The 57,671-nt window shown below is 45.7% G+C and carries 39 protein-coding genes and 1 pseudogene (2 of these 40 cut by a window edge); 35 read left to right on the top strand and 5 right to left on the bottom strand.

The features are described 5' to 3' along the window. The 12 genes and pseudogenes from GC096_RS01190 to GC096_RS01145 form a co-directional block, all read left to right on the top strand. A protein-coding gene (locus GC096_RS01190) for an extracellular solute-binding protein (RefSeq protein WP_171628467.1) crosses the window boundary here: on the top strand, positions 1-616 show its 3' end. It extends 920 nt beyond the left edge of the window; the window shows 616 of its 1,536 coding nt (coding positions 921-1,536); the start codon falls outside the window, past its left edge; its stop codon occupies positions 614-616. Positions 617-636: 20 nt separating this feature from the next. Continuing rightward, the gene (locus GC096_RS01185) at positions 637-1,965 is read left to right on the top strand and encodes an FAD-dependent oxidoreductase (protein WP_171628466.1); all 1,329 of its coding nucleotides are present in this window, start codon (positions 637-639) and stop codon (positions 1,963-1,965) included. 121 nt (positions 1,966-2,086) lie between these two features. After that, positions 2,087-6,145 carry a cohesin domain-containing protein gene (locus tag GC096_RS01180; RefSeq protein WP_246302504.1) on the top strand — a complete coding sequence of 1,353 codons (4,059 nt, stop codon included), beginning with the start codon at positions 2,087-2,089 and terminating at the stop codon, positions 6,143-6,145. A 130-nt stretch (positions 6,146-6,275) separates the two neighbouring features. After that, complete coding sequence (locus tag GC096_RS01175; RefSeq protein ID WP_171628465.1) at positions 6,276-7,439, top strand: S-layer homology domain-containing protein; 1,164 nt, start codon at positions 6,276-6,278, stop codon at positions 7,437-7,439. A 191-nt stretch (positions 7,440-7,630) separates the two neighbouring features. Further along, positions 7,631-7,756, top strand: a complete 126-nt coding sequence (locus GC096_RS39000; RefSeq protein WP_281366704.1) for a hypothetical protein — start codon at positions 7,631-7,633, stop codon at positions 7,754-7,756. Positions 7,757-8,037: 281 nt separating this feature from the next. After that, positions 8,038-12,960: a sugar-binding protein gene (locus tag GC096_RS01170; RefSeq protein ID WP_246302510.1), complete on the top strand. Its 4,923-nt coding sequence runs from the start codon at positions 8,038-8,040 to the stop codon at positions 12,958-12,960. A 75-nt stretch (positions 12,961-13,035) separates the two neighbouring features. Then, positions 13,036-14,088 (top strand): glycoside hydrolase family protein, encoded by a 1,053-nt coding sequence (locus GC096_RS01165; RefSeq protein ID WP_246302503.1) that lies wholly within the window; start codon positions 13,036-13,038, stop codon positions 14,086-14,088. Between the two features lie 21 nt (positions 14,089-14,109). Beyond that, on the top strand, positions 14,110-14,859 hold the full coding sequence (locus GC096_RS01160; protein WP_171628463.1) for a polysaccharide deacetylase family protein: 750 nt from the start codon (positions 14,110-14,112) through the stop codon (positions 14,857-14,859). Between the two features lie 448 nt (positions 14,860-15,307). Next, positions 15,308-15,475 (top strand): aspartyl-phosphate phosphatase Spo0E family protein, encoded by a 168-nt coding sequence (locus GC096_RS01155; RefSeq protein ID WP_171628462.1) that lies wholly within the window; start codon positions 15,308-15,310, stop codon positions 15,473-15,475. A gap of 367 nt (positions 15,476-15,842) precedes the next feature. Further along, positions 15,843-15,929 (top strand): annotated as a pseudogene (locus GC096_RS39465) (hypothetical protein); the annotation flags it as partial. A 90-nt stretch (positions 15,930-16,019) separates the two neighbouring features. After that, a complete protein-coding gene (locus tag GC096_RS38560; protein ID WP_246302502.1) occupies positions 16,020-16,352 on the top strand; it encodes a hypothetical protein in 333 nt (110 codons plus the stop codon). Positions 16,353-16,470: 118 nt separating this feature from the next. Further along, on the top strand, positions 16,471-16,683 hold the full coding sequence (locus GC096_RS01145; protein WP_171628461.1) for an early set domain-containing protein: 213 nt from the start codon (positions 16,471-16,473) through the stop codon (positions 16,681-16,683). 178 nt (positions 16,684-16,861) lie between these two features. On the opposite strand, the gene GC096_RS01140 is transcribed toward GC096_RS01145, so the two are convergent. Continuing rightward, complete coding sequence (locus GC096_RS01140) at positions 16,862-19,297, bottom strand: sialidase family protein (protein ID WP_171628460.1); 2,436 nt, start codon at positions 19,295-19,297, stop codon at positions 16,862-16,864. Positions 19,298-19,656: 359 nt separating this feature from the next. Between GC096_RS01140 and GC096_RS01135 the strand changes: the two genes are divergently transcribed. The 9 genes from GC096_RS01135 (at position 19,657) to GC096_RS01095 (ending at position 31,152) form a co-directional block, all read left to right on the top strand. Continuing rightward, positions 19,657-20,826 carry a mandelate racemase/muconate lactonizing enzyme family protein gene (locus GC096_RS01135; RefSeq protein ID WP_171628459.1) on the top strand — a complete coding sequence of 390 codons (1,170 nt, stop codon included), beginning with the start codon at positions 19,657-19,659 and terminating at the stop codon, positions 20,824-20,826. A 23-nt stretch (positions 20,827-20,849) separates the two neighbouring features. Further along, positions 20,850-21,800, top strand: coding sequence for a D-2-hydroxyacid dehydrogenase (locus GC096_RS01130; protein WP_171628458.1), 951 nt, complete (start codon positions 20,850-20,852; stop codon positions 21,798-21,800). A 42-nt stretch (positions 21,801-21,842) separates the two neighbouring features. Continuing rightward, positions 21,843-22,913, top strand: a complete 1,071-nt coding sequence (locus GC096_RS01125) for a sialidase family protein (protein ID WP_171628457.1) — start codon at positions 21,843-21,845, stop codon at positions 22,911-22,913. Between the two features lie 124 nt (positions 22,914-23,037). After that, a complete protein-coding gene (locus GC096_RS01120) occupies positions 23,038-23,817 on the top strand; it encodes a response regulator transcription factor (protein ID WP_171628456.1) in 780 nt (259 codons plus the stop codon). After that, on the top strand, positions 23,817-26,606 hold the full coding sequence (locus GC096_RS01115; RefSeq protein WP_171628455.1) for a sensor histidine kinase: 2,790 nt from the start codon (positions 23,817-23,819) through the stop codon (positions 26,604-26,606). Before GC096_RS01120 ends, GC096_RS01115 begins: the two co-directional genes overlap by 1 nt. Before the next feature lie 99 nt (positions 26,607-26,705). After that, positions 26,706-28,379, top strand: coding sequence for a type 2 periplasmic-binding domain-containing protein (locus tag GC096_RS01110; RefSeq protein ID WP_171628454.1), 1,674 nt, complete (start codon positions 26,706-26,708; stop codon positions 28,377-28,379). A gap of 88 nt (positions 28,380-28,467) precedes the next feature. Continuing rightward, positions 28,468-29,418 (top strand): ABC transporter permease, encoded by a 951-nt coding sequence (locus tag GC096_RS01105; RefSeq protein WP_171628453.1) that lies wholly within the window; start codon positions 28,468-28,470, stop codon positions 29,416-29,418. 2 nt (positions 29,419-29,420) lie between these two features. Then, on the top strand, positions 29,421-30,332 hold the full coding sequence (locus tag GC096_RS01100; protein WP_246302501.1) for a carbohydrate ABC transporter permease: 912 nt from the start codon (positions 29,421-29,423) through the stop codon (positions 30,330-30,332). A gap of 16 nt (positions 30,333-30,348) precedes the next feature. After that, complete coding sequence (locus tag GC096_RS01095) at positions 30,349-31,152, top strand: polysaccharide deacetylase family protein (RefSeq protein ID WP_171628452.1); 804 nt, start codon at positions 30,349-30,351, stop codon at positions 31,150-31,152. Between the two features lie 78 nt (positions 31,153-31,230). Here GC096_RS01095 and GC096_RS01090 read toward each other — a convergent pair whose 3' ends face one another. From GC096_RS01090 to GC096_RS01080, 3 genes are all read right to left on the bottom strand, one after another. Further along, positions 31,231-32,070 carry a carbohydrate ABC transporter permease gene (locus GC096_RS01090; RefSeq protein ID WP_056619089.1) on the bottom strand — a complete coding sequence of 280 codons (840 nt, stop codon included), beginning with the start codon at positions 32,068-32,070 and terminating at the stop codon, positions 31,231-31,233. Between the two features lie 11 nt (positions 32,071-32,081). Next, positions 32,082-33,020, bottom strand: a complete 939-nt coding sequence (locus GC096_RS01085; protein ID WP_171628451.1) for a carbohydrate ABC transporter permease — start codon at positions 33,018-33,020, stop codon at positions 32,082-32,084. An 88-nt stretch (positions 33,021-33,108) separates the two neighbouring features. Then, complete coding sequence (locus tag GC096_RS01080; protein ID WP_171628450.1) at positions 33,109-34,467, bottom strand: ABC transporter substrate-binding protein; 1,359 nt, start codon at positions 34,465-34,467, stop codon at positions 33,109-33,111. Between the two features lie 177 nt (positions 34,468-34,644). On the opposite strand from GC096_RS01080, the gene GC096_RS01075 reads away from it, so the two are divergent. From GC096_RS01075 to GC096_RS01045, 7 genes are all read left to right on the top strand, one after another. Further along, positions 34,645-36,444, top strand: coding sequence for a sensor histidine kinase (locus GC096_RS01075; RefSeq protein ID WP_171628449.1), 1,800 nt, complete (start codon positions 34,645-34,647; stop codon positions 36,442-36,444). Beyond that, positions 36,425-38,044, top strand: a complete 1,620-nt coding sequence (locus tag GC096_RS01070) for a response regulator (protein WP_171628448.1) — start codon at positions 36,425-36,427, stop codon at positions 38,042-38,044. Before GC096_RS01075 ends, GC096_RS01070 begins: the two co-directional genes overlap by 20 nt. A 45-nt stretch (positions 38,045-38,089) precedes the next feature. Beyond that, entirely contained in the window at positions 38,090-40,414 is a 2,325-nt protein-coding gene (locus tag GC096_RS01065) for a helix-turn-helix domain-containing protein (RefSeq protein WP_171628447.1), read from the top strand. 180 nt (positions 40,415-40,594) lie between these two features. Then, a complete protein-coding gene (locus GC096_RS01060) occupies positions 40,595-41,569 on the top strand; it encodes an ABC transporter permease (RefSeq protein ID WP_171628446.1) in 975 nt (324 codons plus the stop codon). A 36-nt stretch (positions 41,570-41,605) separates the two neighbouring features. Then, entirely contained in the window at positions 41,606-42,463 is an 858-nt protein-coding gene (locus GC096_RS01055; protein ID WP_246302500.1) for a carbohydrate ABC transporter permease, read from the top strand. A 57-nt stretch (positions 42,464-42,520) separates the two neighbouring features. Beyond that, the gene (locus tag GC096_RS01050) at positions 42,521-44,116 is read left to right on the top strand and encodes an extracellular solute-binding protein (RefSeq protein ID WP_171628444.1); all 1,596 of its coding nucleotides are present in this window, start codon (positions 42,521-42,523) and stop codon (positions 44,114-44,116) included. 99 nt (positions 44,117-44,215) lie between these two features. Continuing rightward, positions 44,216-49,294 (top strand): CBM96 family carbohydrate-binding protein, encoded by a 5,079-nt coding sequence (locus GC096_RS01045; protein WP_171628443.1) that lies wholly within the window; start codon positions 44,216-44,218, stop codon positions 49,292-49,294. A gap of 117 nt (positions 49,295-49,411) precedes the next feature. On the opposite strand, the gene GC096_RS01040 is transcribed toward GC096_RS01045, so the two are convergent. Next, positions 49,412-50,311: an AraC family transcriptional regulator gene (locus GC096_RS01040; RefSeq protein ID WP_171628442.1), complete on the bottom strand. Its 900-nt coding sequence runs from the start codon at positions 50,309-50,311 to the stop codon at positions 49,412-49,414. A gap of 133 nt (positions 50,312-50,444) precedes the next feature. On the opposite strand from GC096_RS01040, the gene GC096_RS01035 reads away from it, so the two are divergent. The 7 genes from GC096_RS01035 to GC096_RS01005 form a co-directional block, all read left to right on the top strand. Continuing rightward, positions 50,445-51,407, top strand: a complete 963-nt coding sequence (locus tag GC096_RS01035; RefSeq protein ID WP_171628441.1) for an N-acetylneuraminate lyase — start codon at positions 50,445-50,447, stop codon at positions 51,405-51,407. 12 nt (positions 51,408-51,419) lie between these two features. Then, positions 51,420-51,887: a NanQ anomerase/TabA/YiaL family protein gene (locus GC096_RS01030; protein WP_171628440.1), complete on the top strand. Its 468-nt coding sequence runs from the start codon at positions 51,420-51,422 to the stop codon at positions 51,885-51,887. 544 nt (positions 51,888-52,431) lie between these two features. Beyond that, positions 52,432-52,764 carry a hypothetical protein gene (locus GC096_RS01025; protein WP_171628439.1) on the top strand — a complete coding sequence of 111 codons (333 nt, stop codon included), beginning with the start codon at positions 52,432-52,434 and terminating at the stop codon, positions 52,762-52,764. A gap of 19 nt (positions 52,765-52,783) precedes the next feature. Then, positions 52,784-53,728, top strand: coding sequence for an SGNH/GDSL hydrolase family protein (locus tag GC096_RS01020; protein WP_171628438.1), 945 nt, complete (start codon positions 52,784-52,786; stop codon positions 53,726-53,728). 25 nt (positions 53,729-53,753) lie between these two features. Continuing rightward, positions 53,754-55,076: a Gfo/Idh/MocA family protein gene (locus GC096_RS01015; protein ID WP_171628437.1), complete on the top strand. Its 1,323-nt coding sequence runs from the start codon at positions 53,754-53,756 to the stop codon at positions 55,074-55,076. 176 nt (positions 55,077-55,252) lie between these two features. Further along, on the top strand, positions 55,253-57,028 hold the full coding sequence (locus tag GC096_RS01010; RefSeq protein ID WP_171628436.1) for a sensor histidine kinase: 1,776 nt from the start codon (positions 55,253-55,255) through the stop codon (positions 57,026-57,028). After that, positions 57,022-57,671, top strand: the beginning of a protein-coding gene (locus GC096_RS01005) for a response regulator (RefSeq protein WP_171628435.1). It continues 1,027 nt past the right edge of the window; 650 of the gene's 1,677 nt are visible here — the first part of the coding sequence; it begins with the start codon at positions 57,022-57,024; the stop codon falls past the right edge of the window. The genes GC096_RS01010 and GC096_RS01005 overlap by 7 nt, the downstream gene beginning before the upstream one ends.

The following is a 57,671-nucleotide window of genomic DNA, read 5'->3' as shown; positions in this document are numbered from 1 at the left end:
AAACGAGTTGAAGAAAGCTAATCCTGCTGCCAAGATCGATATTGTCAGCAGAATTCAGGGACCTAAGGGAGATCGGGTGTTTGCAACCACTGGATATAATGGGATGTTCGTGTTCCCAAAAGCCACAGTCAAGTCGGAGGCGGAGCTGAAGCAACTTCTTGGTTTCTTCGACAAAATCGTCGATGACAAAATGATGTATACCTGGACGTGGGGGATCGAGGGTGTTCATTACACCAAAGGAGCGGACGGAGAACCGGTCATCTCTGACCAGACTGCTTATGCCAACGAGGTATCTCCTCTAAAGCAACTACCTACCTATGACGGTGCGCTGATGATCTGGAAGGGTAAGGGGGAAGCGGACAATAGATTCCGCACCATGTTGAAAAACAACGAGGCAATTGCCGTATCCAACCCGATGGAGCCCCTGATCTCTCAGACAGCTGTGGAGAAGGGAACGGAGCTGAACAAGATCATTGCCGATGCCCGTGTCAAATTCATTATGGGAATCCTTGATGAAGCCGGCTTCAATAAAGAAGTGGAGAAGTGGCGCACTCAGGGCGGGGAACAGATTATAAAGGATTATACGGAACTGTATACGAAGCAGGCCAAGAAATAAGGTTCGGGAGGTCTACCGATATGAACAAAGAGTTTTTTGATTTTGATCTTATCATAGCAGGCGCGGGTGTCGGAGGAATTAGCGCTGCGCTTGCTGCTGCAAGATTACAGATGAGGGTGCTGCTGATTGAGCAAGCCAGGGAAGTGGGGGGAACTGGTGTATTCTCCAGTGTATCCCTGGTATGCAACTTCCGGGATTCCTGGGGAAAACCGATTACCAACGGAATTCACCGAGAGTTGTTTCCCACCTCATACACGCATTACAGCGAGAAGCTTGTTCCTACTTATGATGAGCAGGAATTGAAGGCTGCATACCAAAGGCTATTGGCCTCCGAACCGACCCTTACGCTGTGGACCGACTGTGAGGTTTTCCAAGCAGATAAGCAGAATGGACGAATTGTTCGACTACATATCCAGGGCAGCCGAACAGCTACAGTTACCGCCAAGATATACCTCGACGCCACTGCCGACGGCAATCTTTCTGCGTTGGCGGGATTGGAGTACAAACTGGGCAGAGAAGGCGACGGTAAGTTGCAATCCGCCACCGCCACCTTCAAGGTCAGCGGCATAGACTGCTCCCAACTGAAGGAACCGGATATTCGGCAATGGACGGCGATTCATTCGTTGCGGAGGGAGCTGTTGCCTTATTACCTCGACATGAAAGCGGCAGGCGGCACCAGCAACCCCAGGCAGGGTATCACTTGTTTTCCTTATCCAGATGGAAAAGCCCTGCTGTTCAACTCTACTTCGGTGCTGGATGTGGACCCCACCCGGCCAGAAACCGTTACCAGCGGCAGGGAAGAGGGAATTCGGCAGGCGCAGGAATTGTTTGAAGCCATTCACCTGCATCCTGCTTTCCATAATGCGAAGATGGATTACATTGCCCCTAAGCTCGGTGTCCGAGAGGGGCGGCGAATTGTCGGAGAATATGAACTGACCGCAGAGGACTGCCTGCAGACCAGGCGCTTTAATGATATGGTGGCGGCGTGCGCCTATTCCTTGGACATTCATAGTCCGGATGGAGGCGCCACTAGACTTGAAAGTATTCCCAAGCCAGGCTATTACCATATCCCATACCGTTCGCTTATTCCCAAGGGCTGCGCCAATCTATTACTGAGCTCCAGATGCATCAGCGGCACTCATGAAGCTCACAGCTCCTACCGGATCATGGCCTCGGTCAGCGCCATCGGCGAAGCAGCGGGAACAGCAGCTGCACTCTGTGTGTTTCAGGGTCATCAGGATGTCCGGGAGGTCAAAACCTCCCACATCCGGTTCATTCTCCAGCTGCGGGGTCAATTTATAGAAGGAGAGGTGGAGCGGGTTCAGATGCCTACAAGACCTGCCTGGTAGCAGAAATTAATTAACGATTAGACCAACAAATGAAAACGCTTGCAATAATGTTTGCGATTGGATTTCAGATCAGGATAAGGGAGTGAACATGATGTTCGTGAAAAAGTGGATGATCCGTTTGATGCTTGTATTGCTTTTATCAGTTAGCATTCTTGGGGAGGTGGCGCCCTGGGCTGTCGCTGCCCAGCCGCAGGCGGACGTAAGATTGAGTTCGCCCCCAATTTACAGCGGAGTAACCAAGGCTTGGCCAGGCGATGCGGACAAAGATCCGACGCACGCTGCGACTACCGTAAACGGCACGGCGTGCTGGGCGACGTCACAAAATCCGCTAAACCCCTACCTCTACGTTGATGTCGCGGGCTCCGCGAAACCTGCGGGCGCAACGTACGCGATTGTGTCTGTTGATTACTTTGACGCAGCGGCGACGACCATGGCCATCGAGTACGACGGCCAGAGCAACGCGTACCAGGCCACTCCGTGGATGCCCATGAGCGGCAGTCAGACCTGGAAGAATCAGATCTTTGAGCTGAGCGGAATCAAGTTCGCCAACGGCACAAACGGCGCAGATTTCCGCCTGCGCGTTCACAGCCTCAATGGCGTCATGCCGGGAATCTGTATCGCACGCATCCGGGTGACCTTTGCAACGACCCCAGCGCTGTCTGTGATGAACCCGAACCTGCTCTTCACAACTAATTCCGCAAGCCTGGATTTCGGCACGGTGGGTGATTCGGTTTCCTATGATATTTCAGATGATCAGGGCGTGAGTCTTCGCACGGGATCTGTCCCCGTAGGCACCAACGGACATGCTCCGCTATCCGTGATGGACCTCGGGCCGGGATTCTACAACCTCACATTCTCAAGCGTGATTGATGACCAAATGGTTACGCGCGCCACAACGTTTGGCATTGTGACCCCGATGCCAGCGGGCGCCTTGAGTCCTGACTCCTTCTTCGGGATCGACTCACATTTTGGTCACTACAAATCCCTCGAAGATGGACTCATGAACGCATTGGCGACAATCGGATACGGCCACATTCGAAGCGACATTAACTGGTCGCTAATTGAAAAACAGCCAGGTGTGTACAACTGGGCAGGGTACGCCTTTGAAGCCAAGTCACAACAGTCTCTTGACCTCGGCATGACTCCCCAGGGAGTATTGGCATACAACAACGCAAATTATGACAACGGGAAAACGCCGAGCTCCGCGGCTGGTCTGGCTGCATTTGGCCAGTTTGGGAAAGCTGCCGCCGAGCACTATAAGGGCAAGGTCAGCGATTTCAACATTTACAACGAGTTCAATGGCACCGGCTTCAACAACGGCGCTTGCGGTATTACAGCAGCCTGCTATTTGCAGATGCTTCAGGCCATGTACGGACCCATTCACGAAGGAAACCCAGACGCGAACGTCATGGGCCCGATTGGAGCCACCTTTGACGATAACTGGTTTAGTGCCTTTTTCGCTGCCGGCGGTATCAACTACATTGATACGTTCGCGACGAATGTCTACGGCTACGCTTTGGAGGGGGCAAACACCCCGCCCGAGCGCACACTGTTGGTATCGAAGCTTCCTGCGTTGGTGCAGCAGGTGAAGCAGGCGGCTGGAAATCGGCACGTACCCTTTTGGATTACAGAGAACGGTTGGCCGACGTATGCCGCCGCCTCCACGGAGCCCCAGCAAGCGGACAACCTAGTGCGTGCTCAGGTGCTAGTGAAGGCAGCTGGCGTGGACGTCCTCAACTGGTACTCGGCTATGGATGACGGTACTGACCCCACTAATAGAGAACATCACTTTGGGTTGTTCAGGCAGCCCGTCGATGGCGTACTTGGCGTAGCTCCGAAACCGGGAGCTGTCGCAAACGCTGTGCTCATTCGCGCGGTGACCGGAAAGACGATCGGTGCTCGCGATGACCTCGGCTCCGTTACCGCTTACTCGTATCCGAATACGGGAGGAGACTCGACAACTCGGGTGATGTGGTCCACCAGCTCCGAGAACATTTCTTTGCATACTTCCCAGCCTCTTATCATCACTGATGAGTATGGGGCAACGCAAACGGTGAATCCGACAGACGGCAAGGTCGTTCTGACGCTTAACGGCAGCCCGATCTACGTTACGGGCAACGTTGACAGCTTGGGCGTGACGCAGTCTGCGGTAACGGTGAAAGTCGCCGATCAGTCGATCAAAGGAGATACGGTCACAGTTACGGTGACTGCGGACCGATCGAATCCCGATACGGACCTACCTAATGAGTTGACAATCACTGCGAACGGATCGCAGCCAGTGAACCTTCTCACTTCTCCGGGCCAGGTAACGAGCGCCACCGTCAGCGTTCCTGCAAGCACACTCCTCGGCCCGCGGACTGTGGCCGTAGACGTGACGAGGGGCGACGACAAGAACCAGCCGAGTCTTGTTGCTGGCTTGAGGGCAACGACAAATGTCGTCAAGCCGTTCGAGATCAGCGTCCAGCCGACGATCACATCGGATGCGGCATCCCGAAGCTACTTTCTCGACATCGCGCTGAAGAACAATCGAGCCAGCGACTTCACGCCGACCAAAGTTGCCTACCAAGTAGGGCCGACATCAGGGAATGTGTCGAATATGGTGAATGTCCCTGCAAGTGGAACTGTGTCGATACGCGTCCCGCTCTCCGACATTCCGTTGTTCGATTCTCTGAGTTATAACGTGGCCGTTGACAGCTCCAGAGATTCGGATGTTTCATCGGGTTCGATTTCCTACGCTCCCATCGAACCCGCGAACCACCAAACCTTGCCCGCAATCGACTTGGCGACGCAAGCGACATGGGTATCGATTTTGGGGACGCGCAGTAGTAACAGCGACCTAAGTGGGCAGCTGCATATCAACTACAACAACGATGCGCTTGTGATCGACGCCACGATCACAGATGACAAACACTTCGGCGCACGCACACCAAACACGATGTGGCAGACCGATTCCATCCAGTTCAGCACCTACGACCGAGTGCCGGGGCAGGCAGGCGGCCAGCGCGTTGAACTCGGTGCAGCACTTCTCGACAGCGGACCGTCGGTTTACACCTTTGCCGCGCCGACTGGCCAGCAGGTGGGACCAACTCCTGGCGCCCAAGCGAATATCACGCAAAGCGGCAGCACCATGCACTATGTCATCTCTGTCCCATGGGCCTCGCTTGGGTTTAGCGGGCCACCGACGCAGACCATCGGAATGTCGTTCCTGGTGAATGACGATGATAAGGGCTCCACGGGCGATTCCCGCGATGGTTTCTTGCAGTGGGGATCGGGAGTCGGAACGACGCCGAAGGACCCCGCACTGTTTCGCAATGCACAACTAATAAGTGTGCTGCCAGCGCCAACGATGCCTCAGTCTACTTTGGCAGGTGCACAGCAGGTGAACCAGGGCGAAACCTTTGATGTAACGATGGGATTGACTGGCGTTACGCAAAGTGTATACCAGCAAGTGTATGCGCAAGATTTGACTCTTCATTATGATCCAGCGAGTTTGCAATTTAATTCAGTTACTTCACTGAAAGACGGATTTCAAGTCATCGAGCAAAAGGAGGCCGTGCCAGGGCATATTCGGATTTTGGTTGCCAGTGTGGGCGCGAACCAAGGGGTGTTGGCTCAAGGAGATTTGTTGACTATCAAATTTACGGCGAAACCTGTTACTCAGGCTACCTCTTCGACAGTTTCTGTAAGTAATGTCATTATTGCCAATGGACAGGGGAATGAACTGCAAGTAGACGGATCCTCTCGTGAGATACAAATAAGTATTCCTAGTACACCTGTAGATAAGTCGCTCTTGAATGCATTGATCGCAAGCGCACAGGCCACGTACAATGCTGCAGTGGAAGGCAATGGGGATAGGCTGTATGCGATTGGCTCCAAAGCGCAATTGCAATCTGCTATCGATACAGCCACTACGACAGCAAACAATACGAATGCCGCACAGCAGCAGGTAGATAGTGCGAAAGCCGGATTGGAAGCTGCCATTCAAGTGTTTAACACGAAGAGAATAACGGCAGATGTCAATGGAGATGGAAGTATTTCTATTGGAGACTTGGCTATTGTTGCAGGCGCTTATGGCAAGCAGCAAGGTCAAGTGGGTTGGAATGAGAAAGCGGATGTCAATCATGACGGTAAGGTTGATATTGAAGACCTGGCAATCGTAGCCAGAACGATCTTACAATAAAAAACCACGCATCATGTTTACTGGAACGGATTCTTACTCGCATTAGCGAAGATAGGAGTGTGGAGGGAGAGCTGAATACGCTCTCCCTCCGATTATTCAGAAATATGTACCGAAAGGGCGTACTTCATCGATGTTAAAAAAACTACTCGTATTCAGTCTGACGTTACTTTTGACTATGCTCTTACTTCCTCAAATCGTTATGCATGCAAACTCCGGACCAACCTTTTTACTTTCCATCACGAGCCAAAGTGTTTTTGAAGGAAATGACTTCCAGGTGACGGTAAGCGGAAAACAATTAAGTGATATGTACGCATATGAGGTCAATTTATCCTTTGATACCAGCCATGTGAAGTTTGTAAAGAGTGTTAGTAAAAGTGAAGGCTATAAGGTTAATCCGATTGTAAACGGGAATAAGATTCAAATCGCACATACGCAAATAGGCAATAAATCAGGCCAGTCGGGGGATGTAACACTGGCTACGCTGACATTTCATGCGGTTAATCAGGGTTCGGCCGATATTGAACTGGACAGTGTGAAACTAATGAATTCGCAATTAGTGCCTAATATGGTTTCGATTAAAAGCAAGGTATCGGTTCTTGTAAAGGCATCGGGTAACAGCGGTAAGCCTGCGGTGGATGTATTCAATAGTGACATTGTCAATGTAATATACTTAGTTCATGCTATCGAGTCCAAAGTAACGGAAGCCAACAAATCTATTGCCAAGATTGAACTGGCTGACATTAAAGGGCACTGGGCTGAAAAGACCATCGATACGTTCGTGAAACTGCACGTTATCGACGGGTATGAAGATGGAACTTTTCAACCGGATGGCAACATTACACGCGCGGAGTTTGCAGTGATGATCTCCCGTGTATTCGATATCAGCGGCGACATGAATCATTTACTTGTTCTGAACGATATTGATCGCCATTGGGCTAAAAACGAAATTGAGAAACTTGCTAGCGCAGGGGTGATTGCCGGTTACGGAGACGGAACCTTCCAACCGGACAATACCATCAGCCGGGAAGAAATGGTCGTTATGTTGTCCCGAATTGTCAACTTGAGTAAAGCGGACAAGGATACTTCCAAGGATAACTTTGCCGATATGGCAAGTGCAAGCTCCTATGCAGTGAATTCAATCAAAGATGCAGCAGAGGCTGGCATCATCAGCGGGAAGAATGATGGGATATTCGATCCGCAAGGCAACTCCACACGTGCAGAGGCACTTACAATCATTCTGAATGTATTGAACCTTGATCCTCAAGTGAAAATGCTTTTGGATAGCTTGAACTAACCTAAGCTAAATTTCGGAAGTACGGGGGTTCAGTTGAATTTGGAGCGTTAAGCGTTCACGATTGTGTGAGCGCTTATTTGTGTTGTGATTATGGAGGAAACTAGATGATGAGGTGCTTTTGTATCATGAAAAGAATAGTGGTGCAAAAAAAGTGTAGCACTAGAATCAAAAGAAGCTGAGAACATCAAAAAGTGAAGCTTTCCATAAAAAACGGCGGTTGGTATGGTGGGTTCAAGCCGAATTACATCTGGCTAACAACGATCAATCCGATTGATCCGAATCAGGTGTTCTTCACGCATGAGGGTGCAACGGAGTAAATTCCAGATCGACTTTGGGTGGTCGAAACGGGACCGGGGAAAAGAGCAACCTCTATTCGCAGAAAAGGGAGGAGAGCGGACGGCCAGTCGAATATGTTGGGCAAGAGATATGTGCTCATCAACACGGCTACTAAACAATCCGAGTTTCTATGTAAGCTGCAAAATGAAAACGCTTTCTTTATTTAAGTCCATCATGTGATAGTCGAACTCTGGGAACGGACCGGTGATAGGATTGCCGATTAGATGGGAAATGATAAAAGAGGGAGTGAATGAATGTGGAAATGAAAAAGTGGATGATAAGCTTGGTTCTGGTCCTGCTTGTGTCCGCCTGGCCTATGAACGGACTTCTGCCGGGAGGAAATGCGACAACGGTGCAAGCGGAGGAAGCCTTGCAAAACGCAACGATCGGCAATTTTGAAAGCGATGAAGAACTTTGGAATTTCAGCTTGGGATCCGAGTTTCCGGGAGCCCAAGGCGCGTATGGACGGGATGCGTCGGCTCCGAGATCCGGGACCTTTTCGGGGAAGTTACATGGCGATTTCAGTGCTGGCGGCAAATATGTAGCCATCAGTAAAAATTTTCTGCCCTTGGATATGCGGAAGCTGGAGTTTTGGCTGAAGTCGGGCGACGCCTCCGCGATTACGCTAAGGGTAGTTGATTCAACCGGACAGGTGCATCAGCGGAAGATCGCGCTGGCGAGTGCCAATTGGCAGAAGATCGAGATCAGCACCTTCAACATTGGCACGAACTATCTGCATTTCGGCGGCGCCAACGACGGCAAGTGGCACGGTCCCGTTATTGGCATCTCCTTTTTGCTGGAGAAGTCCAACTTGATCGGCGGCAAAACGAGCGGAGACGCTTGGATAGACGATGTGTCGGTAACGGCGCCGCCTCAGGAGAACGTATGGGAGAACGCCATCGGCACCTTCGAGAACGGCTTCGACATATGGTCGCTGGCCTCGCAAGGCGGAGCCAAGGGCGAATATATACGGGATACGGCCGAGATCAAGTCGGGGGCTTACTCAGGCAAGCTGAGCGGGAATTTCAGCGCTGGTGGGCTGAATGTTTCGCTCGGACGAAGCTTTTCTACGCCTATAGATATGAAGAAACTGTCGTTCTGGGTCAAAACGTCCGATTATTCTGTGGTCCTGCTGCTGGCGAAGGACGCGACAGGGCAGGTACATCAGCAGAAAATTGCCTTGGCACCTACTGGCGATTGGCAAAAAATCGAAGTGTGGTCCTTTAACGCCGGCACAAGCTATTTGCATTACAGCGGGGCAAACGACGGGGTATGGCATGGTCCCGCCCAGGCAATCGGGCTCTTGGTGGAGAAGTCCGGTCTGGTCAGCGGCAAAACAAGCGGGGATATCCGCTTCGACAATGTCGTTGCGACCGGTTCCTTCCCGGATTTGGCCGTTCAGCAGTCCCAATTGGGGAATATCTTCCTGGCGAGTGAGCCTGCATCCTTTCCTCTCACAACAAGGGGAGATACGGTAAGCTGGAGCGTTTATGATCATTTGGATCAACAAGTATTGGCAGGCACCGAGGCGGTGCAGGGCGGACAATTGAATTTGACGATTCCTGTTCAGCAGCTTGGTTATTATAAGCTATCTGTTGCTGCGAAGAAGGGGGGTCAAACGATTCAGAGTACGGACATTTCGTTTGCCCGCTTGGCGGCTGATGACCCAACTCTGGCAGACAACTCTCCATTTGGGGTATCCACTCACCTTGCTAGAACAAGCTCCGGATGGACGCCTGAGTTAAGTACGCTGTTGAAGCGGGCGGGGGCCAAAAATGTCCGTGACGAAATTACATGGGTAGATGTTGAATATGAAAAAGGAAAATATCAGAAGCCGCCAGGCCGTGATGCCTTTATGCGGAAAACGCAGCAAGACGGCCTAAAGCCGTTCATCACCCTTGACTTTACGAATCCGTTTTACGATCAAGACAGTACGCCCTATTCAGACGATGGCCGTCAGGGGTTCGCCAATTATGGCAAGGCTTTGTTGGACTTATATGGCAATCAGATGGAATGGGTGGAAGTCTACAATGAGTTCAACGGAGGTTTCGGTGATCGGGGGAACGGTCCGGCAGACTCACGTCCAGACTATTATTTTAAACTGCTGAAGAAGACCTACGAGACGGTGAAAGCTGCCAGACCGGACGTCACCGTAGTCGGCATGGCAACAGCTGTCGATATCCCCTGGATGGAGGAAGTGTTTAAGCTTGGCGGACTTCAGTACATGGATGCAGTTTCCATCCATCCATACAATCTAACTCCAGATGGCATGCTGCAGGCTGTGCTTGATGCGAAAAGCTTGATCCGGAAATATAATCAAGGTCAAGATAAACCGCTTTGGATTACAGAAGTCGGCTGGCCGACACACATTGGTACCACGGGCGTAGTCGAAAAAACGCAAGCGGATTATTTGGTGCGTGCCTATGTGCAGGCGCTGGGCGCCGGCGTCGAGAAAGTGTTCTGGTACGACTTGATGAACGATGGCATGCAAGCCGACTATGGCGAAAATAATTTTGGTCTCATTCGACATCAGAACGATCCCAAGGGCCAATTCACGCCGAAACCAGCCTATGCGGCTTACGGGGCGATGACCCGAGAATTAATTGGAGCCTCATTTGTCGAACAAGAAACCGTCGGTACGGGCATAACCAGCTACAAATTTGATAAAAACGGCCAGAAGCTAAGGGTTGTTTGGGCTAATACCCCCGTGCAGGCAGCCATTCAAACGAATGTACCGATTCAAGTCACGGATATCATGGGGAACACGGAAACCTTTACACCACTGAATGGCAAGGTGTATATGACACTAACCGCCGAACCTATTTACATTCAAAGTGATATTGACGGTATTGCGGTCGATTCGACGTTCGCATTGACGGGGGCAGAAGCCGTAACTGGTGAGCCCGTGCTGCTGACTGTGGAAGCAAATAATGCATCCACATCGTCGCTCACTGCTTCATTCGCAGTGGAAGGATCAACCTATCCTTTGAACGCGGGAACCGGTCAGATTGCGTCACAGCCGTTTGCTCTGCCTGGATTGAGTCAGGAAGGCATTCGCTACGTAACAGGTGATTTGACCGTGAGTGGGAACCGAATTGGAAGACTGAAGCATGCGATTCAGACCCTCCCTTCCTATCGTGCAAGAATCATCCCTGTTATTACGGATGTGAATACGAATGGGGAAGCATTGAAGATCCAAATCCAGAACTATTCTAAGCAGCAAGGGCTAACCGTCAGGAAAGCTGATTGGCAGTTTGGTACGCAGTCAGGAACACAGAATTTGAACGATGTGATTCCTCCAGACACCACCAAGACGTTTGATATTCCGCTGAGCGGCTTTAATTACGGCGTTAGCAACCAAGCGCAAGTGACCATCCAACTTGACGGAAAACCATCTTACGTTTATGGAGGGAAGCTGGATTTCAATCCGATCCTTCCTGGTACGCTGCTGCTTGATGGCTCGGCTGACCCAGCGATCATCGCGTCGCCGCCAGTCGCCCAATTGTCGCAAGGAACGGTAAAAATGCAAAATTACACAGGTCCAACGGATTTGGACGGCAGCGTATGGGTGAATTGGGATCGGGATTATTTCTATTTGACCGCGAAAATCATTGACGATGTGAATTATACATCTATAAGCGGAGCGGAAATTTGGAAAAATGACAGCCTGCAGTTTGCTGCGATGGCGGGTATCCCTGGAGAGAATTTGGGATGGTATGAAATTGGACTATCCCAAACACCGCAAGGGCCGCAAATCTTTCGTTATTCATCGCCTAATACCAGCGTCAGGGAGCTTGTGACGAACGGCTCTTTGCGGGTATCGCGCGATGAAGCACAAAAGGTTACGGTCTATGAACTTGCGCTTCCATGGTCGGAGCTTGTGCCGATCAAACCGGAAACGAATGGGGCCTTCAGCTTCTCGTTGCTTGTTAATGATAACGATGGTACCGGTCGTAAAGGGTATATCGAGTGGGGCTCCGGTATTGGTGAAACCAAAGATCCCAAAAAATTCAGAACGGTTCAATGGATCAAAGCGCCAACGTCTCCCGTCATCACCATGGAAGGTGTAACGGCAGGGGAGAGCTACACGGATCAAGTAATTCCGGTCGTGAAAGCCGAAGATGAAGACGGTGATTTGCAAACCGTTCGCACGCTTTTGGATGAGGAAGTTTGGACATCTGGCACCCCAGTAACTAGCAAAGGGAATCATACGTTATACGTACAAGCTGTTGATCAGGCAGGAAATGCGACCGAGCAGACGATTCCTTTCAAACTGTACCATAGCACGGTACTGGCAGCCTCTAATGCGGAAGGAAAGCTAAATGATTCCGTAGAATTAAGGGCTACATTGCAGGATAGGAATGGGCAAGCGATTGCCGGGGAAGCCGTGTCCTTTGCGGTATACGGGAATACGATCGGAACGGCTATTACCGATGTGAATGGGATAGCACTGCTCAACTACACCATCCAATTGGAAGCGAACGCGGATCAGGAAAAGGTATATCCGGTTCAAGTTTCGTTCAATCAGAATGATGCCACGTATTTCCTTCATAGTGAGGGGAATGGGGGCGTTACGGTGAAGCCTTCGCCGAAACCGAATCCTCAGGATGCTCCTGGCAAAGCGGTGTTGTCGGATGATAATGGGTACGACACTGGAATTCTGGACGGCAAGTACTCGGTTACTATGAACATGTGGTGGGGAAATAACGGCAGTACGTATAAGCTTTTCGAGAATGACGTACTGATCGATACGCAAACCCTCACAGCGCATTCGCCGAATGCTCAAACTACCGTCACATCCGTTACGTACCGACCTAATGGTACTTACCGTTATTATGCGGAGCTCTCCAACGCATCGGGTACAACACGAAGCGATGTGCATACGGTAACGGTTACCCAAGCAGCACCGGCGGTGCCCGTTCTCTCCCATGATAATTGGGATGGTGACGGAAACTTCAACGTCAGCATGAATATGTGGTGGGGGACTAATGGTACGACCTACCGACTGTATGAAAATGGCATACTCATCGATACGCGACAGCTTGCTGATCGCACGCCGAGCGCGCAGTCGGTCACAACGGCGATCCGCAATAAACCGAAAGGTACGTATGAGTACCAAGTTGAACTCCTGAATTATGCGGGAGCTAAGGTTAGCGGGAAGTTAATTGTGATCGTAAATAGTTGATAAAATGATTCCTGAACACTTGCTCTCTCGATGGGGAGCAGGTGTTTTTACAAAAAAGAAAGCTAGGTGTGGTTCATGATGTCGAAAAATAATATTCAGCAATTTACACAGCTGCATACACCTTATAGGCTCGACCGTCCGGTATTGAGCGGATCGGGAATGGAAGGCAATTTTGATTCGCAAGCTGCCGATTGTCCTTTTGTTTTTGCCCATCAGGATTGTTTCTATATGATGTACGTCGGATTTGACGGAGTAGGATATCAGACAGCGCTTGCGACAAGCTCGAATTTGTTGGAATGGGAGCATAAGGCGATTATTCTCCCGCGATTGCGCACGGATGAAAGATGGGATCATGTGGGTGCTGCGGGATCATGGATGCTGCTGGAGTCAAATGGCCTGTACGACCTACCGCGACTCAAAAAGATAGACAATCGCTATTGGATGATCTACCACGCTTATCCGGATAAGGGCTATGAAGCAGGCGGCGCCGTGATGGGACTCGCTTGGACAGAGGATGAGAACTTACTGGAATGGCATAGGCTTGATCAGCCTGTCTTTACCAATCAAGATGGAGCGGTTTGGGAAAAGGCAGGTTTATATAAATGCTGCGTTATCGAACATGAAGAGAGATATTGGATGTTTTACAATGCTAAGCGCGAGGAGCAGTGGCCTTGGAAAGAAGAGACGGGGCTTGCCTTCTCGAACGATTTAATCCATTGGGAACGCTATGAGAACAACCCCATACTTGAAGTGAAGGAAGAGAGCTTTTTTAGTCAATTTATTAGCGACCCTTGTATAAAGCATGATGGTCAGCAGTGGGTCAATTTTGCCTTTGGCTTCGATGGCCGTCACGCGCAGGGGGCCCTGGCGTTTTCTGACGATTTAACAAATTGGCGTGCGTTTGAGCAGCCGCTGCTTCCACATGGAGCCCAAGGAGAACTTGATGAAATCCATGCTCATAAGTCGAGTGTAATCTATTGGAACGGGGTGCTATATCACTTTTATTGCGCGAGTAGGTCTTACAATCCTGGTGATGTGACTAAGCTGATCATATTCGAAGGACAAGATGAGTTTCGTTGTATTGCAGTGGCTACTAGCGAACCAATAACTATTGGAGTGATAAAATAATGAAGGGAAATGACTGGAGTTATGCCTAAAATCATGATGGCTTTTCCTCAGGGAAAGCATAAAGTTGTGACAATGAGTTATGATGATGGTCAAACCGCCGATATCAAACTCGTGGAAGTTTTTAATAAGTTTGGAATAAGAGGAACGTTCCATCTTAACTCGGGGATGCTTGGCACAGATGGCCGTATATCGGAGAAGGAGGTTGCAGAACTGTATGGTGGACATGAAGTTTCCGCACATACGTTGACGCATCCTACGATTGCAAGGTGCCCGAAGGAGCAAATCATAGAAGAAATTTTTGAATATCCAAATGGTTCGTACAGCAAGACAATAATAGAAATGCTGCCTTATCTGGGTGTGGAGTATGCAAGAACTGCACAGAGTACGGGGCAATTTGCGATGCCTGATGATTTGTTGGCGTGGAGGCCTACATGTCATCATAATTCGGACTTAATGAATGTGGCTGAAACCTTTGTAAACTTGAATAAAACGCAATATTTGTACATGCTGTATGTATGGGGGCATAGCTATGAGTTTGATCAGGATAATAATTGGTCATTGATTGAAAACTTCTGTGAGTTTATCGGGAACAGGTTAGATATCTGGTATGCGACCAATATGGAGATCGTGGATTATCTAAAAGCATTTCAAAACCTTAAATTCGCTGCTTCGTGTCAATTTGTCTATAATCCTTCAGCATTATCTGTATGGCTTCAAGTGGACAATCAAATTATCGAAGTAAGAGGCGGCGGCCAAATCCATTTAAAGTAAAAAGAAGAAAAAATCCTTGAAGTTAGAAGTATTCCAAATTACTTTTTTTAAAGAATATGATGAATTTTAAATTATGCTAACGTAAAACAATTGTTGCATGTTGGGATGTGGGCGTGTACTACAATGGTATTATATGGAAAAATATGGGATAGAAATCTCCTCCTCTATTTCCTCGCGCCTTCATGTTGTCCCGGTCTACTACACTTGCTCTTTTACTATCTTTCTGTATTTCTGGCAGACATGGATTTTCTATGGGATTTGCATTTTAAGAGCGGGACCGATGAGGCTTCGCTCTTTTTGTGCATGAAGTGGGTTGGTTTCTGACCGCTGCCAGCCCGTTTTTCGACATCGATTTTGAGGACGGTACAAAGTGCGGGTCAGTGTAGGAAACAACGAAAGCGTTAGCCTCTCTAAAGTTTTCCCGATATATGATGTGGAGGGTGGTTTCGTGGAGCGACTAACTCAAATCGTACTGGAGATCGAGCGTATTCGGAATGAAATGCATCAAGCGAGTGATAAATATGGATTAGAGTCCCGTATGGTACTTCAAAAATCGAAGGAGCTAGATGCACTACTGTATGAGCTTCAGAAGTGGATGTGGCTGCATAAGCGATAATCTTGCTGAGTTTCCTATCTTTCCAAAATTTTTGCAAAAGGTTCATACATCGCTGTGAACATTTGAGTTGGTCCTGGAAGCTCAGGAAAAAAACAATCAATACGGCCAGAACATACCCAATCATGAGAAGCGCGGCAAAAGCCATTTTCTCCTTACAGAGATGTTTGAATTTGGGTCATTCAATAGAGTGATCGCATTAACAAAAAATGTTATCCCCAATTTTCTCGTGAACTGACGCAGCTTGTAGATTTTATTACACCGAATGAAACGGAGTTCGAGATCTTGAGCTGAACATCTTCGGACGATGAAGAAAGCTTGGCCCAAGCAATGCGGCAATGGGAGGTGCTAGTTCGGTGCTAGGCTCCTTATTACAAGGAGAGACAAGGGATGTTCCTATCTGGAGGGGGGCGAGCTGTACACGATACCCGCACCCAAAGTACAGGTCGTAGACACGACGGGAGCCGGCTGGGCACCGTCAATCGCCTATAGCAATTACGGGTTGCAGTGGGATTTTAATTCAAACGGCAACCTGGAAGGTTGGTCAATGGCCAACCAGATTAGCGGCACGGTGTCTGGAGGGATCTTAACGCTGAGGAGTAGCGGAACGGCCCCTTATATGGTATCCGCTGACAACCTGAACAGCCTCGCTGCGAATCGCTATGTCCGAGTTCGATTGAAGAATAATGCAAACGATCCAATGGTTCAAATTTTCTTTACAACAACGACGCAACCAACTTGGGATGCGAAGAGTTCCGTTACGTTTGCAACGAAAGAGAATGCTAGTGGCTATTCTACCTATGTGATCGATTCGGGCGTCAACGCCAACTGGTCGGGAACGATTAAACAAACGGCACGTACCGTTATGTTTCGGAGTTGACGAATGCCTTCGGAACTACGCGAAGCGATTCATTGAACGTGCAAGTCAGGGGGCTACTCCAACAAAGACTGTTCGTTCCAGCGATAACTGGGACGGTGAAGGCGTCTTCAACATTACGATGAACATGTGGTGGGGGACGAATAGGACGCAGTTCCATCTGTATGAGAATGGCGTGCTGATCGATACGCAAACGCTGGACGCCAATTCTCCGCAAGCTCAGTCGACAGTGACAGCGGTTCACGACAAACTAAAGGGAAGTTATTCATACAGGGGAGAACTAGTTAACGCCTCAGGTATTACATCAAGCGACATGACAGCCGAAGAAAAATAAGCGGGAATTGAAGCCTTTCATATGCTAAGGAAACAGCAGGTTGAAATATCACCTGCTATTTCCGATGTTGAATGGATCAATAAATTGTTTGGTTTGGCTGCATAGTTTATCCAATAAAGTAAGGGTATACTTGTCAGTTTCATTATTTGCGACCTTTTTTATTGTGATTGTTGGAATTCTACTGCAAGCTTTGCACATCTGCTGCACTTAATGGATAAGCATAAATGCTAATTTGGTCAATCAGGCCGTTCATCGTGCTTGCGGAGTTGACGCCTACGGTCAAAGGAAATGCATTAGATATATTGCCTCCCGTAAGTGTAGTGTTCTGGCCGACCAAAACAGAATCAACGTACAGCTTTAGCCCCAAAACTCTATCGGCTATGGCTACAACATGGTGCCACTGCCCATCTGCAAAGGTTGCTGTCGATTGGACCGCATCACTGGTACTACCATAATCCAACAGAAACTTAATCGTATTATTTGTTTCAAATCGTAACCAATATGCGGCATTTGTATCTCCTTTATTCAACATATATTTGATTGTACCAGAGACGCTTGTCTTCACCCATGTGGAAACGGAGAAGTTCCCTGTTCTACCGAAATCAAAATCATTGCTGAAGGGATCTCCCAAAGATACATAATCACCATTTCCGTCAAAGCTTAAAGCACCGCCAAACATACCGCTCGCACTCCGAACAGCATTTGTAATTGTTCCATGATAACCATTGTAGGTAGAATCCAGCACTGTACTTCCTGTGGTCTCATCAAACTTCCAATATCCGCTCAACCCGTATAAATGTCCCACTTCCGATGCATTCAAAGCATAGTTGTATAGTCTAACTTCATCAATCAAACCATTCATTGTGCTTGTAGAATTGCTTCCAATGGTTAATGGAAGGGAGTTGGAGATGGTCCCGCTTGTAGGGCTGGTATCTTGCCCAACTAATACACCGTCGACGTATAGTTTAAGACCTGCTGTTCGGTCGGCGACACCAACAACATGATGCCATAGCCCATCCGTATAGGTGGCTGTCGATTGAGCGGCGTCAAAGGTGCTGCCATAGTCGAGGAGGAATTTAATGGTATTGTTCGCCTCGAGGCGTAACCAGTACGAAGCGTTCGTATCTCCTTTATTCAAAATATACTTAGTTGTGCCCGTCACACTGGTTTTCACCCAAGCAGAAACCGAGAAGTTTTGTGAGGTTCCGAAATCAAAGGCACCGCTGGCAGGATGGCCTAAGGTCACATAATCGCCGCTGCCGTCAAAGTTTAAAGCGCTGCCGAATTTGCCGTTCGTGTTTCGTGTCGCGTTCACAATGGTTCCGGGATTAAGGCCGGTAGCGGAATCCACAACAGTAGTTCCTGAAGTTTCATCTAAACTCCAGTTACCGACTATAGACTTATTCCACCAAATTCTCGAAACGATGGCTCGATTCGGAACGAGGGAATGCCATTCGTTACTTGTCACGAGGCTCAAATCAGACGTAACCGCAGTGGTTCCAAAATTGCCTAATTGCGCCCGGTTGTCCGTTATCGACATCACGATTTGTTCTGTGTTTTTTTTGAGCCGAAGCGTAACCGGATCGACTTCAGCCATCCATAAGGGAGCCCGATATCTGAGGATATCCGTGTTAGAATCATCTTGACGCGTATAGACCAGGTATAGCGCATTCGGTTGCGTCACCCAATGCATCTGCGTATTCATACTTCCGGTTACAGCAGTTCCGTCCTCCCATTGCAAAGTCACTGCTGACTGCCAGGTTAAACCGTCGCTGCTTTTGGCCAATCTGTTCTGGATATCATCGCGAAGGGTCATAAAATATTCGTTATTGTACTTGGTAATGGATGTTTCAATACCAGAACGGTTCCCGTTGCCCCCTGAATTGGGAACTGATGTACCTTGGCTGATGTAAGAAAGCGCAGTCCCGTTAAATGATGCTTTAACAACCTTTACATTGCCCGTTCCGTCCATTAAATTGATTGGCCAAAGCATGTCTCCGGTACCATCGTCTACTTCATAAGGATAAACACTGCCGGTATGGCCGAGTCCATTAGGCCAGTCGAATATATACCAATCGCTGCTCCAAGTTGAAGTGGAAGGATCGTATATCGCATAAGCGGGGTAGTTATGTTTCTTGGTAAAAGTAAGACTGTATGATTGTGCCATGCCGAACAGGATGATCTTTCCTGTTTTTTCGTGATAAACGGGTACGGGATCAATTAACATACCCTGGTAACCATCCGGTAATGTCTTCCATTGATATTGGGGGATGGTTGTAAGCGATGACCATGTTTCCCCGAGATCTGTGCTGGAAGTGTAGGCGATATCATAGAAAACATCGGTTAAATTGGTAGGGCTCTCATTTTTATCTTTGGAAACGGTACACATGATTTGGGGACTTGGACCGCCCGGAATGGTTGCGCATCGCATGTGAGTCCACCAAAAGTTATTTGAGCCATCATTTTGATAAGCTACCTTTTCATCGAGCGTGTAAGAAGGTGGTGAAGACGCTTGAGCAACAGATGAATTTACAACGATGAAGCACCCAAGCATCAAGGTAAAGATGAAAGTGAAACATAGGCTAAAAAGAAGTGTTCTTTGATTTTCTTTCATAAATAAAGTCTCCTCTCAACATATCAATTGCCATGAATCATAGTTAATTTTAAAGCGCATTCAAAAGTAGACACTTACTATCGTACCCCTTTCCTTTAGAAGTTGGATGCCATCTCATAATATCACTATGAACGCTATACGATAACGGGATGAAATTTAGATTTGGTGGATTTAATTAAGCATTATTCTGCTGAACTGACTTCCAGTCATTAGCAGAAGAGAACGTCTCCAAATTGGTGAAGATTGTATTAGATACGTCTAATGATTGTGTTACGGACCTCAGATGCTTCTTTTATATAATAAATAGCGGAGTAAACGAATTATTTGGTGAAAGTGAACATCGAGGGGGAAAAACCGCAATGAGAATCACAGCTGTTAAATGTATCCTTGTCAGCGCTCCGTATGCAAGTAAAGGGGATGCGGAGCGGGAAATTTGTCTGAAAACAGGGTACCGTCCAACGGCCTTTCTGAAAGTGGAAACCGATGTAGGCATTTATGGTTTGGGTGAAACCTACGCGGGTACTTATGCACCCGAAGCAGTCAGAGGAATAGCGGAACAAATGGAGCACGATCTGATCGGGCAAAACCCCATGTCCGTTCTTGAGATGTCCGATCGAATGCGGGTTGCTAATTATTATCTAGGTAGAATGGGGCTAACGCAATGCGTGATTGGCGGCATCGAAATGGCACTTTGGGATCTAAAAGGCAAGGCACTTGGCGTTCCAGTGTACGAATTACTTGGTGGCAAGGTGCATAATGAAATTAAGGCTTATGCGAGCGGTGGTAATAATAAGCCGATTGACGAGCTTAAACAAGAAATGCGTGACTATGTGTCGCAAGGCTTCCGGGCGGTGAAAATTCGAATCAACCTGCTGCCGGATATCGACGCGATTGAAGAGAAGGTTGCTGTGTGCCGTGAAGCACTTGGCCCGGATATCGGACTGGCTGTCGATGCTGCGCAAGGCTTAGCGAAGTATCCATGGTCTGTCAAACAGGCAATTGAGATCGCAAAACGCATTGAGAAATACAACCTTCTTTGGATTGAAGAACCAGCAGAGGTAACTAACTATGAAGGATTTGCGGAAATTCGCCGTCACGTCAACATCCCTATTGCAGGAGGCGAGACGGTTACAAGTCTTGTAGAAGCTGAATCGTATTTGAAAGCGAATTCGCTCGACCTGTTCCAGCCGGATGCGGCCGTTATCGGGGGATTAAGCGTTTTCCGCCAAGTAGCGCAAATGTGCGAACGTAAGTCCATTCCGATTGCCGTTCATGCATGGTGCGGAGGAGTGGGCATCATGGGGAATTTCCACGCTGCGTTTGCTTCTAGGAACTGCACGATTCTGGAACTTTCCAATGTGCCGAATCCCCTACGTGTGGAAATGATGGTTGAACCCTTGAAAATGGTGAACGGATGTATACAGGTTCCGTCAACCCCTGGATTGGGTGTACATTGGCCCGACGGGCTGGAAGAGAAATATCCATACATGCCAGGTTCTGTATATCGGGTTCCGCTGACGTTATCCTAATAGGAAGGTGGGAGAAATAAACCATGAAACCTCACGTCTTGGTTGCAGTTAATGGTTTTACGGAAGAACACATGGAACGTATCCGGCAGGCTTTGTCCGGTTGGGCGTCAATGGAACGAATAGACGAAGAAACTTCTGAGTCTGTTTTCCGTGAAAAGATAAGTAGGTCTCATATTATCGTTGGTTGGCCGAAAGCGGAATGGTTGGCAGGAAGCCCGGTTCGGCTTGTCCAATTAGGAAGCGTTGGTTATGACGCTTTCCTAGGCAACAAACATCAAGATGATCCTTCTTTTACGCTTTGTAATGCTAGCGGTGTCATGTCTGTTGCTGTAGCAGAGCATTTAATTGCTATGATGTTCGCATTGACGCGCCGTATTTCGCATCACATACGCGATATGAGTAAGCATAGCTGGAGTCGTCAATCCGAATATGAAGAGGTGTATGGCAGCACGTCTTGCATTGTCGGAGTGGGCGGCATCGGCACAGAAATCGCGCGACGTCTGCGTCTACTAGGCGTTCGTACTATTGGGGTGCGTCGTGAAATCGGAGAATCACATCCTTACATGGATGAAATGTACCCAAGCTCCCGAATGAAGGAAGCTGTAGCGAAAGCTGATCATGTGATTCTGATCTTACCCGGCAACGCACAGACAGAGAAATTGTTTGATTATAAAATGTTCGCTTCTATGAAAAAGGGGGCCTATTTCTATAATCTGGCTCGCGGAAGTATCGTCGATGAGAATGTCCTGCATGCGGCTTTGATTAGCGGTAGGCTGAAGGGCGCGGGGCTTGATGTCTTCGAGGTAGAACCGCTTCCAATGGAAAGTCCGTTATGGGAAATGGATAATGTGATCATTACACCTCATTCGGGAGGACGGTCGGTCAAAGAATTCGATCGTTTCTGTCATTTGCTCTTGAACAATCTGATGAATTATCGTGAGGGGAAACCATTTCTCAATCAGGTGAATTTATAAAAAAAATGACAACAATGACCATTTACGAGGTGAAATGACAGGATGAATACAATAAAATACGCGACAATTGCGAAATCCGCTGCAAATAACCCAAGGAATGATACGGCTTCCATCGCTGAGTTGGAGGATGGTACATTGCTAGCGGTTTGGCACAAGTATGACGGTTCTTTTGGAAGCGATTTCGATTTATGCCGGATTTATGCCAAAACTTCTACGGACGGCGGAATGACCTGGGAACGCGAGCGGATGCTCATCGATGTCAATCCAGAAGATCACAATGTACAGGCTCCTGGTCTGTGTCTTCTACCCAATGGTACGTTAATTCTCCATTGCTTAAGAGGCCATCAGGGGGGATCCAGCTCCACAATGGAAACCTATGTCTCGAAGGATGGAGGCGAGAGTTGGGAATTTCTTGCACACATTTGGGAACGTACGAAGGGGCAATGGCTGCAAGGCGGTGCGAATCATATCAACCTATTGTCCAGCGGTCGGTTGTTACTTCCATTCCACTTCGGCACAGGCCATCAAGGTGGTCAACACAATGAGATAGGATGCTACTTTAGCGATGATGACGGATTTACATGGACGCGTGCAGCTGGTACCGTAGATTTGCCTATGCGTGGCGCTATGGAATCCTCCGTTGCTGAATTGAGCGACAGACGTCTTCTCATGTCCATCAGGTCTCAATTAGGAGCGGTATTTCTGTGCACTTCAATGGACGGCGGCAACACGTGGAGTTTACCGCAAACAAGCGGTTTGAAATCGCCGGAATCATGCACTTGTTTGCGGCGAATTCCTGGCACCGATGTACTCCTTCTGTTATGGAACGATAGTCAGTACGAACCCGGCAAGCATCATTTCGGACGACGTACACCTTTAAGCGCAGCAGTTTCTACAGATGGCGGGGAATCCTGGAAAAGAGTTGGGAACATTGCGGTGGGTCCGAATGAATATACCAATCTGAATTGTATGTTTACAAAATCCGGCAAAGCCATCATTACCTACATGCAGGTCGAGGATCCGGCCTTCGATGCGCCGGCAACAGATCCACCGTTTAAAAGGACTGGAATCGATTTAATGGCTGCAGTGTTAGACACCACAATAATGGTTTAAGCAAGGTAACTACCGTCTATAGACGGTAGTTGTTTTTTCATACTTATCAAGGTAACATCTAATTTATAAGGAGAAACAATCTTCTCTATTTGTAAGCGCTTATAACAGGGGGGGAATGGATCCGATGTACAAAGTATTGATTGCTGATGATGAGGAGTTTATTCGCGAAAGGGTAATTAATAACATGCCATGGGCTGAGATTGGATTTGAAGTGGCAGGGTGTGCTTCTGATGGAGAATTAGCTCTACAAATGGTACGCGAATGTCATCCGGATGTCATTTTGACGGATATTTTAATGCCGAATATGACGGGATTAGAACTTGCACAGTGCGTGAAAAGTGAATTTCCTCACATCAAGGTTGCACTGATGAGTGCGTATGATGATTTTCAATATGCTAAAGAGGCGATACGTTTTGGGGTGAAAGGTTATCTGCTTAAGCCAATTATTCGCGATGAATTCCTCGAGCTGTTCCGAGATGTCGCCAATAATTTAAAGAACGAAGCTGGGCAGCCCGTTCATTCCGTTAAACATATGGTCGTAAAGACGAGTGGAGATCGCAATTCGTATGTTGCTGTTGCGAAGCAATATATTACTGAAAACTATCCAGAACGAATCAAGCTTGAAGACGTTTCGGAACGGCTGCACGTCAATCCGAACTATTTCAGCACATTATTCAAGCGGGAAACGGGAAAGAATTTTATTGATTATCTGAACGAGGTTAGAATCAACGAGTCCATGAAATTATTGTTGCATACCGATTACAAAGTTTTTGAAATTTCGATGAGTGTCGGTTATGGCAATTTTTCGTATTTCAATAAAATATTCAAACGCATAAGCGGTGTTACGCCGCAAACCTATAGAGAATCTGGCGGATCGGTCTTCCAGTTCAAGGAAGGCATGTAATGAAGCGAAAAGAGATAAAGCTGAATCGTTTTTTGTTGCTTTTCTCCCTTTCGATCGTCTCACTAATGCTCATCATTATCGGATATGTGCTCTATGTGAAAACCGTCCGTTACATTGATGAGAAAACCGATATGATGCAAGCCATGAAATTGAATCAAACAACCGCGGATGTGCGCAAGCAATTCGAAGATATTTATCAAACCATAGATAGTTTACGGAATAACACCATATTAATCCAATCATTGGACAAATTAGAGCGACAAGATGCAACCTCGTATGAAAAGGTGAGTCTGTCGCAAAATGTAGAGTCCTCCCTATTTAATTTGAATAAAGGAAATGAGTTCATCAGTGGCATCACGGTTTGGACAAAGGGTGGCCAGTACAGTTCGAATGCCAAGTATTCCTCGTATTATTTTGAAGGCAATCAATTGTCACTTTCCAACCTAGACAATCAGATCAGGTTCGTCTCCATAAACCAGACGTATCAAGCATTTGACTTGAATTCCTTGGAAATCAATGATGATGCACTGCGAAATCTACTGGACATATGGAACAAATCGAGTTACTTTATGTGTCCGCTTAAAGGTCCAGAAGGTTCACTCGGAATACTCACCATCAATTTAAATGCAGGGGTGTTCAATCGTATTCTTCCATACGGTGAATCTCTGGCGATCTTGGATGCAAAGGACCAAGTTCTATTTAAGGGGAGCACAGTTACGCCAGAAATCAATGAACTGCTGAAAAGTAGGGAGAATACGCAGCAAATGGACGGCATTCCACTCTCGGGGAAACGTTATTTTTTTCGGGATATCGGATTTCATGACATCCGCATCGCATTGGCTGAAAACGAATCTGGGTTTCACAAAAGGCAGCTTCTGGCGCTTGGGGGATATTCGCTCATCATATTAGGCGGCAGCGCATTACTTACTTTATTTCTATCGCATTTGATTGGCCGCAAAATCTTGTTCCCCTTGCACAGCCTGATTAGTTGGATCGGCAGGCAGCGCAGCTTGGAGGAACGATGGGAACCTGTAGAAGATGGACGGAATCGATACAAAAGGTTCACGATGAGGGACCGTTTTTTTGTCTATTTTTTAATTACGATACTGCTTCCTATCTGTCTTTTCGTTACGGTTTTTTATGTGCAATCATCAAAAATTATTACGCAGGAATTGGAAGAAACCTTTTATACGCTGTTTGATAAGACAGCTCATAGGGTAGAGTTATTTGCCGATCAAAAAGAGTCTGCCATGACCCGTTTGGCTTACGATGCGTTTGTTGTATCCTACGTAGATCAACCGAGCAATAACCTGCAACAGCATATGGATCAACTCATTTTTGATAGTTTTTTGCCCATTCTCAGTGAGGATGCCATTGGCATCTACAATATAAATAATCAATTGATCTACAGCAATCGATATAAGCATGCAAACCAAATCGACCAGACTTTTTTCGAGCAAATGCGTGCTAGCCGTAAACCTATTTTTTACTGGCTTCCACCGACGGATACAGCATCCTCTACGGTAAGTTTAAGCATAGGCATCGTCGATATAAATCGCTATTCAAGTCCGATTGCTTATATGAAAACGGATATAAACGGTGTATTCTTCACCAATCTGTATGCCGATCTGAACGGGAATGGCAGTGAAGCGTTTATCATGGATGAAAATGGACGTATAATCTCCCATCCGGATATGGGAAGAATCGGGCAGAAAGCCGACATTCCGTTTCAATTGGATTCATCGGAGGGGACCCTATTCCGCTCGAATAACGCCATATATTTTTCCAAGAAAATCGCTGCTTTACCCTGGTATGTGATTGCAAGGTACGATGCTTCGGCGATTAGGGATCAGGTGATACGTCTCTTTTTCGATGATATTTATTTGTTAGTCATTCTTTTTTTGCTGATTCTCCTATTTTCCTATTTGATGTCACAGTATTTAGTGCAGCCGCTAGCTTCCATTCAAAACCGTTATCTGAGCATTGATCTTGATCGTGTTAATCAATTAACTCTCCATAGAAGCTTTGCGATTGATGAAGTTGAACAGCTAAGAATTTCCTTTAACCACATGCTGGAGAGGATTCACAGGTTGGTACAGGACACGTTGGATGCGAATGAAGAAAGGCTAACCCTTGAATTTGAGAAAAGGGAGCTGCACATGGAGGCGCTGCAGGCACAAATTAATCCCCATTTCCTTTACAATACACTTGAAAATATCATGTATATGATCGAAAAGGGAGAGCGCCATTTGGCAGTAGATATGATTGGACTATTGAGTCGTCTGTTTCGATACGCCATGGGGAAAGACAGCCCATTAACGACGCTTAGAGAAGAGATCGTTTACTGCCAGTCCTATTCGAAGATCATGAGCTACCGCTATAAGAATAGGATTTATTTCGAATGGCATATGGACGAATCGCTGAACGATTGTGTCGTTAATAAGATGATCCTACAGCCCATTATTGAGAATTCAATAAGACATACGCTTAAGATGAATAACAGCGAGATTAGGATCAGGGTCAGCTGTATGAAAAAGGAGAATCATATCGAAGTGGTCGTCAAGGATAACGGCCCCGGCATAGAACAAAATAAGCTAGAAGAAATTCGTCTTCGTTTGGAGAATAGAGATCGGGGAAATGTAGGATTATATAATGTGAATAGTAGAATTAAACTCCATTTTGGCGATGTGTATGGCTTATCGATCGATAGTCCCGGTGTTGGAACGATAGTGACAATCCGGCTTCCGTACCAGAGCGTTAACCCTATGGAAGCGTCCTCAAATGTATGAGATTCGTATTATAAACCCCTGATGATAGTGTTACTGATCTCAGGGGCTTCTTATTTATAATGAATAGGTAAGGCAAGCGATAAGATTAGGGGGATGAATATGACAAGTAAAAAAGTAAGCGTTACCGCACTAAGCTTGGCAGTAGTCTTGATGGCCTCGGGATGCTCGGGGGGGGAAACAACGAGCGAACCGAACGTTACCAATGTGTCAGACAAGCCGGCGGATACCTCAAAAACGCTGGAAATCAGTTGGGTTGGCCAAGGGGCAAGAGGTAAGATTGAAGACAACAACCAGGTTCAACAAATGATTGAAAAGAAATTCAATGTGAAATTGAAGAATCGAAAACTGGACGTAAACAACAAGGAACAAAAAAATCTGATGGTAGCGTCAGGAGAGTTGCCTGATATCGCCTTCATGGATGCACCGGATAAGCTATATTCGGATGCTGTCACCCGAAGCATACCCAAGGATATGATCATGAAGTACGCTCCTAATTACGCTAAAGTTTTAAGCGATCAGCCAACGGGGTGGAAAATAAATCAAGTTCCTGGTAAGAATGGCGAATATTATGCCCTCACGGGTTATAAACAAGATTGGGATAATCTCACTTGGGGTCAAGTTTACCGTCTGGATTGGATGGAAAAACTCGGATTTAAGCCTAAAGGGGACATCGTTCCAGTGGGGACTTCCGGTGGTGCCGAAAGAATTTTCTTTACAAAGCAAGCGTTTACACTAGATGAAGAGCAGAAAATGTTCGAAGCGTTTGCCAATAATGATCCTGACGGCAACGGTAAAAAGGATACGTATGGTTTACTTCTGAACAATAGCGATGCATCTTGGGCTTTAAATACGGAAGCTGGGGCGTTTGGCGTTGGTTGGGATTATAATGTGGAGGAAAACGGGAAAGTAGTCAATTATGCGATCAGCCAAAACTATAAAGAGTTTCTGACATACATGGCCTCTTTAAATAAGAAGGGGTATATCGATCCGGAATTCACCACATTAAACCGCGCTAAAAGCTGGGAAAAATTCGCTGCCGGGAAATACGGCGCAGCGCAGGTGCAGGTTCAAGCGGCAGGCATGGTGCCCTTTACGTTCAATCGTCCGCCTGGAAATCTCGTCTTGAAGGATCCGAATGCGAAATTTCTTTTTACCCCGGCACCTATCGGTTCTAAAGGTCAGCAGGGTTCGGCCGCTTATACGCCTGTAGATGGATTCGGCTACGCGATGGTCATCAAAAAGGATGTCTCGGATGAAAAATTAGCCCGTATTCTCCAGATTTTTGACTATTTGAACTTGGACAAAGAGGGGCTCATGCTCTCAGCGTTCGGTGAAGAAGGAAAAGATTATTCGTGGGAAGCTGAGCCTTATAAGTCGGCTGTCATTCCTAAACAGGCAGCGGAAGTCGAAAAAGACGGTATAGGTTACTACAATTTGCCGATCCAACTAGGGAATGTCAATGCGTATTATAGTAATGCTGCCGTTTCCAAATTGACAGATCTGTATTTTGGAGCAGAAATAGGCAGGAAAACTGCCTATCGGCCCTTCAAATGGGATTATTTCAATCAAACCAAATACAATGAGTTGAAAACCAAATACGATGCAAAATTAAAAACGATTACGGATGAATTCTTGTTTAAGTCCATTACGGGTGAGCTGAATGTCGATTCTGCTTGGGATGCCTACGTGAAGAATTGGCGCAGCAGCGGTGGTGATGAGCTTCTTGCCGAACTGGAAAAAGCGCCGAAAGTCGCCGATCTCCGTAAGAAGTAATTTCCAATATAGGAAAAACGAATAAGATATGGAACGTGGGAGATTTGTCGGAGACAAGTCTCCCCACTTTTTAGAAAGGCGGAGGAACATGGCTATCTCAGTTGAAACATCAGTTATTAAAGCGAAACCATCCAGAGCTCTGAAGTGGAAAAAAGTAAAAAAAATGAAAATGTTGTATTTTCTTTTGCTGTTGCCTGTCGTGCATCTTGCTATCTTTCATTATGCGCCGATGTATGGCGTGATCATAGCTTTTAAGGACTTTAAAGCCGGGCTTGGCATTTGGGACAGCCCCTGGAATAATTTTGAACACTTTAAAAATATGTTTCATGATTTCGTATTTATAAGAGCACTCCGAAATACCGTCATCATCAGCGTTCTGCGGCTTGCGGTAGGCTTTACGTTCCCGATCATCTTTGCGCTGCTGATCAACGAAATCATGCACAATAAATTCAAGAGGACCGTACAAAGCATTTCGTATTTACCGCATTTCATGTCTTGGGTCATTATTGCCAGCATGGTCGTTGAGGTCTTTTCCCCACAGCGGGGGGTAGTCAATTACGTCATTACCTTATTCGGCGGAACACCGATCAACTTTTTATCCAGTAAAACTTATTTTATCCCTCTTCTGCTTATTTCCGATGCCTGGAAGGAAGTGGGTTGGGCGTCGATTCTGTATCTGGCTTCGATATCCTCGATTTCACCGGAAATCTATGAAGCGGCGGAATCAGACGGGGCTAACCGTTTTCACAAGATGATTTATATTACACTGCCTTCGCTTATCCCTGTGATCACTATTTTATTTCTACTTCGTTTAGGTCACATTTTATCCGGCGGGTTTGATCAAATTCTTAACTTGTATAGTCCGTTGGTCTATGAAGTTGGAGATATTATCGATACCTATGTGTACCGGGCGGGTCTCGTCGAATTTAGATTAGATTATTCCGCTGCAGTCGGGTTGTTCAAAAACGTGGTGGGGGTTGTTCTGCTCGTCACAGTGAATCAGATTGTGCGTAAATTCAACGACTATGGGGTGTGGTGAACATGAGGCAAGTGCAGCAAAGAACAGGCAGAATCCGCGTCAGACTCCAACCCGGTTGGTGGTTTGTTGGTCTAAACAGCATGTTTATGGTTATTTTTTCATTGGTCATCCTCTATCCGTTCTGGCAGGTGGTGGTGTTATCTTTCTCCGACGGAAGAGAAGCGACTACGCTCGGTTTCCATTTCTGGCCAAATAATTGGTCCTTTGAAGCTTATCGGTATTTGCTCTCCACTGGGGAGATCGTTCGGCCCTATATGAACTCGATTTTACGTACCGCCTTCGGGACTGTATTGGAGGTTTTATTTACCATACTGGCTGCTTATCCGCTTGCCAAGAAAGAACTTCCTTTTCGCGGGGGGCTTACCACTTATTTCATCATCCCTATGTTTTTTAGCGGGGGGTTAATCCCGACTTATCTGATCATTCGTAGTTTGGGGCTGCTCGACAACTTTCTAGTTCTCATCATTCCGGGAGCTGTTGCCATTTTCAGTATCATTATCATGCGAAATTATTTTATGTCCTTGGATACAGCTATGGAGGAATCCGCCGTGATCGACGGAGCCGGTTATTTGACGCTTCTGTTTAGAATCATTTTGCCGGTTTCGACGCCTGTACTGGCTACCATAGCCCTTTGGGCTGCAGTCGAGCATTGGAATGCATGGTTTGATGCCATTGTTTATATTCGGAACCGCAATTTGACGGTTATCCAAGTGATTATGCGTGAAATGCTGGCATCCATCAGTGAACAAAGCAATGATTTGATGTTAAATAATAATGCGCAGCAAGCGCAGCTTGCGATGAGCAACGTCCGCTCAGGCATTGCGCTGCTTTCGATAGGCCCCATCATATTAATATATCCATGGCTGCAAAAATATTTCATAAAAGGAGCTATGATTGGTTCCGTAAAAGGTTGAAATTTGGAGGGATGGTATGCGTATTCGTTTTGATCTATTTCCCGGCGGAAAGTGCAAAGCTCTGACGCTAAGTTACGATGACGGACGGGAATTCGACCGGAGAATGGTTCGTATTTTGAATGATTTCGACATTCGGGGGACGTTTCACTTGAATTCCGGACTCTTGGGAAAACCAGGTTATTTGGATCGTTCGGAAGTGAAAGAATTATTTAGCGGGCATGAGGTGTCAGCTCATACGGTCAGCCATCCATTTCTGAGTTTGTCTCCAAAGGAACGAATTGCCGATGAGATCTTGCAGGATCGCCGGGAGTTGGAGCAGCTTGTCGAATATCCCGTAAAGGGGTTGTCATACCCTCACGGCGCTTGGAACAAGGAGGTTGTGTCGCTGCTTCCTGCACTGGGAGTGGAGTATGCGCGAACTACGATCAATCATGGAAGCTTTGACATGCCGGAGGAGTGGTTGCTGTGGTCTCCTACCTGCCACCATCGCGATATGCTGGAATACGGCCAAAAGTTTATTGATGAGCGACCGCGTCATCCTCGAATGTCTTTGCTATATGTATGGGGTCATAGTTATGAATTTAATAACAATCAAAACTGGGAGCAGCTTGAGCGATTTGGTGAATTGGTCGGTCGGCATCCCGATATATGGTATGCGACCAATATTGAAATCGTCCTTTACGTCAAAGCATTGCACCAATTACGGTTTGCTGTTTCAGGGGAACTGGTTCATAATCCTTCTGCCTTGTCCGTGTGGTTCAGCTTGGAAGGACAAGCCATTGAAATAAAGCCTGGAGAAACTAAAAGACTATTCGTGTGAAATAGATGTTTGTGATAGAAACTTTGAAACGAGTGTTAAAGGTTACAAGCCTTCTTAACACTCGTTATTGTGTAGAAATTATCCTTTAACACTTCCGGCGGTTAAACCTTCAATGAGAAATTTCTGAATGATAGCAAAGATCAGAATAATTGGAAGGATGATAATTACACCGCTTGCCAGAATGCCTCCCCAATTGGTCGAACCCATGCTTTCCATCACCTCAGCGATGCCAACCTGGACAGTTTTCGCAGCAAGGGAGTTCGTTAAAATAAGCGAGTATTGGTAATCGTTCCAACCAAGAATAAAGGAATAGAGGCTAATGGCGACTAGCCCGGGCAAAGCAAGGGGAATCACAACAACAAACAATGTTTTTAGTTTCGATGCGCCATCCATGTAGGCCGCTTCTTCCAAATCGATCGGGATTGTTTTGAAAAAACCGCTCATGATCCAGACGCCAACAGGAATTGTCATTGTACAATAAATCATGACAAGTATTGTTTTGGTATTCAAAAGCGACATCGAGGATGCAAACTTATACCATGGAATCATAATCATTGGTCCTTGAATCATCTGCGCCAATACGAGCAGTACGAATATGAATTTAATCCCTGGAACTTTATATCTGGCTAAACCATAACCGCTGATACAAGCTATCAAACCCGTTATCAGCGCGGTAATCGCACATGTGATCAGAGAATTGGACAACAGTTTTCCAAGCTGGATCCCTTTTTTTCCTAGAGCCCATGTATAACTATCCAAAGTAAAAGGTGATACCCACCAAGTCGGTTTAGAGGCAAATATGGCTTCGTCGCTCTTGAATGAAGTATCCAAAAGCCAGAGAAAAGGTACTAAGGTAAAAACTAATAATAGAAACAAAATCGTGTATTTCCATATTCTCATCAAGTAAGTTTCTCTCATGTTCTCGCCCCTTAACTATTATCTTTACCAAACAATCTCGCATATGCAAATACCATAATCAACACAATCAGCATCGATAAAGTTCCAATAGCAGCGCCTTTACCTAAATCCAAATAAACGAATGCATGGGTGTATAAATAGGTCGGCAAAATACTGGTTGTATAACCCGGTCCACCATTGGTTAATGCCCAGATCATTTCGAACTTCGTCCAAGAAGCGATGAGTGAAACCATACCAGTGACATACATGATGGGTTTTAACGAAGGTAGTGTGACATAAAGAAATCTCTGCCAATTGGTCGCCCCGTCAATTTCTGCTGCTTCCTTCATCTCACTGGAAATTCCCTGCAGTGCGGATAGCAGCATTAATGTAACATAGGGGAACCCTTTCCAAGTAGAAGTGAGCAGCAATGATGGCCACACCCAAAATTCGTTCCCAAGCCAAACGATGTTGTCTTGAAGCAGATGCAGCAGCTTTAAATAGTAATTGAGCAACCCATATTGTCCGTCATAAATCCATTTCCAAATGATACCGATCACAACAACAGGAGAAACCCATGGAACCATAACTAACCCACGCCAAAGGCCCCTGAGGCGAAGCTTCTGATTTAGGATAAGTGCAGCTGGAACGGCTATGAGAAATTGGAGCAATGTTGAACCAATAACCCAAACAAGGCTATTTCTAAGAATAAACCAGAAATGATCATCATCCATAATCAACTCTTTATAGTTGTTCAAGCCCGTAAACTGCGTGCCACCGCCATGAAGCAGTGAGTATTTGAAGAAGCTGAGACGAAGCGTATCGAACAACGGATAAAATTGAAACAAGGCCACATATAATACGACTGGCGCAAGCAGCAAATATCCGAAAGCATACCGTTTGATAAGGGAACGGTTATGTTTATTTCTTAACGCAATAGAAGAAGCAGGTTGTTTGATTGGCGTGTCCATAGGTGAACTACCTCCTTTATAAGAGTAAAAAAAACGGGGAACAGCGACTTTAACTTCCTGTCGGTTCCCCGATGCATGCTTACAAACGTTATTTGAACTTATCTTTTATTTTATTGATCCCATCTTTGATAGCCGTGTACGTTTCTTCCGTACTCGTTTTTCCCGTGAGAAGCTTCGTCATATTATCTTGCACAAGCGTCTCTATCTCAGGTTGCCCTACGATGGTAGCCATGGGTACACCATTGTTGACAAGAATTTGGTTAAAGTCTTGCAAAATTCGTTTGTGGCCATCAATGGCTTTTGGGTAAACCTTTTCAGCCTTCTTGACGATCTCATCCAAATTTGCAGTTTTCATTGCCGTGACATTGACTACGGCTGCTTCTGACGTATTGAACTCGGAAGAGGACCACTCTTCGATTAGCTTCCATGCAACATCTTTATTTTTGCTGCCTTTGAACATGCCTACTCCAACGCTCGATACCGGTGCTTGTGCCTTGTCCCCGGAAGGTCCTTTCGGATAAGGAATCGCTCTGGTTACCTTAATGATGTCCGGATTGATGCTGTACACATTAGCAGAAAAGTAGGTTCCTGCAGCAACCATGCCCACTTCTCCGTTGCTAAACGATCGCCACATTTCCGGATAGCCCCAAGTGAAATGTGCCTTAGGCTCAAAAGCTTCTAGTTTTTTGAAGTGATCCAGTGTCTCGATATATTTTTTCTTTGATGCTTCCGATGTATCGCTGAGCAGAAGCCCATTGCTATATGCGGCGGTGAAAGGAACTCTGAAAGCAAAACGAGCTACGCCCATTGGGTATCCAAAGCCGTACTTATCGCCTTTGGTCATGAGTTGTGCGGCTTTCTCTACGTTTTCCCATGTTTTTAATTCTTCAACTTTCATGCCGGCTTCGTTCAACATTTGTTCATTTACCATGAGGGTAAAGGAGTTGGCAAGATTCGGAACGGAATAGATTTTATCTCCTCTGGACGCATATTCCAGTGTGCCTGGTAGAAAATCATCTTTTTTCAATGCAGCGCCTGGTTTATTCATATAGGGAGAAATATCCTCCAATCCATCCAGCTGAATAAGGCTTGTGACGTCTTGAGTCATCGTTATATCCGGATAATCGGCAGAGGATAGCATAATAGGCAGCTTCTTCTCCATATCCTGCCAGGATAAGAACATGTACTCAATGTTGACGTTTGGATACTTTTCTTTCATTTTTGTTTTAAATTGATCGGCTAACTCTTTTTCTGCCTCTGATGTTCCCGGATAGACGAAACGTATATCCGCTTTCACGGTTTTCCAATCGATTTCTTTCGTTGATGCTGCCGGAGTTGTGTTCGATGCACTTTTTTCCTCTTTGTTAGAACTACAGCCTGTCAACGCTACACTTGCCAGTACTACGAGGCTGATTAGGATCGTTGCAGGCTTTTTTAACTGTTTCATGTTTACCCCTCCTTGATGATTTGGATACAAATTTATCGTAAATGTTCTCGAATTTTATTACAATGTGACGATTTTAAGGATTAGTGGACTTATTCAAGCAAGTGGGGAAAGGCTATACCTTAGACGTTTGCAAAGCTTTATAATGCTAGTAATTAACATAAGTGAGGAGAAAACAGGATGCTTCAATTCAAAACATTGCAAACCAAAATGCTTGTTTCCTTCATTTTGCTCGTGCTTATTCCCGTCATTGGCCTTGGCAGCTTTTCATACTACATAGCAACCCGTTTTTTGGAGAAACAGACGATGCAGAATCAAGTGCAAATCATCCGGCTTATTGCCGACAATATTAAGCATATGCTGGATGATGCCACCGACCTTTCTTCCTTTATTGTGGGGAACGAAACCATTCAATCGATGCTAAGCCAAACTGCTCCTTCGTATATTGGAGATCCACAAAAGACAATTTTCAATTATTTATCTAATTTAAAACAAGCTAAAAAGTATATATCATTTATTGTTTTGTATGGAGAAAATGATTTTATGTTTAAGGATTTCTCGGAGTTTTTCAGGCAGGTGGTACCCTATGAAGAATTTAAAGAGTCCCCATTATATATGGCTACGGCTGCGCGTAACGGTCAATCTCATTTGGATTATTCGGGATCGCCTTTGTTTATTTACGCGCATAATTACAATGACATCGTGTTAGGTCGACGTATTCTAAGTTTGTATGATGCAGACAAAAAGTTGGGGATGTTTTTTCTTGGAATTAATAGAGATGCCATAAGAGATGCCATCCAAGATGTGCAGATCAGTCGGACGACCAATCTGCTTCTCTTCGACGACAATTATCGACTCGTTGCAAGTAAGTTGGATGATAAAGAAATGAGCAAGCATTTTAAGGACAATGTGAACGGAATTAAAAATCTGCTTCAGCCCAATCAAACCTGGATCTATGAAATAGGAAATAAAAAATATTTAGCTGCGAACACGTCTATTGAGCTATATCGATGGCATATTGTGAGCCTTACTCCGATGGACGACATCCAAAAGCAATATAGCATTGTGCTCAGCAGCACGATCATATTGTCGTTCTCACTCCTGCTAGTTGCGATTGTGATGTCTATATTGCTTTCTAAAGGCATTACACTGCCTATTAAGAAATTGCTTCGGTCTATGAACAATTTTAAACGAGGGGACTTTAATCAAAAGGTCCCTGTGGAGTCGAAAGATGAAATCGGGCTGCTCACGCAAAAGTATAATGAAATGGTCGCCCAATTGAATGAACTAATTCAGAAAGTTTATATCAGTCAAACGAATCAGAAAATGATTGAATTGAAAACACTTCAAGCACAGATTGAGCCACATTTCCTGTACAATACGTTGGATTACATTTTCTTTAGTTCAAAAATCAACGGAGATAACCAAACGGCTAAAGTCGTTCAATCGTTGAGCGAATTGTTCCGGCTTTCGCTGAATAAGGGTGAAGATTACTACAAATTAGAAAATGAAATGAATCAAATCAAAGCCTATATCAATATTCAACATGCACGTTTTCCTAGTCGATTCACTCCCATTTATCATATCGATTCCACCATTGGCCATTTTATTACGTTGAAGCTTCTTCTCCAACCTATTGTGGAAAATGCCATCCTACATGCGTTCGAACCGCCTACAGATCGCCAAGGAGTACTATTAATTGGTTCTTATGTTCAAGAAAGGGATGTTGTTTGGATCGTTCAAGACAATGGTAATGGAATGAATCCGGATCAGGTGGAACAACTGTTATACATACCAGTACGAAGTAAAGGCGGTTATGGCTTGCGAAATGTGAACGAACGGTTGCAGATGATGTTTGGTCCTGAATATGCCCTGCAAATCAACAGTATTCCTGAGATCGGCACCACTGTGATTGTAAGAATTCCAATCATCGAAAATGAAACACAATGGGGGAAACTATATGAAAGTCATGGTCATTGATGATGAAGCGATTGTTATAAAAGGATTGAGCATGTTAATTCCATGGGGGGAATACGGCTTTGAATGGCTTCCGCCGGCTGAAAATGGGAGGAATGCTTTGGAGCAAATGGCATGCATAATGCCCCATTTGATTATAGTGGATTGTCAAATGCCAATCATGGGGGGCGTGGAATTGCTTACAGAAATTCGCAATCGGAAATGGTCAATGAAATCCATCATTCTCAGCGGCCACGATGAATTTGACTATGTCAGACAAGCACTTCAGCTTGGAGCTTCGGATTACCTTCTTAAGCCGCCGGACACGGATATGATGTTAGAAGTGCTCATTAAAATAAAAAAAGAATGGGAGGAAGAAAACCGACGCAACCACCAACTACAGGAAAATATGCCTCTAATCCGTGACAGGTTTTTAAGAAGCTTACTGGAAGGAGCTCGACTTAACAAGAAGTTGTTTATGGAGAAAACTGCCTACCTGAAGGTTCCGTTGACCTTGCAGCCTTTCCGGATGGTCTTGCTGCAAATTGAACAGGACCCCGAAACCCTCAGAAATTATAATTATGAAGATCAGCAACTGATGAATTTCGCTATCCAGAATATTGCTGAGGAAACGTTGCAACGATGGGAAAATAAATGCATGTTTCTGAAGAAATCGGGACAGTTTGTGATGATTATTAATATGTCATTTGCTATGGAGGAACTTCGCCGTGACCTGCAGCATTTGGTGATAAATATTAAGCAAACCTTAAAATACTTTGTTACCGTCGGGATCTCAGCCCATAATGAACAATTGGTTCTCGAAGGGAAGATGGCCTATGAACAGGCTCAAATGGCCTTGGAATATAAATATTACACTGGACCAAACGAAGTCATTTTTATTGATGACTTAGACTGGGAAATGTCAAAGAGCAAGAGAAAGAACGATGGACGGGAGTCTTTAATAACTGAAGCGTCTACAACTGAAGAAATATCAACTGCTTATGAACGGCTGCGAATGGCACTTAAGATAGGTAATCTTCAGGAATTAGAGGATTGGATGCACTCATTTTTCAATGAACTGCAAGAGAAGGAGATTACAATTCCATTAACGAAAACGGAAAGTCTGCAAGCCATGATATATGGCGCCAGCGTTATTTCCGAATTGCATCCCAAGTTGCAATTGGATCATCTATTGACTGCTGAGCAAATTCAATACGTTGTAGCCGCTGCTACCTTGCAGGAACTTAGTCAAATTTGCAAAACGTTTCTTCGTTATTTGCTCCAGTTAACCGTTGATTTGCGAAAATCCGGCAGGAATAACGTTGTGGAAGCTGCTAAAACTATGCTAGAAACCAAGTATGCAAGTAACCTTTCTTTGGATACCATTGCCAAAGAAGTTTTTGTGTCGCCTGTCTATCTAAGCTTTTTGTTTAAACAGGTAGAAGGCATAAATTTAACTGACTATGTAACCCAGGTTCGGATGGATAAAGCTAAGGAACTGCTGCTCGGCTCTAATCTCAAAACCTATGAGATCGCCAATCAAGTGGGGTACCAAGACGAAAAATATTTTAGTCGGCTTTTCAAGAAGAAGATCGGGATGACTCCTACTGAATTCCGTCAATAAGACTAGCGATATAAAGCGAGTGATTGTAATAGAGAGGGGTAGTCTATGAGATTCAGCATTTCAGGAAAGGTCATGTTTGTTTACAGTTTGGTTTTCATAACGATCATTTTTTTGTCTTTTTGGCTGTCTTATACAGGTACCGTAGGACGATTGGAGCAGGATCTGAAGAATACTCATGTTGCTCTGTTGAAGCAAATTGATGATAAAATCGAGATCGTGTTTCGTCAAACGGAGAAAGATTTGCTCAATATGTCGCAGGAGTTAGAGTATGTATATTTTATGTATGACAGTTATGATGATGCAGCTCAGAAATATGCGAATTTTTTTGGATTATCAAACAAACTGAAGACGATTGTGCACACGAATGAACTGTTTGCTTCAATATTCCTTTATTCAGAGGTAAGTGGCGATATGCTGACTGATAAAACATATATGAAGAGAAGTGACTCGAAAGACAGCTGGTTGGCTACTTATATCAAGATGAAAGGGCATTCAAAATGGCTGACTACGCATAAAGTATGGGATGGCGAAAAAGAACAGGATGTTGTCACGCTAATTCGTTCCTATCCATCGATCAGCAGCCCTGAATATCGAAAGGGACTTGTTGCCATCAATATCAGTGAAGATGTTCTTTATCGGATGATCAAGGATGTGTATGAAGAAGACCAGGGCGGACATACCTTCATTATTGATGATCAAGCAAACATAGTGACTCATGACGACGCAACGCAATTATATAAGAACTTGGCACACATTCCTTATATTCAACAGATCTTGAGCCATAACGGAAGCGGACATTTCACAGTGAAAATGGAGGGAATTGAGCAATCGATATTTTATACGGCCTCTACTTATACGGGGTGGCGAATTGTCAGCGTTATTCCCAAATCTAACGTATATCAGCCTTTGAAGTCTACACGGAGTCTAATGATTGCATTTGCCATCGGTATGGTTCTTTTAGCTCTAAGTGTTCTTTTTTACGTAAACCGTCGGACCTTTAAACCCTTGGATCGATTAGCCGGGAAAATGTCAGGAGCGTTCAAGCCAGTCCATCCTGAAGATGAGCCGATGAGAAGTGCTGTTGGGCTTGGTTACCTAGAAACGGTATTCGATCAAATGTTTGTAGACCGTGAACAACTAGAAAAGCAGGTCCGGGATTCCAAGCCAGTATTGAAATGGAGAATCATCTTGGATATGCTGTCTGGCTATAGAACGGAGTATGCATCCGTGCGCCAACACTTGGAATTTACTGGAATACACTTGTATTCTGAACGGTTTGTCGTGTGTACAGCCGAGATCGGTAAGGAGGGCGGCGTCAGCCCGAAGGATGAAACCTTGTATACGTATGCGTTATGCAACGTTGCGGAAGAGTTGATGAATATGGAAAATTCGGGGGTTGCTGTTGATTTAGGAGCGGGTTTCGCTGCCATTGTTTTTAGCTTTGCAGAAGGAGATATGGAACAAAACCATTTGCGTGCATTAGCCGTCCTCGAGTTGGTTTTGGATGTCATGAAGAGGCAATTCGGGCTTCAGGTGACCATTGGTGTAGGAAGATGCTATCAGGATATGAAGGATATCCCCATATCGTACGACGAGTCGCATAAAGCCCTGCAATACAAAATGGTCATCGGGAGTCATTCAGTCATTTCTATTGAGGATTTGCTGGGGCATGATAATCAGGACTATTACCGCATGATAAAGATGACGGATCGAATCGTAGAAGCATTAAAGCAGACAGAAAACGAGAAATTAAAGGAATATATAACGGAATTGTTTCGAGAAGCGGTAAACGGAAGCTTATCTCCCGATTTGATAAGGCAGCTTTCCTACGATTTGATTATGAAATCATTGCAGGTCGTTGCTTCGGTCGGCATAAATACGGAGGAATCACTTGAAGAGATGGGTAATCTACACCAACGGATACATCAATGCGACAATTGGCAGGATACGCAGCAGATCGTCAAAACTGTACTTGAAGGATTAGCCGGGAAAATTGAGGGGAAACGCAGTCAACGGGGAAGCAATAAGACAATTGACAGGTTGTTGCCTTACATTCGAGATCATTATCGTGAGAGTGAATTTTCTCTCGAGTTGCTATCCGAAAAGTTTCAGTTAAATCCGACATATGTAAGCAAGCTGTTCAAAGAATATATGGAGAAAAACTTCATTGATTATTTGATTGAGATCCGGATCAATGCTTCCAAGGAGCTGCTTGTTGTTAAGAATCGCAAGATTAACGATATCGCAGAATGGGTTGGGTATACAAATACACGCAGCTACCTTCGGGCTTTCAAAAAATATACGGGCATGACGCCCACTGAATATCGGGAGTGGGTTCTCGGATGTGAAGCAAATTCTGCGTCGGAGTAAGCTTCAAGGAGCAAAAACCCAAGATAAAGGTACCACCCTAAAGAAATGTAACCAGGCAATATACATAAAAAGGAACATACCTCATAACACGTCTATTTCCTTCTCTTGTCACCTCTCCTACAATCAAATTGTAACCGAACGAAAGGTTTGACAAAAAGACTTACGAGAGGGTGAATCGATATGAAGGGTAGGCTCCCGGCAACAGAATTACGGACCGGGACACAAACGGTTGGAATCGGAAGGTTCAGGCAGTCGGTATGGAGAAGGCTGATGCGGGATAAGTATTTATATATGATGCTCCTGCCCGTAATCAGCTTTTATGTCCTGTTCAAATACGCTCCGATGCTTGGTGAGATCATTGCTTTTAAGAATTATCGGTTTGCGGACGGCATATTCGGAAGCCAGTGGGTTGGATTCAAGCATTTCCAAATGATTTTCGCTAGCCCGGACTTTTGGAGGATATTAAGAAACACACTCGTACTTAACTTGTACAGTCTCGTTCTTGGATTCCCTGTCCCGATTGTCCTTGCTCTTCTGCTTAATGAAGTAAGGCGGAAATGGTATAAGAGCATTGTGCAAAATATGTTGTACGTCCCCCACTTCATGTCATGGGCAGTTTTGGGCGGAATTGTGGTTGCCGTGTTCTCACCGAGCACGGGGATTGTGAATATGGTCATCAAGAAATTAACCGTAGGGGAATCCGTTTACTTCATGGCAGATTCTTTTTGGTGGCCGATTGTGTATACGTTATCGAGCACTTGGAGGGAAGCAGGGTGGGGGACGATTCTGTATATGGCAGCAATGGCCTCGATCGATCCGCAGCTCTATGATGCAGCGAAGATGGACGGTGCCAACAAGCTGCGACAAATTTGGCACATTACATTACCGGGCATTCGGAGTACGATTGCCATTCTGCTTATTCTTAGAATGGGACAAATGATGGATGTGGGGTTGGAACAAACGCTCGTTCTGCAAAATAACTCCGTACTTGATGTTGCAGATGTCATTAGCACCTATGTGTATAGGGTAGGTTTGCAGAATATGAGTTACAGCTATACAACGGCGATCGGCCTGTTCCAATCGGCTATTGGCCTGATCCTGATCGTTGGCGTTAACCGGATGATTCGAGTATCCGGGGAACGGGGGTTATGGTAACCCATGAATAGGACAAACAAAGAGATTCTAAATGGAATGGCAAGAATAAGTATTTACATACTTCTCGGTTGTATCTCGTTACTAACCCTATTCCCGTTCTGGTACGAAATTGTGGCATCCTTCAGCAGCAGCAGGGCGATTAATTCCGGCGAAGTTTTCTTATGGCCAATCGAGTTCAATGTAGTTGCTTATGAACGTTTGTTTGACGATGGCCAGTTATTCGTGGCCATGCGCAACACGGTTGTCGTCACGATTGTTGGAACGGTGCTTAATATGGTCATGACGATTCTGGCAGCCTATCCGCTCTCGAGACGGAGACTTCTCGGTCGAAATGCGCTGCTGATGATGATCACGGTTACGATGTTGTTTGTCGCGGGCATCATTCCCAACTTTATCCTCATCAAAACGTTGGGGTTAATGAACTCGTATTGGGCTGTTTGGCTGCCTGGATTGATCAGCACTTACAACATGTTTGTGATGAAAACATTCATGGAAGGGCTGCCGGAGGAAATTGAGGAGTCTGCGGCGATGGATGGTGCCGGCGATTTGCGAATATTAATGCAGATCTTTATCCCGCTCTGCAAGCCGATTTTGGCTGCATTATCCTTGTTTTACGCCGTTAGTTGGTGGAACAGTTACTTTAATGTGATGCTCTATATCACAAAGTCGGCCAAACTGACCGTCATGGTGAAGCTGTATCAGATGGTCAACAAGGTGGATGAGAATTTATTAAACAATATTGGAGGAAACGATGCGGCGGAACGCATTCTACTTACGCCGGAAGCGATTAAAGCGGCTGCTGTCGTCATTGCCGTGATGCCGATTCTTTGCGTATATCCATTCCTCCAGAAATATTTTGTCAAAGGCGTCTTGATCGGATCGGTCAAAGGTTGATGTCCCGAGCGAACTGACGCTAGATATGAATATCATACAGATAAAGGGGATAAAAGAATGAGCAAGTTGAAATACGCAGGAAATGCAGTTCTCGCTGTAACCATGTCTTTGACATTACTTGTCGCATGCAGCTCCAACCAGACTACTTCGGTGCAACCTAGCAGTTCACCCGGTTCCACCACCGCACCCGGTCTAGGTCCCAAGAAGGAAATCAGCGTATCCATGTTCGATCGCGGTACAGTGCCGACGGAGGAAGGCACCTATGAAAGCAACCGGTGGACAAAGTGGATCAATGAGAACTCACCTGTGAATGTTAAATGGGTTCCTATTACCCGGAGCCAGGCGCAGCCCAAATTAAACGCTCTAATCGCGTCCGGTGAAGCACCTGATTTGATCTGGGAATACGACCGGAATTATATCAGCCAGTTGGCCAATCAAGGCGTTATACAGCCGATCGGCGATTATATCAACAAGTACAGCACGACGTATAAAGCATATTTGGAGAAACATCCGGAGCTTAAGCCTTATCTGAACGTCAATGGTCAAACGTATGCGGTTTCGTTCGCTCGAGATACGGTCGCAAATCACGGCATGTGGATTCGCCAGGACTGGCTAGATAAGCTAGGTCTGAAGACTCCGACTACGGCAGAGGAATTTCTCGATGTCGCTCGCAAATTTAGAGACGGTGACCCGGATGGCAACGGCAAAGCGGACACCGTACCGATTTCATTAAGCAGTAGCGGTGTCGGTATTTTACGCGCTTTATTTTTTACCCAGGAAAATCAGTGGTATGTGGAAGGCGGCAAGCTGGAATACGGTAGGCTCCTTGACCGTTATGCGGATTCGCTTGCGTTCCAGAAGCAGCTCTTTGACGAAGGGCTTATCGACAAGGAATATATTACAGACACTAATTTTCAGCGATCAAGCCAGTTGTTGACGACCGGTAAAGCAGGCATATATTTGGGGCAATGGGGTGCGGGGAGTATGGATAACGCCTATCGCGATTTGCTGAAAAATGTGCCAGATGCGAAGTTGACTCCGCTTGAATCGATCAGTACCAAGTATGGCAAGGACGGCTTATATCAGGAAGCGCCACCAAGCGTATTTACCGTATTTAACAGCAAAATGAAGGAAGATCAAATCAAATCGGCCATCCAATTTATAGACTGGATGCTGAAGGATGGATGGGTACCTCTCAAGTATGGGGAGGAGAACGTGCATTATAAAACGGTTGATGGCGCTCGGCAGACCATCAATCAGGACAAATTTATCAAGGAAGTCAGTTATGCCGGCGAATACGCGCTCATGATCGATTCGATGATGACACCCAAATTAATCGTAGACATGGCGGCCAAAGATGAGATATCTCAGAACTATGCCAAGTTAAAGGCGAAATCGCTCGAATTGACGATGAAGAATACATACCGGAGGGATATACCATACAGCCCAGATATTCCTGAACTAACCCAGTTGATCTCTACGTTCTCACCGATCGCTGTTCAGATTGAAACGAAAGTGGTTACCGGTGGGAAGTCCATAACAGCCCAGGATGGACTGAACGACCTCCGCAAAGAATGGAAGCGCCTTGGCGGAGATAACGTAGATAAACAGGTCCAGGATTGGTATCAGAAGAACAAGAACAATTTTAAATAACAATCTGTACCGAAATTGGCAAGTACTTTTTCCGGATGTCCATCATGTCCGGGGAAAGCGCTTGGCAACTATTTTAAAATAACGATATGAGGTGAGTAAATGATAAAAAAGATGCAATTGAAAATAACGAGTATGGTTTTAGCCTTTTCAATGACAGCTGCTTTGCTCCAAGGTTTTGTTGCTCCGATTGTTCCCTATGCAAAAGATAAAATGTCTGCTTTAGCTGCGGTATCTAATCCGGTTATCTCACAAGTATATCCGATCGAAGACACCTATGTCAGAAATGGAGGGAATGCGAATGCGAACTTTGGATCCTCTACAACACTAAGTGTAAAGAGTTTTGATGCAGATATCAATATTAACCGACAAGCTTTCATGAAATATGATTTAAGCTCTTTTGCAGGTGAGATCGGATCGGCCAAGTTAAAGATATATGCCATTGACACGGAGAATTCAACGATCGGCGTTCAATTGTTTGGCATGGAAGACGACGCATGGAAAGGAAACACGGTAACTTGGAATACCAAGCCAATTCCCGAACATTATATAACCAATATCAATGTTGGCAAAATAGCGAGCTGGTATGAAATCGATGTGACGGCATTTGTGAAAAAGCAAAAGGAATTAGATCAAACGGTAAGTTTCGCGTTTTTGGAGCAAGCGGCAAAAGGTCACGCTGTGAACATCAACAGCGTGGAGAATACGGAGAACCGTCCGTATTTGGAGATTTCCGCTGATCGAGTAAATGCAAGCGCTCCCAATTGGCTGTCTGGGGGATCCGTCAACATTTCTAATGTAAGCGCAACAGGCTTGCAATTGAACTGGTCGGCGGCTGCAAACCCGGCAGGCGTTGCCAGTTATACCATTTATCAAAACGGAAATGTCATCGGAACGGTTGGCGGATCGGTAACCTCGTATACAGTGACAGGATTGCAGGTCGGACAAAAGGTTACGTTCAAGGTAGAAGCCGGTAATGCCCTGAATCAATGGAGTAACGACGGGCCCTATGTGACTGTAACGTTGCCCAATCCTAAACAGACGGTTCTGCTGCCACTCGAGGACACCTATGTCCGGGGCGGAGGGAACGCGAATGATAACTATGGAACTTCTGCGTTGCTGGGCGTGAAGAATTTTGCTGCAGATGCCAACTTGAACCGGCAAACGTATATGAAATATGATTTGAATTATTTTGCCAGCGAGATCGGGTCGGCCAAATTAAAGATCTATGCCATTGATACTGAGAATTCGACAATTGGTGTCCAAGTTTTTGGTATGGAGGACGATTCATGGAAAGCAAACACGGTAACTTGGAATACGAAGCCAGCTATCGATACTTACATCGCCAATATCGATGTAGGCAAAACAGCGGGCTGGTATGAAGTCGATGTGACTGCTTTTGTGAAAAGGCAAAAGGCGTTGGATCAGACAGTCAGTTTCGCATTCTTGGAGCAAGCTGCGCAAGGTCATGCTGTGCAAATTAACAGCATGGAAAACACGGTGAATCGGCCTTATCTGGAACTTTCAACAGATCGAATAAATGCAAGCGCTCCCAATTGGTCGTCGGGGGGGAGCCTCACCGTTGCGAATTCAAATGAAACGGGCTTGCAATTAAACTGGTCGACTGCGGCGGACCCTGTTGGCGTAACTGGTTATAAAATCTATCAAAACGGAATCATCCTGGGGACGGTTGCCGGTACTGTAAGCTCTTATACGGTTACGGGTCTGCAAATCGATCAAAAGTACACGTTTAAGGTTGAGGCTGTGAACGGCTTGAATCAATGGAGCACGGATGGGCCCTTTATTACAACGATGTTGCCATCCACAAGTCTGGTACAGCTTCGTCCGGGCAATGTGTTTATTAATAACGAAGCTATTCAGTTTAAGGTAATAACCACAAGACCCAACGTATCCTGGGCAGTCTATGATTATCAAGGAGCTGCGGTTTCCGATGGGATCAGTCCGGTTGTACAGGGTGAGGCCATTTTGACCGTTCCTTTTACAACGTTCGGTTATTTCACTTTACAAATTAAGGTCCAATCGAATATCAGTGATCCCATTTCCATCAAAACTCCGTTTGCCGTGCTTTCTCCCTTAGATCAATCGGGTCATGAGAATTCTCCGTTCGGGATGGCTACTCATCTGCACCGTATCCCGCCGGCAGATGCGGCTAATATGATAAAAATGATGAAATATGCCGGAATCGATATGGTTCGGGACGGCAGAGAATGGAACAGTATTGAAAAGCAAAAGAGTTCATACACCTTTTCTCCTTCTCCTGATGATTACATGGCGAAGTTGAATGATGATCATTTTGATTTCACGTTTGTTTCCGGATTCAACAACCCGTTTTACGATAACAATAGCACCCCCTATACCGATGAGGGCCGTGAAGGATTCGCCAATTATGTGAAAGCATATGTGGATCGTTACGATGGCCAGCTTGATGCCGTCGAGGTTTTCAACGAATTCAACGGAAGCTTCGGGGACAGAGGAAACGGTCCGGCAGATTCCAAACCAGAAAACTATTTTCCATTGCTGAAAAAAACATATGAAACAGTCAAGTCTGCGCATCCTGACATGCCTGTTGTGGGTATGGTCATGGCTATCGACTTGAATTGGATGGAAAAAGTATTCCAGCTTGGGGGCATGCAATATTTGGATGTGATTTCCGTTCATCCTTATGTATATCCCGGTGAGCCGGAGCGGTTGGAAAGTCAAATTAAAGGCTTACAGGACTTGATTCGGACCTACAATAATGGACAGTTGAAACCGATCTGGATCTCCGAGACAGGCTGGCCGACGCAACTGGACAGTCGCGGAGTGGATGAACAGAAGCAGGCGGACTACCTGATTCGTGGTTACGTCGTTTCAATCGCGAACGGTATTGATAAAATCATGTGGTACGATTTTATGAACGATGGTGTTCAGCTCAATTATAACGAAGATAATTTCGGCATCATCCGTAATCCGAATGATAAACTTGGCGCTTACACGCCTAAGCCTGCCTACGCGGCTTATGCGACGATGTCAAGAGCACTTGGCGGCGCACAGTTCGTAAGTGAGGATTCGATGGATGCTGACATCCGAAGTTATGTTTTTGAAAAGGACGGTGAACAAATAAGAGCTTTGTGGGCAGTAGGCTCGTCGGTCCCGGCTGTTATTCATACCACCAATTCGATCCAAATCACGGATGTCATGGGAAATACAGAAACCTACGTCCCCTATAATGGGAATGTGTATGTGACATTAAACGATGAGCCGTTTTTTATAAAAGGGCATATTTCCGGAGTCGAAAAGGATTCCACCTTCTCCCTGCATGGAGATCCCGCTCGGGTCGGTGATCCGATCAAGCTGACATTGGAAACCGATAATACAACATTTGCACCATACTCATTTAACTTGAAGGTTGAAGGCGAGTCATATCCGGTATTTGCCGAGGGTGGGCATAAGGTTACCCAAATGCTGACCGTCTCGAATCTGAATGAACCCGGAGTCCGCTTGGTTAAGGGTTACTTGATGAAAGGGAATGACAAGATCGGCATGATAAGGAGTGCGGTTACAGCTCTCCAGTCTTATGAAGTCAAGGTTCGTCCCATTTTTGCCGACGTAGATACGATGACCAAAACGCTTCAAATTCAGATCAACAATCTTTCTGCCACCAAAGGATTGCAAGTTACAAAAGTCGAATGGAAGTTCGGTACGCAATCGGGAACGAAGGAAATACATGCTGTGGTTCAGTCCAGTTCCGCAGATGTATTTGATATTTCGCTTATCGGTTACGGTCTAGGGGTAACCAATGCGCTTAAAGTCACGGTTTACTTTGATGAATTCGATCCGTTCACTTATGAAGGAACGGCTGAATTCAACCCCATTATGCAAGGGACAGTAAACGTTGGCGGAGGACTCGATCCAGAAACGGCAGCCGCTGCTTCCACAATCGACCTGTCCAAGGGTACGGTCAAGATGACGGGTTATCAAGGCGCAAATGATTTAAGTGGGAAATTTTGGCTTAACTTTGATTCGAATCGTCTGTATATCACAGCCAGAGTCAAAGATAACACCATGACTGCACCCTTTGCTGGAGCGGACATTTATAAAAATGACAGCTTTCAATTCGCAATTTCGAACGGACTCCCGGGAGAGAGTCTCAGTTGGTATGAATATGGGATTTCCCAAACACCAAACGGTCCGCAAATTTATCGCTGGATTACACCTCCGGGAGTAAGTAAAGGGTTAGTGACAAATGGCGATCTTGTCGTGACGAGAGATGAAAATCAGCACGAAACGATTTACGAGTTGGCGCTTCCTTGGTCGGAATTAACGCCGATCAAAGCGGAAAGGAACGGAGTCATCAGCTTCTCTTTATTGGTTAATGACAATGATGGTAACGGCAGGAAAGGTTGGATCGAGTGGGGAGGCGGGATCGGCGACGGCAAATTATCCAATAAGTTTCGTTCCATGCAGTGGATCGTTTCAGATGATACACCGCCGAGTACGGTTGCTGCGGTTGCCGGAACGAAGCATAACGACTGGTATGTATCTGATGCCAAAGTTAACCTGAGTGCCACGGATGATCGGTCCAGCGTGACAGAGTCCGTGTATAGTTTGAATGGCGGTGCCACATGGCAACCCTTCACGCAGGAACTTAGGTTTGTTGAAGATGGAGCACATACGTTGTTATACCGCTCAACCGATGCTGTAGGTAATGTGGAGCAAGCTAAGTCGGTTACATTTAAAATTGACCAGACTTCCCCGGTCGTGCAGATTTCCGGCGTTGGCACGTTTACTGTCGAACAGAATGTAAAGATAACATGTTCGGCCACGGATAGCGTTTCGGGCATTGTTTACAGTAATTGTAACGGGCTGCTGGTTGATAGTCCTGCCTATGTGCTGGGGTTGGGCACACATCAGGTATCGGCAACTGCTGAGGATGCAGCAGGCAACACTTCAATCGAAACATCAAGCTACACAATTCAAGTGACAAGGGACAGCTTAATGACATTAACACAGCGATTCGTAACCGGTGCTGGATCGAACGGAGTGATTAACTCGCTTGTCAAAAAGCTGGAACATTCGCAGTATGGCGCTTATGTGAACGAGATATCAGCGCAAAAAGGAAAACGCATTCCGAACGGGTTGGCAGACATCTTGATTGAACTTGCCCACACGCTAGAATGATGGTTTGCCCCGGTTAGGAAGATAATTCTGACCGGGGCTTTCCTTATATATGGCGGTCCAATCTTTATTTTCAAATGGAATGGAGGGATTTAATATGTTTCGGAGGGGAACAGAGATTTAGCGCTCTCGCCATTGCTGCTCCCGGTAATCGCGCGGCGACATGCCCTTTGTCCGATGAAAGGAGCGGGAGAACGTGGGATAGGAAGAGAAGCCGGATTCGTAGGCGATCTGCGAGATCGGCAAATCTGAGGAAATGAGCAGGCTGCAAGCGTGTCTGATCCGAAGCTCATGAAGGAAATCGATGAAATGGATGCCGAATTCACTTCCGAACTGTGTGCTGAGTTGTGTCGGATGTATATGAAACTGCTCGGACAATGATGTCAGCGATAACGGCTCAAGATAATGGTTGTAAACGTACTGGACAATAGGCCAGATGCTCTTGGAATTTTTTTGGTGTTGCCTTTCAATCCGCTTTCCGTCTGGCTTGTCGCTGCCCCGAACGAACAGTGCCAATGCTTCGAGAAGCAACGCTCGCAGCATGATCGGCTTCCAGGCTTTCGACGATTCGTATTCCCGGTACAACCGTTCCCATAGCAGCAGCCCTTCCTCTAAATCGTGGCCCTCCAATCGGATATGCGTTGATCTGGGATTGTCGCTGCCAATTAGAAGCTCGTACACGCCCCAGGCCGATTCCGGGCCCGCAGTAAGCAGCTTCATATCGAAATTACAAATATACATCTGCAGCGTCTCGCCTGGGGTGGCATCATATTCGTGAATCTGGTAAGGCAGCAGAAGAACGACTGTGCCGGGCTGCAAGTTATGCTCGGTACCGTTGATGCGTTCCTTGCCCGTCCCTTCAAGCACGAATGATAATTCAATAAAGTCATGGCGATGTGACGGGACCGAGGTGTACTTCTTTTTTTTCATGTAAAAAGGAAAGTCTGTTTCGACATTTGGGTATTCGAACAAGTACTGCGGGTACATGGCATCTTTGCCTCCCTTCCGTTCTAGCTTCATTATAATTGAGTCGGTTTCATAAATAAATGAGAGCTTTAATAAAAAAATGAGAAACGCATCACCGTGCCTGGCGCTACAATACAATCATCACGATTCACAACAAGCGCTATGACGCAAGGGAGGAAATAAGAGTATGAACACTAACAATGAAACTACAAACAATGAAAAACGATCTGCGTTTCGCGGTATTTTTACGGCGCTGCTGACACCGATGCATGAGGATGGCGCTATTGATTTCGAATCTTTGGCAAATTTAGTGGAGCATCAAATTGGTCAGGGCATCCATGGGTTTTATGTGGGGGGAAGCACGGGTGAAGGATTCATACTGACAAGCGATGAGCGGGAACAAGTGTTGGAGACGGTGGTCCGAACAGCGGCGGGACGGGTAACGATTATTGCGCACGTCGGCTGCATCAGTACGCTGGAATCAATCAGACTTGCCAAGCACGCGGAAGAGCAAGGTGTCGACGCAGTATCGGCTGTCGTTCCGTTCTACTACAAGGTGACGATGAAAGAAATCCGAGAGCATTACGAGGCCATTATGGCTGCGGTCCCGCTGCCGATGATCGTCTACCATTTTCCCGGAGCGACAGGGGTCAGCTTGTCCATGGACTTCTACGAGCAGATGAGCCGTAATCCGCAATGCATCGGAGTGAAATTCACGTCGCTGAATTTGTTTGAGATGCAGCAGATTCGGGCAAGATGCGGCAGTGAATTCCTGATTTTCAATGGACATGACGAGATCTATTCGGGAGGCGCTTATGCAGGGGCGGACGGTGCCATTGGCAGCACGTTCAACATGATGCCCGGCTTGTTCGCACAGATGTATAAGCTGATAGCGGCAGAAGAGCGGCCTCATATGCCAACGCTGCAGGCGATGCAATCTGAGGCCAACGAGGTGATCGCGCATATGATTCAATTCGATGTCATCGCCTATGAGAAATATATGCTGTACTTGCAGGGAGTTATCTCATCGTGGGCCGTCCGGCAGCCGCTTAAACGGTTTACCGTGAAAGAATGTGAACAAATCAGAGTATTCTACGTTGAGAGTAACGTGCTGTGTCGTCACCGAAGCAATACGGGCATCGGACATTAGGAGGAGTCTGCGATGATTATCGATACGATCCGACATAGGCAGGATCACCAATTTCAATACGGTGAGGCCGTATGTCGTGCACTCGAATACGTCATGAAATTGAATACGGCCGATATGCGTTCTACGGTTGAATTTGAAGGGAAGAACATGTACGTCATGAAGCAGAAACCGATGACAAAGCTGTTTGAGGAACAGCTTGCCGAGGCACATGCTTGTTATGCCGACGTCCATCTCGTGTTAGAAGGGGAAGAGTGGCAAGGCTTCGCATCTACCTCCGATCTGAACCAAGCGGTTGAAGACAAACTGGAGCAGAGTGACTACATCCTGTTCGAACATGTTGAGAACGAAGGACGTATCCGGCTTCTACCAGGCGATTTCACCGTCTATTGGCCGGGCGAAATTCACCGCCCGAATTGTCATCCTGCAGGGAACGTGCATCTGGTCAAGCTCGTTGTTAAGATTCACCGTGATTTGCTTTAAAGCTGGCGACATTCTATACTTTGGCGGTGAACAACGCAAGAATTTACAAGAATTGGAATTACCATATAGTAATGAAAGTTTGAATGCTGCCGCCCCTTCTAAAAGTGACCCATCTTGCTTTTGATGAGACTTAAATAGACAACGATCAGCCCGATAGGCGCTTCTGAGCTATCGGGTTATTTGTTTTTACGTTGCTTATGTTCACAACGTCAAAAAATTCGACAATACCGGTGATTTCAAACGTTCAAGCGACTATCTTTTTTAGACAATGGTCGATCTGCTCGCAAAAAGGACAACAGAAGATAAGAAAGTTTATAGAATCTCGTAGATTTGCCTGACCGTATATTTTACTCTTAAGAAGAGCCAAGTATCATAATATTCGAGAAGGAGGATTGCAATGATTGGGGAAATTTTGCTTGTCGGGAACGTTAAAGGTCGCCCTTATTTGAGCGTAGCAGGCAATCTTGATTCATGGACTCCAATCCTCTGGTTTGATCGAAATTAATGCTAATTGAATAAGTAATTTTAAGGAGAGTGATAGATAATGGACGATCACGCTAGCATACACCCAGCACCGCCGGAGTCGTTTGTTTATTTACCGACGGGTTCAACGCTAATCAGCAATCCGATGGATTTAAAAGGGTACTCTAGATGCAGAATCTATGTGCAGGCAAACGTTGCAGGCAGTATTGATGTTACTATAAGCGGCGCGCCGAATGAAAGTGGAATGTATACGGATGAATTAAGCGTCAATGCGGTGAAGACTGGAATTAACGGAACAACTTCTTATGTCCTAGATAACGTATCACGATTTGTAAAGGTAAAATGTGCAAATCTATCTGGCAAGTGGACGATCTGGGTAGTCCCAATTTGGTGATGAGAGGGAGGCTGCTGTGATGGCGAGGATGAAGATTGAGGATATGGCCTTAAGCTACTCGGGCACATGGACACATGTCAGTACAACGAACGGAAGCATGGATAGCAGGCACGATTCAGATGGAACTGCAACGGCTAATGCGTCGGCAATATGGAAGGCTTATTGCACGAGCATAGAAATTTATGCTCCTAAGGCGCCAAGCTTCGGAAAAGTGGATATTTTTATTGATGGGGTCATTCATGGTGAAGCGGATTATTATGCTCCCACTGCGCAATACGGAAATTTGATCTATGAGGTAACAGATCTGACAGCGGGTTACCATACCCTAGAAATTCGTAAGAAAGAAACGAGAAATCCCAGCTCTACAGGCAACTGCATTTCAATTGATTATTTGTATTCCGAATTGGTGCAACCGCAGCAAACTCAGTATAAAAGCATCGTCTGTATCGGTGATTCCATTACTTTCGGAGCCAATGTCGCTGCAAGACCGGACAACTTATACGGTAGAAAGCTGCAGCAAATGCTGTGTCGTCCTGTCAGTATCCATGGTTTATCCGGAGCGGATGTCAGTACGATTACCAATGTGATAGAGTCTGTTGTCGCATCTAGAAATCCGGACTTGGTATTATGGCTAACAGGCATGAACAATGCGAATCCTCAGGCTTCCTTAGAAATCGGTTTAGATAAAATGAAAACTTACCTCCACAATGCCGATATCATCGTGGCCACAATTCAATATAACACCTATTACACATCGGAACAAAACATCGTCAAAGTAGACGAAGTGAAAGCGGCATGCGCTGTGAAAGGGATTCCGTGTGTGGACATGTATAGCCCAACATCAGGAAATACTTATTTGAATAAGCCAGAGAATACCGTACACCCGGGCGATGAAGGGCAGGGTGTACTCGCTTCCTTGTTTTATCAGGAAATTATTAAGAAGTTCATAATCCCAAGTGTCTAAATTGGAAAGGTAAGATTACAAGAATATGGATATGAAATTGGGTCCATCCCGTATGTCGGAAGATCAGCCTATTAAGGCTGTCATTATCGGCGCAGGCAACCGAAGTTTGATTTATGCTTCTTATGCCTTGCAGCATCCAGATGAATTGCACATCGTTGGCGTTGTTGAGCCTAATCTAGAACGCCGGCAATTAACGGCAGAACGCTTCGGTATTTCTCCAGACAATTGCTTTGCATCCGTTGAGGAACTTGTTGTTCATCCCCAATTAGCGGATGCCGCTATTAATGGAACGATGGATCAATTTCATCTTCAAACAACGCTGCCACTTTTGAAGGCGGGATACGATGTTCTGTTAGAGAAGCCGATAGGCGTAAGTGAAAAGGAAGTACTTGAACTGTACGAAGCAGCGAACTCCTATAATCGTTCCGTGATGATTTGTCATGTATTGCGTTATGCACCTTTTTATTTGGAAATTCGCAAGCAAATCGAAAGCGGAATCATCGGGGATATTATCGCCATTCAGACAGAGGAAAATGTCAGCTACCACCATATGGCGACTTCTTTCGTTCGAGGGAAATGGAATAGTAAAGCGAGTTGCGATTCCTCCATGTTATTAGCCAAATGCTGCCACGACTTAGATATGATTTCTTGGATGAAAGGCAGCATACGACCGAAGAAGGTTAGTAGCTTCGGAGGATTATTCCAGTTTCGAGCGGACAAAGCCCCGGAAGGCGCTGGTACAAGGTGTCTTGTTGATTGTCCGATTGAAGCCACATGTATGTACTCCGCGAATAAAATGTATATCGAACAAGATTTATGGGGCATTTATGCTTGGGACAATAGATATGTAAGCAGTATCCCAACCCACGAGGAAAAAATCAATTCGCTGCGAACATCCAATCCATACGGGCGCTGCGTATGGCGCTGTGATAATGATGTTGTTGATCATCAAACAGTCATCATCGAATTCGAAGACGGAAGTACGGCATCGCACAATCTAACAGGAGCAACCTCCAAGTCGTGTAGAACGATTCATATCACGGGGACGAAAGGTGAAGTTTCCGGTACGATGGAGGATGGTTACTTCTTGGTTAGGCAACCAGATTCAAGGCCTGGTCATTTATACAAGGAAGAACGGATCGAGACGAATGTCACATCCGACATGCATGGTGGGGGCGATTTGCGGCTGGTTGCAGATTTTGTTCGCACCTTACGGGGAGATAAACCTTCTCTGTCTTCGACATCTCTGGAGAAATCGATTTATGGCCACCAAATCGGCTTTGCGGCAGAACGCTCAAGATCTGAGAATACGATTGTGGAAATTAGTTCCTTAGTCGTCAATGCATAAATGAATATATAGAACTAGACTGTCTGCTCGAGCTATTCGAAATGCTCGAGCAGATTTTTTGTGTAACCATTTATTTGGATACAAGAGGAAAGTGTAGGTATTTGTCGAATAGTTCTGTCAACTATGCTGGTAATTATTAGTAGGAAGTATTGAGCACGATTGGGGGTTATGCCAAAATGATGCAATTAAACTGGCAGAATTGGTGGTTTTCCATTTTTACAAAGCTGTTGGCATTATTTTTCATTATGATATTACCTGTGTATGCGATGGCCATTCATAGTAATGAGTCAGGATCGCACCTTGTCAGCAACGAAATTTCATCCTCGCTTCAAGCACAAATGAGCTTTTACCATAATTCCCTTAACAAAGAAATCGATCGGATGATGCAGCTTCAACGTCAGTATGTGGTTGATGATGACTTGTTGAATCTCAGTGTAATTGGAGAAGGTCTACCTGACTACGACCGTTCGCTGATGATGCGACAACTTCAACTTAAGCTGAATCTAATTAAGAGCTCGGGCATATACGCAACTGTAGCTAAAGCTTATATCCCATCGCTTCAACGAATTATAAGCACAGAAGATCTCACATCACCACTCCCTTCAGAACAAATTGAACAATTGAAAAATGAACGAGAGCTATTTACGAACGGTACGCCCTTATATTACAGAGATGGCAAGTTGTTTATCCGGGAATTTTATCCAACCAAAGCAGTTTCACCTGAACGTGATCCCGTATTTGTTCTGGAGACTGAGATTTCCGTGAATGAACTGCAAAATTTCCTCCGGCAAATTTCTAGTTTTAAAAAGAGCGGATCGGCTCTTGTCAGTGAAGCATGGAGGATTTCGAGCGACGAGAGCAATGAAGCGATGACGCCAATTATTGAGCTTGTTCGAAGCCATGTGGCTAAGCAAGTAGAAAAAGGGAGATGGATTGAAAACGTCCGAGTGAACAATCAAAACTATATAACGGCCTATGAGTACTCCCCAGATTCGAAGACAACACTGCTTGTGTTCGTGCCGGAGTCAGATATTCTTGGGCCGCTGGAGAAATATAAAAAGTTCATTTTCCTTATGTCTATCGTAACCATTGTACTGATTGTGCTCGTTTCTTATTGGATCTATCAGGTGATTCATAAGCCGCTTTCTAAAATGGTACGTGCCTTCCGAAGTATGGAGTCAGGCAATCTGAACCTTGTTTTGCATCACAAGAGTCGGGATGAATTTAACTATCTCTATAGGCAATTCAATCGGATGGCAGATAGACTAAGGACCCTGATTTACGAGGTATATGAAAAACAGCTGCAAAAGCAGCAGGCAGAGCTAAATCAGCTGCAGTCACAGATTAAGCCCCATTTTCTCTATAACAGCTTGTACTTGCTTTATCGCATCACGAAAGATGAAGACTATGAGAACAGCTTGAGGCTCACCAAGTATTTAGGTGATTATTTTCGCTATATTACGAAGAAAGCAGGGGAAGATGTACAGCTCTCCGAAGAATGGCATCACGTGCGCATGTATATGGAGATCCAGAATGTTAGATTTTCCAATCGCTTAAAAGTATCAATTGCCGAGCTGCCTGAGGATATACACAATTTACTCGTGCCGCGATTAATTATGCAACCGTTGGTCGAGAACGCTTACAATTATGGACTCGAGCATACTTTGGCAAATGGAGAACTAACCATTACGGTGGAGACGGGAGAAAAAATTTTGAAAATCCTAATCGAAGACAACGGAATTGGGATGTCAGAGGAAGACATGATGATATGGAATCATCGGTTCACAAATCCAACTGGAAATATCGATGTCAGCGGGATGATGAATGTGAACCGGCGGTTGCAATTAAAATTCGGTGATGAATCGGGTATTCAAGTAAGACCGAGGTCTGGTGGAGGTTTATGCGTAATCTTGACAATCTGTTCTGAAAAAGAGGAGGGGAAGTCATGTTAAATTTAATGATTGTGGATGACGAATCTGTGGCTGTCAATTTATTATCAAATGCGCTTGAAGAGTGGGGCAAGTACGAATTAACGATTAATAAAGCCTATTCAGGCATTGAAGCCTTGGATCGGATTCAAGAACGCCGACTAGATATCTTGCTCACGGATATTCGCATGCCTGGCATGAACGGTCTTGAGTTGGCAGACCATGTGCTGGATTTATGGCCTCGGTGCAAGATCATCTTTCTGTCCGGATACAATGATTTCGAGTACATTCAGAAAGCGATCCGCAAGGGGGGAATGGACTATATCCTGAAGGCAGAAGACGATGAACTCATCTTTCAAGCGATTGAAAAGGCAGCGGAGGAGATCAAGACCGAGCTGCATGAGGGGAGTATTTTGAAGAAGGCCCAAGAGCTTATGCAGCAAGCAATTCCAACCATGCGGCGCGATTACTTCATGGAAATGTTAGGCGGGGAGATGGGTTCTGAGGCTGCAAGAGTGAAACGGTTTGCAGAATTAGACATTCATTTGGATCCCATGCATGACGTTTACCTCGTAGTAGGGAGGGTCGACGACTGGGGAACGAATCTGTCAACGTCAGATAGAACGTTGTTATCATACTCCATTCAAAACATTGCAGAGGAGTTTCT

Origin of the sequence: Paenibacillus plantarum (assembly GCF_013141695.1) — a bacterium.
Taxonomy (GTDB): domain Bacteria; phylum Bacillota; class Bacilli; order Paenibacillales; family NBRC-103111; genus Paenibacillus_E; species Paenibacillus_E plantarum.
Note: the sequence above shows the minus strand (reverse complement) of the source record. Positions and strands in the feature narration are given on the sequence as shown.

Excerpts from the sequence above, each read along its gene's own strand:
- GC096_RS01095 (WP_171628452.1), top strand. The coding sequence starts at position 30,349 with ATGCGTATTCGTTTTGATCTATTTCCCGGCGGAAAGTGCAAAGCTCTG.
- GC096_RS01135 (WP_171628459.1), top strand. The coding sequence starts at position 19,657 with ATGAGAATCACAGCTGTTAAATGTATCCTTGTCAGCGCTCCGTATGCA.
- GC096_RS01030 (WP_171628440.1), top strand. The coding sequence starts at position 51,420 with ATGATTATCGATACGATCCGACATAGGCAGGATCACCAATTTCAATAC.
- GC096_RS01180 (WP_246302504.1), top strand. The coding sequence starts at position 2,087 with ATGCTTGTATTGCTTTTATCAGTTAGCATTCTTGGGGAGGTGGCGCCC.
- GC096_RS01110 (WP_171628454.1), top strand. The coding sequence starts at position 26,706 with ATGACAAGTAAAAAAGTAAGCGTTACCGCACTAAGCTTGGCAGTAGTC.
- GC096_RS01055 (WP_246302500.1), top strand. The coding sequence starts at position 41,606 with ATGGCAAGAATAAGTATTTACATACTTCTCGGTTGTATCTCGTTACTA.
- GC096_RS01035 (WP_171628441.1), top strand. The coding sequence starts at position 50,445 with ATGAACACTAACAATGAAACTACAAACAATGAAAAACGATCTGCGTTT.
- GC096_RS01070 (WP_171628448.1), top strand. The coding sequence starts at position 36,425 with ATGAAAGTCATGGTCATTGATGATGAAGCGATTGTTATAAAAGGATTG.
- GC096_RS01105 (WP_171628453.1), top strand. The coding sequence starts at position 28,468 with ATGGCTATCTCAGTTGAAACATCAGTTATTAAAGCGAAACCATCCAGA.
- GC096_RS01020 (WP_171628438.1), top strand. The coding sequence starts at position 52,784 with ATGGCGAGGATGAAGATTGAGGATATGGCCTTAAGCTACTCGGGCACA.
- GC096_RS01075 (WP_171628449.1), top strand. The coding sequence starts at position 34,645 with ATGCTTCAATTCAAAACATTGCAAACCAAAATGCTTGTTTCCTTCATT.
- GC096_RS01115 (WP_171628455.1), top strand. The coding sequence starts at position 23,817 with ATGAAGCGAAAAGAGATAAAGCTGAATCGTTTTTTGTTGCTTTTCTCC.
- GC096_RS01010 (WP_171628436.1), top strand. The coding sequence starts at position 55,253 with ATGATGCAATTAAACTGGCAGAATTGGTGGTTTTCCATTTTTACAAAG.
- GC096_RS01140 (WP_171628460.1), bottom strand. The coding sequence starts at position 19,297 with ATGAAAGAAAATCAAAGAACACTTCTTTTTAGCCTATGTTTCACTTTC.
- GC096_RS01080 (WP_171628450.1), bottom strand. The coding sequence starts at position 34,467 with ATGAAACAGTTAAAAAAGCCTGCAACGATCCTAATCAGCCTCGTAGTA.
- GC096_RS01160 (WP_171628463.1), top strand. The coding sequence starts at position 14,110 with ATGCCTAAAATCATGATGGCTTTTCCTCAGGGAAAGCATAAAGTTGTG.
- GC096_RS01015 (WP_171628437.1), top strand. The coding sequence starts at position 53,754 with ATGGATATGAAATTGGGTCCATCCCGTATGTCGGAAGATCAGCCTATT.
- GC096_RS01040 (WP_171628442.1), bottom strand. The coding sequence starts at position 50,311 with ATGAAGCTAGAACGGAAGGGAGGCAAAGATGCCATGTACCCGCAGTAC.
- GC096_RS01050 (WP_171628444.1), top strand. The coding sequence starts at position 42,521 with ATGAGCAAGTTGAAATACGCAGGAAATGCAGTTCTCGCTGTAACCATG.
- GC096_RS01090 (WP_056619089.1), bottom strand. The coding sequence starts at position 32,070 with ATGAGAGAAACTTACTTGATGAGAATATGGAAATACACGATTTTGTTT.
- GC096_RS01130 (WP_171628458.1), top strand. The coding sequence starts at position 20,850 with ATGAAACCTCACGTCTTGGTTGCAGTTAATGGTTTTACGGAAGAACAC.
- GC096_RS01065 (WP_171628447.1), top strand. The coding sequence starts at position 38,090 with ATGAGATTCAGCATTTCAGGAAAGGTCATGTTTGTTTACAGTTTGGTT.
- GC096_RS01045 (WP_171628443.1), top strand. The coding sequence starts at position 44,216 with ATGATAAAAAAGATGCAATTGAAAATAACGAGTATGGTTTTAGCCTTT.
- GC096_RS01145 (WP_171628461.1), top strand. The coding sequence starts at position 16,471 with ATGAACATGTGGTGGGGGACGAATAGGACGCAGTTCCATCTGTATGAG.
- GC096_RS01100 (WP_246302501.1), top strand. The coding sequence starts at position 29,421 with ATGAGGCAAGTGCAGCAAAGAACAGGCAGAATCCGCGTCAGACTCCAA.
- GC096_RS01165 (WP_246302503.1), top strand. The coding sequence starts at position 13,036 with ATGATGTCGAAAAATAATATTCAGCAATTTACACAGCTGCATACACCT.
- GC096_RS01175 (WP_171628465.1), top strand. The coding sequence starts at position 6,276 with ATGTTAAAAAAACTACTCGTATTCAGTCTGACGTTACTTTTGACTATG.
- GC096_RS01060 (WP_171628446.1), top strand. The coding sequence starts at position 40,595 with ATGAAGGGTAGGCTCCCGGCAACAGAATTACGGACCGGGACACAAACG.
- GC096_RS01170 (WP_246302510.1), top strand. The coding sequence starts at position 8,038 with ATGAAAAAGTGGATGATAAGCTTGGTTCTGGTCCTGCTTGTGTCCGCC.
- GC096_RS01125 (WP_171628457.1), top strand. The coding sequence starts at position 21,843 with ATGAATACAATAAAATACGCGACAATTGCGAAATCCGCTGCAAATAAC.
- GC096_RS01120 (WP_171628456.1), top strand. The coding sequence starts at position 23,038 with ATGTACAAAGTATTGATTGCTGATGATGAGGAGTTTATTCGCGAAAGG.
- GC096_RS01185 (WP_171628466.1), top strand. The coding sequence starts at position 637 with ATGAACAAAGAGTTTTTTGATTTTGATCTTATCATAGCAGGCGCGGGT.
- GC096_RS38560 (WP_246302502.1), top strand. The coding sequence starts at position 16,020 with ATGGCCAACCAGATTAGCGGCACGGTGTCTGGAGGGATCTTAACGCTG.
- GC096_RS01025 (WP_171628439.1), top strand. The coding sequence starts at position 52,432 with ATGGACGATCACGCTAGCATACACCCAGCACCGCCGGAGTCGTTTGTT.
- GC096_RS01085 (WP_171628451.1), bottom strand. The coding sequence starts at position 33,020 with ATGGACACGCCAATCAAACAACCTGCTTCTTCTATTGCGTTAAGAAAT.